58 protein-coding genes and 1 tRNA gene (1 of these 59 running past the window's edge) are annotated in these 56,038 nt (G+C 59.4%); 20 read left to right on the forward strand and 39 right to left on the reverse strand.

Going from position 1 to position 56,038, the window contains the following annotated elements; genetic code table 11:
• Positions 1-646 carry the 5' portion of a fructuronate reductase gene (locus KOL70_RS06590; RefSeq protein ID WP_215480402.1) on the reverse strand. It extends 836 nt beyond the left edge of the window, so only the first 646 of its 1,482 coding nucleotides appear in the window; it begins with the start codon at positions 644-646; its stop codon lies beyond the left edge, outside the window.
• A 64-nt stretch (positions 647-710) separates the two neighbouring features.
• Complete coding sequence (gene uxuA / locus KOL70_RS06595; protein ID WP_058757481.1) at positions 711-1,889, reverse strand: mannonate dehydratase; 1,179 nt, start codon at positions 1,887-1,889, stop codon at positions 711-713.
• Between the two features lie 364 nt (positions 1,890-2,253).
• Here uxuA and KOL70_RS06600 point away from each other — a divergent pair, with 364 nt between their 5' ends.
• The 3 genes from KOL70_RS06600 (at position 2,254) to KOL70_RS06610 (ending at position 6,627) form a co-directional block, all read left to right on the forward strand.
• Positions 2,254-3,555, forward strand: coding sequence for an MFS transporter (locus KOL70_RS06600; protein WP_021509925.1), 1,302 nt, complete (start codon positions 2,254-2,256; stop codon positions 3,553-3,555).
• 11 nt (positions 3,556-3,566) lie between these two features.
• The gene (locus KOL70_RS06605; protein WP_215480403.1) at positions 3,567-5,960 is read left to right on the forward strand and encodes a TIM-barrel domain-containing protein; all 2,394 of its coding nucleotides are present in this window, start codon (positions 3,567-3,569) and stop codon (positions 5,958-5,960) included.
• Positions 5,961-6,375: 415 nt separating this feature from the next.
• Positions 6,376-6,627 carry a hypothetical protein gene (locus KOL70_RS06610; protein ID WP_215480404.1) on the forward strand — a complete coding sequence of 84 codons (252 nt, stop codon included), beginning with the start codon at positions 6,376-6,378 and terminating at the stop codon, positions 6,625-6,627.
• A 209-nt stretch (positions 6,628-6,836) separates the two neighbouring features.
• Here KOL70_RS06610 and fliR read toward each other — a convergent pair whose 3' ends face one another.
• From fliR to fliF, 13 genes are all read right to left on the reverse strand, one after another.
• A complete protein-coding gene (fliR, locus tag KOL70_RS06615; RefSeq protein WP_215480405.1) occupies positions 6,837-7,613 on the reverse strand; it encodes a flagellar biosynthetic protein FliR in 777 nt (258 codons plus the stop codon).
• A gap of 2 nt (positions 7,614-7,615) precedes the next feature.
• Positions 7,616-7,885: a flagellar biosynthesis protein FliQ gene (fliQ, locus tag KOL70_RS06620; RefSeq protein ID WP_058757477.1), complete on the reverse strand. Its 270-nt coding sequence runs from the start codon at positions 7,883-7,885 to the stop codon at positions 7,616-7,618.
• Positions 7,886-7,892: 7 nt separating this feature from the next.
• The gene (gene fliP, locus KOL70_RS06625) at positions 7,893-8,585 is read right to left on the reverse strand and encodes a flagellar type III secretion system pore protein FliP (protein WP_254185854.1); all 693 of its coding nucleotides are present in this window, start codon (positions 8,583-8,585) and stop codon (positions 7,893-7,895) included.
• Positions 8,586-8,623: 38 nt separating this feature from the next.
• Positions 8,624-8,977, reverse strand: coding sequence for a flagellar biosynthetic protein FliO (gene fliO / locus KOL70_RS06630; RefSeq protein ID WP_104188934.1), 354 nt, complete (start codon positions 8,975-8,977; stop codon positions 8,624-8,626).
• The gene (fliN, locus tag KOL70_RS06635; protein ID WP_058757475.1) at positions 8,977-9,357 is read right to left on the reverse strand and encodes a flagellar motor switch protein FliN; all 381 of its coding nucleotides are present in this window, start codon (positions 9,355-9,357) and stop codon (positions 8,977-8,979) included. Before fliN ends, fliO begins: the two co-directional genes overlap by 1 nt.
• 7 nt (positions 9,358-9,364) lie before the next feature.
• Positions 9,365-10,357: a flagellar motor switch protein FliM gene (gene fliM, locus KOL70_RS06640; protein WP_215480407.1), complete on the reverse strand. Its 993-nt coding sequence runs from the start codon at positions 10,355-10,357 to the stop codon at positions 9,365-9,367.
• A 5-nt stretch (positions 10,358-10,362) separates the two neighbouring features.
• On the reverse strand, positions 10,363-10,863 hold the full coding sequence (locus KOL70_RS06645) for a flagellar basal body-associated FliL family protein (protein WP_088517788.1): 501 nt from the start codon (positions 10,861-10,863) through the stop codon (positions 10,363-10,365).
• A 132-nt stretch (positions 10,864-10,995) separates the two neighbouring features.
• Entirely contained in the window at positions 10,996-12,021 is a 1,026-nt protein-coding gene (locus KOL70_RS06650; RefSeq protein ID WP_215480408.1) for a flagellar hook-length control protein FliK, read from the reverse strand.
• On the reverse strand, positions 12,012-12,467 hold the full coding sequence (gene fliJ / locus KOL70_RS06655) for a flagellar export protein FliJ (protein ID WP_215480409.1): 456 nt from the start codon (positions 12,465-12,467) through the stop codon (positions 12,012-12,014). The genes KOL70_RS06650 and fliJ overlap by 10 nt, the downstream gene beginning before the upstream one ends.
• Positions 12,464-13,855: a flagellar protein export ATPase FliI gene (gene fliI / locus KOL70_RS06660; RefSeq protein WP_215480410.1), complete on the reverse strand. Its 1,392-nt coding sequence runs from the start codon at positions 13,853-13,855 to the stop codon at positions 12,464-12,466. The genes fliJ and fliI overlap by 4 nt, the downstream gene beginning before the upstream one ends.
• Complete coding sequence (locus tag KOL70_RS06665; protein ID WP_215480411.1) at positions 13,852-14,559, reverse strand: flagellar assembly protein FliH; 708 nt, start codon at positions 14,557-14,559, stop codon at positions 13,852-13,854. Before KOL70_RS06665 ends, fliI begins: the two co-directional genes overlap by 4 nt.
• Positions 14,546-15,532: a flagellar motor switch protein FliG gene (gene fliG, locus KOL70_RS06670; protein ID WP_058757469.1), complete on the reverse strand. Its 987-nt coding sequence runs from the start codon at positions 15,530-15,532 to the stop codon at positions 14,546-14,548. The genes KOL70_RS06665 and fliG overlap by 14 nt, the downstream gene beginning before the upstream one ends.
• Positions 15,529-17,208, reverse strand: coding sequence for a flagellar basal-body MS-ring/collar protein FliF (gene fliF / locus KOL70_RS06675; RefSeq protein ID WP_215480412.1), 1,680 nt, complete (start codon positions 17,206-17,208; stop codon positions 15,529-15,531). The genes fliG and fliF overlap by 4 nt, the downstream gene beginning before the upstream one ends.
• A 240-nt stretch (positions 17,209-17,448) precedes the next feature.
• Between fliF and fliE the strand changes: the two genes are divergently transcribed.
• The 8 genes from fliE (at position 17,449) to KOL70_RS06715 (ending at position 24,516) form a co-directional block, all read left to right on the forward strand.
• On the forward strand, positions 17,449-17,775 hold the full coding sequence (fliE, locus tag KOL70_RS06680; RefSeq protein WP_058757467.1) for a flagellar hook-basal body complex protein FliE: 327 nt from the start codon (positions 17,449-17,451) through the stop codon (positions 17,773-17,775).
• Positions 17,776-17,890: 115 nt separating this feature from the next.
• A complete protein-coding gene (locus tag KOL70_RS06685) occupies positions 17,891-18,751 on the forward strand; it encodes a CheR family methyltransferase (RefSeq protein ID WP_088517782.1) in 861 nt (286 codons plus the stop codon).
• Positions 18,748-19,794 carry a chemotaxis response regulator protein-glutamate methylesterase gene (locus tag KOL70_RS06690; protein WP_215480413.1) on the forward strand — a complete coding sequence of 349 codons (1,047 nt, stop codon included), beginning with the start codon at positions 18,748-18,750 and terminating at the stop codon, positions 19,792-19,794. The genes KOL70_RS06685 and KOL70_RS06690 overlap by 4 nt, the downstream gene beginning before the upstream one ends.
• Positions 19,795-19,823: 29 nt before the next feature.
• Complete coding sequence (gene cheY, locus KOL70_RS06695; protein ID WP_058757464.1) at positions 19,824-20,213, forward strand: chemotaxis response regulator CheY; 390 nt, start codon at positions 19,824-19,826, stop codon at positions 20,211-20,213.
• Between the two features lie 2 nt (positions 20,214-20,215).
• Positions 20,216-20,857 carry a protein phosphatase CheZ gene (cheZ, locus tag KOL70_RS06700; protein ID WP_215480414.1) on the forward strand — a complete coding sequence of 214 codons (642 nt, stop codon included), beginning with the start codon at positions 20,216-20,218 and terminating at the stop codon, positions 20,855-20,857.
• Positions 20,858-20,873: 16 nt separating this feature from the next.
• Positions 20,874-22,019, forward strand: coding sequence for a flagellar biosynthesis protein FlhB (gene flhB / locus KOL70_RS06705; protein ID WP_215480415.1), 1,146 nt, complete (start codon positions 20,874-20,876; stop codon positions 22,017-22,019).
• Positions 22,019-24,118 carry a flagellar biosynthesis protein FlhA gene (gene flhA, locus KOL70_RS06710; protein WP_215480416.1) on the forward strand — a complete coding sequence of 700 codons (2,100 nt, stop codon included), beginning with the start codon at positions 22,019-22,021 and terminating at the stop codon, positions 24,116-24,118. The genes flhB and flhA overlap by 1 nt, the downstream gene beginning before the upstream one ends.
• Entirely contained in the window at positions 24,115-24,516 is a 402-nt protein-coding gene (locus KOL70_RS06715; protein WP_233209846.1) for a flagellar protein FlhE, read from the forward strand. The genes flhA and KOL70_RS06715 overlap by 4 nt, the downstream gene beginning before the upstream one ends.
• Positions 24,517-24,569: 53 nt before the next feature.
• Here KOL70_RS06715 and KOL70_RS06720 read toward each other — a convergent pair whose 3' ends face one another.
• The 3 genes from KOL70_RS06720 to fliD are packed head-to-tail and all read right to left on the reverse strand — an operon-like array spanning position 24,570 to position 26,758.
• The gene (locus tag KOL70_RS06720) at positions 24,570-24,908 is read right to left on the reverse strand and encodes a flagellar protein FliT (RefSeq protein WP_215480417.1); all 339 of its coding nucleotides are present in this window, start codon (positions 24,906-24,908) and stop codon (positions 24,570-24,572) included.
• A complete protein-coding gene (gene fliS, locus KOL70_RS06725; RefSeq protein WP_058757458.1) occupies positions 24,901-25,308 on the reverse strand; it encodes a flagellar export chaperone FliS in 408 nt (135 codons plus the stop codon). Before fliS ends, KOL70_RS06720 begins: the two co-directional genes overlap by 8 nt.
• Positions 25,309-25,357: 49 nt before the next feature.
• Entirely contained in the window at positions 25,358-26,758 is a 1,401-nt protein-coding gene (gene fliD, locus KOL70_RS06730) for a flagellar filament capping protein FliD (protein ID WP_215480418.1), read from the reverse strand.
• A 345-nt stretch (positions 26,759-27,103) separates the two neighbouring features.
• Here fliD and KOL70_RS06735 point away from each other — a divergent pair, with 345 nt between their 5' ends.
• Positions 27,104-28,216 (forward strand): FliC/FljB family flagellin, encoded by a 1,113-nt coding sequence (locus KOL70_RS06735; protein ID WP_127834249.1) that lies wholly within the window; start codon positions 27,104-27,106, stop codon positions 28,214-28,216.
• Positions 28,217-28,804: 588 nt separating this feature from the next.
• Here KOL70_RS06735 and KOL70_RS06740 read toward each other — a convergent pair.
• From KOL70_RS06740 to flgB, 19 genes are all read right to left on the reverse strand, one after another.
• Positions 28,805-29,311, reverse strand: coding sequence for a chemotaxis protein CheW (locus KOL70_RS06740; RefSeq protein WP_058757455.1), 507 nt, complete (start codon positions 29,309-29,311; stop codon positions 28,805-28,807).
• Positions 29,312-29,343: 32 nt separating this feature from the next.
• Positions 29,344-31,290 (reverse strand): chemotaxis protein CheA, encoded by a 1,947-nt coding sequence (cheA, locus tag KOL70_RS06745; RefSeq protein ID WP_215480419.1) that lies wholly within the window; start codon positions 31,288-31,290, stop codon positions 29,344-29,346.
• Between the two features lie 14 nt (positions 31,291-31,304).
• Positions 31,305-32,222 (reverse strand): flagellar motor protein MotB, encoded by a 918-nt coding sequence (gene motB / locus KOL70_RS06750; protein ID WP_088517773.1) that lies wholly within the window; start codon positions 32,220-32,222, stop codon positions 31,305-31,307.
• A complete protein-coding gene (motA, locus tag KOL70_RS06755) occupies positions 32,219-33,106 on the reverse strand; it encodes a flagellar motor stator protein MotA (protein ID WP_088517772.1) in 888 nt (295 codons plus the stop codon). Before motA ends, motB begins: the two co-directional genes overlap by 4 nt.
• Before the next feature lie 36 nt (positions 33,107-33,142).
• Positions 33,143-33,718, reverse strand: coding sequence for a flagellar transcriptional regulator FlhC (gene flhC / locus KOL70_RS06760; RefSeq protein WP_058757451.1), 576 nt, complete (start codon positions 33,716-33,718; stop codon positions 33,143-33,145).
• 10 nt (positions 33,719-33,728) lie between these two features.
• Entirely contained in the window at positions 33,729-34,070 is a 342-nt protein-coding gene (gene flhD, locus KOL70_RS06765) for a flagellar transcriptional regulator FlhD (RefSeq protein WP_058757450.1), read from the reverse strand.
• 461 nt (positions 34,071-34,531) lie between these two features.
• On the reverse strand, positions 34,532-35,260 hold the full coding sequence (locus tag KOL70_RS06770) for an RNA polymerase sigma factor FliA (RefSeq protein WP_088517770.1): 729 nt from the start codon (positions 35,258-35,260) through the stop codon (positions 34,532-34,534).
• A gap of 135 nt (positions 35,261-35,395) precedes the next feature.
• Complete coding sequence (locus KOL70_RS06775; protein WP_215480420.1) at positions 35,396-37,018, reverse strand: methyl-accepting chemotaxis protein; 1,623 nt, start codon at positions 37,016-37,018, stop codon at positions 35,396-35,398.
• A 44-nt stretch (positions 37,019-37,062) separates the two neighbouring features.
• Positions 37,063-37,986 carry a flagellar hook-associated protein FlgL gene (gene flgL, locus KOL70_RS06780; RefSeq protein WP_215480421.1) on the reverse strand — a complete coding sequence of 308 codons (924 nt, stop codon included), beginning with the start codon at positions 37,984-37,986 and terminating at the stop codon, positions 37,063-37,065.
• A 26-nt stretch (positions 37,987-38,012) separates the two neighbouring features.
• Positions 38,013-39,653, reverse strand: coding sequence for a flagellar hook-associated protein FlgK (gene flgK, locus KOL70_RS06785; protein WP_215480422.1), 1,641 nt, complete (start codon positions 39,651-39,653; stop codon positions 38,013-38,015).
• A gap of 81 nt (positions 39,654-39,734) precedes the next feature.
• Positions 39,735-40,673 (reverse strand): flagellar assembly peptidoglycan hydrolase FlgJ, encoded by a 939-nt coding sequence (flgJ, locus tag KOL70_RS06790; RefSeq protein WP_215480423.1) that lies wholly within the window; start codon positions 40,671-40,673, stop codon positions 39,735-39,737.
• Complete coding sequence (locus KOL70_RS06795) at positions 40,673-41,773, reverse strand: flagellar basal body P-ring protein FlgI (protein WP_058757444.1); 1,101 nt, start codon at positions 41,771-41,773, stop codon at positions 40,673-40,675. The genes flgJ and KOL70_RS06795 overlap by 1 nt, the downstream gene beginning before the upstream one ends.
• A gap of 10 nt (positions 41,774-41,783) precedes the next feature.
• Positions 41,784-42,479 (reverse strand): flagellar basal body L-ring protein FlgH, encoded by a 696-nt coding sequence (locus KOL70_RS06800; protein WP_215480424.1) that lies wholly within the window; start codon positions 42,477-42,479, stop codon positions 41,784-41,786.
• 38 nt (positions 42,480-42,517) lie between these two features.
• Positions 42,518-43,300, reverse strand: a complete 783-nt coding sequence (gene flgG / locus KOL70_RS06805) for a flagellar basal-body rod protein FlgG (RefSeq protein WP_058757442.1) — start codon at positions 43,298-43,300, stop codon at positions 42,518-42,520.
• A 23-nt stretch (positions 43,301-43,323) separates the two neighbouring features.
• Positions 43,324-44,058, reverse strand: coding sequence for a flagellar basal body rod protein FlgF (locus tag KOL70_RS06810; protein WP_215480425.1), 735 nt, complete (start codon positions 44,056-44,058; stop codon positions 43,324-43,326).
• A gap of 8 nt (positions 44,059-44,066) precedes the next feature.
• Positions 44,067-45,269, reverse strand: a complete 1,203-nt coding sequence (gene flgE, locus KOL70_RS06815; protein WP_215480426.1) for a flagellar hook protein FlgE — start codon at positions 45,267-45,269, stop codon at positions 44,067-44,069.
• Positions 45,270-45,299: 30 nt separating this feature from the next.
• On the reverse strand, positions 45,300-45,965 hold the full coding sequence (locus tag KOL70_RS06820; RefSeq protein WP_215480427.1) for a flagellar hook assembly protein FlgD: 666 nt from the start codon (positions 45,963-45,965) through the stop codon (positions 45,300-45,302).
• 9 nt (positions 45,966-45,974) lie between these two features.
• Positions 45,975-46,379, reverse strand: a complete 405-nt coding sequence (flgC, locus tag KOL70_RS06825) for a flagellar basal body rod protein FlgC (protein ID WP_215480428.1) — start codon at positions 46,377-46,379, stop codon at positions 45,975-45,977.
• An 8-nt stretch (positions 46,380-46,387) separates the two neighbouring features.
• Positions 46,388-46,798 (reverse strand): flagellar basal body rod protein FlgB, encoded by a 411-nt coding sequence (flgB, locus tag KOL70_RS06830; RefSeq protein WP_088517762.1) that lies wholly within the window; start codon positions 46,796-46,798, stop codon positions 46,388-46,390.
• A 230-nt stretch (positions 46,799-47,028) separates the two neighbouring features.
• On the opposite strand from flgB, the gene flgA reads away from it, so the two are divergent.
• The 5 genes from flgA to gap all read left to right on the forward strand — a co-directional run bounded on the left by flgA (position 47,029) and on the right by gap (position 50,651).
• Positions 47,029-47,718 carry a flagellar basal body P-ring formation chaperone FlgA gene (flgA, locus tag KOL70_RS06835; protein WP_215480429.1) on the forward strand — a complete coding sequence of 230 codons (690 nt, stop codon included), beginning with the start codon at positions 47,029-47,031 and terminating at the stop codon, positions 47,716-47,718.
• Between the two features lie 66 nt (positions 47,719-47,784).
• The gene (gene flgM / locus KOL70_RS06840; RefSeq protein WP_058757435.1) at positions 47,785-48,072 is read left to right on the forward strand and encodes a flagellar biosynthesis anti-sigma factor FlgM; all 288 of its coding nucleotides are present in this window, start codon (positions 47,785-47,787) and stop codon (positions 48,070-48,072) included.
• A 5-nt stretch (positions 48,073-48,077) separates the two neighbouring features.
• Complete coding sequence (locus KOL70_RS06845) at positions 48,078-48,533, forward strand: flagella synthesis protein FlgN (RefSeq protein WP_215480430.1); 456 nt, start codon at positions 48,078-48,080, stop codon at positions 48,531-48,533.
• Positions 48,534-48,582: 49 nt separating this feature from the next.
• On the forward strand, positions 48,583-49,563 hold the full coding sequence (locus KOL70_RS06850; RefSeq protein WP_058757529.1) for a GlxA family transcriptional regulator: 981 nt from the start codon (positions 48,583-48,585) through the stop codon (positions 49,561-49,563).
• Between the two features lie 77 nt (positions 49,564-49,640).
• Positions 49,641-50,651, forward strand: coding sequence for a type I glyceraldehyde-3-phosphate dehydrogenase (gene gap, locus KOL70_RS06855; protein ID WP_058757433.1), 1,011 nt, complete (start codon positions 49,641-49,643; stop codon positions 50,649-50,651).
• A gap of 38 nt (positions 50,652-50,689) precedes the next feature.
• On the opposite strand, the gene KOL70_RS06860 is transcribed toward gap, so the two are convergent.
• Entirely contained in the window at positions 50,690-51,484 is a 795-nt protein-coding gene (locus tag KOL70_RS06860) for a helix-turn-helix transcriptional regulator (protein WP_058757432.1), read from the reverse strand.
• Positions 51,485-51,570: 86 nt separating this feature from the next.
• On the opposite strand from KOL70_RS06860, the gene KOL70_RS06865 reads away from it, so the two are divergent.
• Positions 51,571-52,746, forward strand: a complete 1,176-nt coding sequence (locus KOL70_RS06865) for a YbfB/YjiJ family MFS transporter (protein WP_215480431.1) — start codon at positions 51,571-51,573, stop codon at positions 52,744-52,746.
• Positions 52,747-52,751: 5 nt separating this feature from the next.
• On the opposite strand, the gene phoA is transcribed toward KOL70_RS06865, so the two are convergent.
• A complete protein-coding gene (gene phoA / locus KOL70_RS06870; protein WP_215480432.1) occupies positions 52,752-54,158 on the reverse strand; it encodes an alkaline phosphatase in 1,407 nt (468 codons plus the stop codon).
• A gap of 245 nt (positions 54,159-54,403) precedes the next feature.
• On the opposite strand from phoA, the gene KOL70_RS06875 reads away from it, so the two are divergent.
• Both KOL70_RS06875 and hxlB read left to right on the forward strand, forming a co-directional pair.
• Positions 54,404-54,491 (forward strand) — tRNA-Ser (locus KOL70_RS06875).
• A 916-nt stretch (positions 54,492-55,407) separates the two neighbouring features.
• The gene (gene hxlB / locus KOL70_RS06880) at positions 55,408-55,968 is read left to right on the forward strand and encodes a 6-phospho-3-hexuloisomerase (protein WP_215480433.1); all 561 of its coding nucleotides are present in this window, start codon (positions 55,408-55,410) and stop codon (positions 55,966-55,968) included.
• The last annotated feature ends 70 nt before the right edge of the window (positions 55,969-56,038 follow it).

Consider the following 56,038-nt stretch of genomic DNA (forward strand, 5'->3'; position numbering starts at 1 on the left):
CAATCCATGCCGCCAGCGCCGCATCCTGCCGTTGTGCCAGACCGATGACCGCAGCCCGCGCGACGTGGCCGTTATCACGCAGATTGTCGCATGACAGCACGGTAAAAGGCGCTAACCCGGCTTCACGCCGCAAGCGCAGCGCCTCAACGATAAAGCCAATGGCGGATTTCGGCTGCCGCGGATGGGCCAGATCGTGCACGATCAGCGGATGGGTGCTGTCCAGTTCGCCGGTTGCGCCATGAGTGCAATAGCCTTTTTCGGTTATCGTCAGCGAGACGATGGCGGTTTCCGCGCGGGCAAGCGCGTTAAGAATGCCGTCACAACCGTCCAGCGCCGGGTGCAGCGCTGAATGCACGGAACCAATGATTTTGACGTCATGACGCGTCGCACCTTGCTCGGTGACGCTGTAGAGCAAATTCTGCGCGCGCAATTGTTCCACCAGCTTTCTGCCGCTGGCCGACATCAGGTTGACCTCGCAAATGCCCCAGTCGCTGTCGCTTATCTCCAGCAGATGGTGCTGATAGAGCGCCTGGTGCGCGCGATGAAACGCGCCGCAGCCGATGTGCACGATGCGCGGCACCAGCCGCTGCTGCTGCCATGCGGGCCGCGCCACTTTAATGCTGGCGTCGGCAAGGTTGTGTTGCATGTGAACTCCTCAGTGTCCGGCGCGACTGCGCGTCCGCCGGGCAAGCGGTACAGGGCGACCAGCGTCAGAAAAAGGCGCGGTGTATCGCCAGCTCAACGCCACGAATTTCAGCCAGACCTTTCAGCCGGCCAATCGCGGAATAACCCGGGTTAGTTTTCTTATGCAGATCGTCCAGCATCTGATGCCCGTGGTCGGGCCGCATGGGGATCAGGTCTTCCTGCCCCGCATTACGACGGCGCTGCTCCTCTTCGGCAATCGCTTTGATCACCGCAAACATATCGACATCACCGCCAAGGTGCGCGGCTTCGTAGAAAGTTTTGGGGTTGGCTTCACGCCGGGTTGAGCGCAGATGGGCAAAATAGATGCGCGGCCCAAAACGTTTCACCATGCCGGCTAAATCATTTTCCGCCAGCACGCCGTAGGAGCCGGTACACATCGTGAAGCCGTTGGCCGGACTGTCGATGGTGTCGATCATCCACTGCAGATCGTCGGCATTGGAGACGATACGCGGCAGGCCGAGGATCGGGCGCGGCGGATCGTCCGGATGTACCGCCATGCGGATACCGACCTCTTCAGCGACCGGGATAATGCCGCGCAAGAACGTGGCAAAGTGCTCGCGCAGCCGGGCTTTGTCGATGCCGTCATAGCGCGCCAGCTGAGCACGGAACTGCGCCAGCGTGTAGCCCTCTTCCGCGCCAGGTAATCCGGCGATGATGTTACGCGTCAGCCGCAGCTTGTGCTCTTCGCTCATGCTGGCGAAGCGCGCAGCGGCCTCGGCTATCTCGTCAGCGCTGTAATCATTTTCTGCGCCCTGGCGCTGCAGGATATGCAGCTCAAATACCGCAAATTCAATCTGATCGAAGCGCAGCGCTTTCGCGCCATCCGGCAGCTCGAACGCCAGATCGGTGCGCGTCCAGTCCAGAATCGGCATGAAGTTGTAGCACACGGTGTGGATGCCGCACTGCGCCAGATTGCGCAGCGACTGCTGATAGTTGCTGATCCACTGCTGGCACTGCCCGCTGCCGGTTTTGATCTCCTCATGGATCGGCACACTCTCCACTACCGACCAGACCAGCCCGGCCGCCTCAATCATCGCTTTGCGCTGCAAAATCTCCTCCACCGGCCACACCTCGCCGTTAGGGATGTGATGCAGGGCAGTCACAATGCCGGTAGCGCCCGCCTGTCGGGCATCGGCGAGTGAAACGGGATCGTCAGGGCCATACCAGCGCCAGGTCTGCTTCATGTCGTTCTCTCCTGCGGGCCTGAGCATCATCCTCAAAGCCCTTCCATTTTGGTTGACCAATTTTACAAGCGAAGCGCTTTATGAGTCATAAAAAGTGCCTGCGCAGCGTCAAATTCGGCTTTTCACCGCCGGAAGTCAACCTGATAAATGATTTTGGTTAACCAGATCACAAATACCGCATCAGGCTGGCGACCACCTGGCCTAACTGTGGTTCACTCCCGGCGGATAGATAAAACAGGACGCATCACGCCACGCCCGGCAATCAAGGGCCAGGGGTTATGCGCTGGCCGGTATGGACTCCACCTCCGGCCAGGCAGTCACAGACGTTGCTCACACATGCTGTTAATAATGAATGGAGAATCCGATGAACCGCAGTTTGAATCCAGGGATTGCCGCAACCGGCACGAAACGCGTCATCCGTCATCTGCGCTGGTGGGTGCTGGTGCTGTTTCTGGCTGGCGTCACCGTCAACTACATTACCCGTAACTCGTTAGGCATTCTGGCCCCCGAGCTGAAAACCAGTCTCGGCATCACCACAGAACAATATTCATGGATAGTCGGCGCTTTTCAGCTGGCTTATACCTTCTTTCAACCGATCTGCGGCTGGCTGATTGACGTCATTGGCCTCAAACTCGGCTTCTTCATCTGCGCCACCATCTGGGCGCTGGCCTGTCTGTTCCATGCCGGCGCCGCCAGCTGGTTGCACCTGGCCATTTTGCGCTTTGTCATGGGCGGAGCTGAAGCGGCCGCCACGCCGGCTAACGCCAAAGTGATTGGTGAATGGTTCCCGAAAAAAGAGCGTCCGATCGCGGCCGGCTGGGCCGGCGTCGGCTTCTCGATTGGCGCCATGCTCGCACCTCCCATCATCTACTTTGCCCACGCCTCGTTCGGCTGGCAGGGCGCATTCCTGTTTACCGGCTGTCTGGCTCTGGGCTGGGTGGTGCTGTGGTGGCTGTTGTATCGCGATCCGGAACGTAACCCGAATCTCAGCAGCGATGAGCTGGCCTTTATTCGTCAGGATAATGAGCCACCGGCGGTCAAACTGCCCTTTTTCAAAGCCCTGAAAACCGTCTCCAGAAACAAGCGTTTTTACGGTATCGCCATTCCCGCTTTTATGGCTGAACCGGCATGGGGCGTGCTGAGCTTCTGGGTACCGCTCTATCTGGCAAAAGACCTGGGAATGGACCTGAAACAGATTGCCATGTTCGCCTGGCTGCCGTTCCTCGCGGCGGATCTCGGCAGTGCAGCCAGCGGCTACCTGACGCGCATCTATACCCGGCTGTTTGGCTTCAGGCAGGTAAATTCCGTTGTCGCCAGCTCGGTCACCGGCGCCTTTCTGATGCTGTCGCTGGCACTGGTGGCGATGACCAAAGACCCCTATGTCGCGATTGCCCTGATCTCAATTGGCGGTTTTGGTCATCAGATCATCTCCTGCATGTTAAGTGCGCTGGTGGTGGAAAAATTCGATAAGGGCCAGATGGCCACGGTGAATGGCATGCGCGGCTCATTTGCCTGGATCTCCAGCTTCCTGTTTTCGCTGGTGATTGGCGTGACGGCTGACAAAATCGGCTTTAACCCGCTGTTTGTCGCCATGGGCTTTTTTGACCTGATCGGTGCAGTCTTCCTGATTGCGTTTATTGCTGAGCGTCGTTCAGCGACCCAATGAAGTAGGTAACGATGAAAACCTTAAAAAACTGGTCTTTAGCCCATTCTGATCGTCACCATGTGGTGCTTAACGTCGATGGCAAACACCATCTGTGCCTGTACGTGCTGGAAAAAGGTCTGTTCCGCGTGGTGATCAAGCGCCACGGCAACTACAGTCTGGACCGCACCTGGAGCATTGCGCCGGAACAGGATGTTCCATGGGAAGGGCGTCCGCGCGACAGCCTGGCCGGGTTTAGCCTGCCCGGTTTTACGCTGGAGGAAGAAGCCAATTGTCTGACCATCAGTACCGACACGCTGCGCGTGATGGTGCGTCAGCCACTGGCGCTGGAGTGGCAGTACCGTGATGCCGCAGGCGACTGGCAACTGCTGACCGGCGATCGCCCCACCAGCGCCTATCAGATCAACGCACACGGCGACGGCGTGGCGCACTATCAGCGCCGCATGGCGGACGACCGCTACTACGGTCTGGGCGAAAAAACCGGCGATCTGCAACGCAACGGCAAACGCTTTGAGATGCGTAATCTGGATGCTATGGGTTACAACGCCTCCTCCACCGATCCGCTGTACAAACATGTGCCCTTCACCCTCACGCGGCGTAACGACGTCAGCTTTGGCCTGTTCTACGATAACCTCAGCACCAGCTGGTTCGATCTGGGTAACGAGCTGGATAACTATCACCAGCCGTATCGCCGCTGGCAGGCGGAGAGTGGCGATATCGATTACTACCTGTTTGTCGGTAAGCGGGTGCTGGATATCACCAAAACCTTCGTGCGCCTGACCGGCAAAACGCTGTTCGGCCCCAAATGGAGTCTGGGCTACAGCGGCTCGACCATGCACTACACCGATGCGCCGGACGCGCAAAACCAGCTGATGAACTTCATCCGCCTGTGTGAGGAGCACGCTATTCCGTGCGACTCCTTCCAGCTCTCTTCGGGTTATACCTCGATCAATAACAAGCGTTATGTGTTCAACTGGAACTACGACAAAGTGCCGCAGCCGGAAGCGATGAGCGAGGCATTTCACGATGCCGGGCTGCGCCTGGCGGCCAACATCAAACCCTGCCTGCTGCAGGATCACCCGCGCTATGAAGAAGTCGCGGCTCAGGGACTGTTTATCCGCGATTCGGAAGAAGATGTGCCAGAGCGCTCGGTGTTCTGGGATGATGAAGGATCGCACCTCGATTTCACCCATCCGCAAACGGTGGCCTGGTGGCAGGAGAACATCACCCGTCAGCTGCTGGAAAAAGGCATCGACGCCACCTGGAATGATAACAACGAGTATGAAGTCTGGGACGGCGAAGCGCGCTGCCACGGCTTCGGTACGCCGATTGCCATCAAGCATATTCGCCCGGTGATGCCGCTGCTGATGATGCGCGCCTCGATGGAGGCGCAACAGCGCTTTGCCCCCGAACAGCGACCGTTCCTGATTTCGCGCTCCGGCTGCGCCGGGATGCAGCGCTACGTGCAAACCTGGAGCGGCGATAACCGCACCAACTGGACCTCGCTCCGCTACAACATTCGCATGGGCCTCGGCATGAGCCTGTCCGGCTTGTATAACGTCGGTCACGACGTCGGCGGCTTCTCGGGCGATAAACCCGACGCGGAGCTGTTTGTGCGCTGGGTGCAGAATGGCGTCATGCATCCGCGCTTCACCATTCATTCGTGGAATGACGATCACACCGTGAATGAGCCGTGGATGTATCCTTCGGTCACGCCCGCGATTCGGGCGGCCATCGCGCTGCGCTATCGCCTGCTGCCGTATCTTTACACGCTGCTGTGGCAGGCGCATGCGGACGATGAACCGATGCTACGTCCGACGTTCCTCGATCATGAACATGATGCCCAGACCTTTGCTGAGTGTGATGAATTCCTGCTCGGCCGCGATCTGCTGGTCGCCAGCGTAGTGGAACCCGGCCAGCGTGAACGCCGCCTGTGGCTGCCCGACAACCAGACAGGCTGGTATGATTTCGCCACGCAGCAGTGGTATAGCGGGGGTCAGTGGATCACCTTACCTGCGCCCCTGGAAACGCAGCCGCTGCTGGTGCGCGCAGGTGCGGCACTGCCACTCAGCGAGCGAATTGCTCACGTCGAGGCCGCCGCAGACGATCGTCGCACGCTGCAGCTTTATCCATTGCAGGGCAAAGGCGTTAGCCACGGCGAACTGTTCGAAGATGATGGCGAATCCTGGGGCTATCAGCAGGGCAATGCGCTGTGGCTGCAGTGGGAAATGCGCTGCGAAGCCACAGCCATTCACCTTACGTTGCGGCGCAAGGGTGACTATCAGCCGGCATGGCAAACGTTGCAGATTGCCCTGCCCGCCGGTGAACAGCGTGCGCTGTTTATCGACGGTGTCGCCGCAGACGCTGCGTCAGCCGACGTGACGCTGGCGCAGATTTCCCGCAGCTGATAAACCACAAGAGCGCACCGATGTCGGGTGCGCCTGATTAACTTCAGCCCGTTCTTCTCTCCCTCAGCGGCTTACACCAACACGCTATCTGCCCGTTTTCTGTCCCGACGTTATCCCGATAATAAATCTATCCGGTTTAATACGCTTATTTCACCGCCCTGCTCACCCGATTAATCCTGGTTGCTTACTAATATAATAGCTGCGCTTAATGCAGGCATAAGCGTTTACTGCTGAGGCGATTGCGTAAAACATGACGACGCACTGGCTAAGCCATCGCAATAATATGCCTCAACACGGAAACGCCGCGGTTTAAGCAATATTCAACTGTGGCGCGCTATTAGTCATTAAGACGACATTAACCGGGTAATTCCCGACTTCTCAAAAGGCCTCTGTGATGAAAAGATTGCTGTTACCGATGATAGCTTTACTTGCCAGCCACGCCACCCTTGCCGCCGACGGTCAAATCACGTTCGTCGGCGCGATTGTTGAACCCTCCTGTGATTATGCCGTGACGCGCAGCGTCTCGCTGAACTGCACGCGCGAAGGGATTAAAAAGAGCGAAACCCTGCAGGTTAATCAGGCGACACAAAAACTGCCTTACGCATTAGGCACAGCGCAGATTACCCGCCAACGCGGCCTGAACTTCCTGGTGGTCGAATATAATTGATGCCGCTATGGCATATTAATTCTGTGCCTGATATCGCAACCCCGGTTATTTCACTCGCAACGGATTGCTTCACCCCATTGATTCATGTAAACGCTGAACAGCCTCTGTAATTAGCCCTGGATTGTCCCCCTGCCTATTAACGCACCGCCAGTACGCAGATTGCCATTGAGCAAGGCGAACGATTGCCCGATTAATTACGCCGAACAGACTCAGCGCAGTCCCTGCACCAGCAGCACCAGCCGGGCAAAGTTCTCGCCCATTAGCGCCTCAAACCACGGACCGATAGCGCCAGTGATCACCCACAGCGCCACCAGGCCGCTGGTCAGCGTGAGCGGAAAACCCACCACAAAGATTGACAGCTGTGGCGTAAAGCGGTTGAGCACGCCGAGCGTCAGGTTGATACACAGCAGCACCATCATCACCGGCAGGCACAGCATCAGCGCGGAGGCGAAGATGGCGGCGGCCGAGGTGCTGAGCCAGAGAAAGATCTGGCCGTTAAACAGGGCATCGCTGATCGGCAGGGCAACAAAGCTATCGGTCACGATACGCAGCATCCACAGGTGCCCGTTGAACGTCAGAAACAGCAGCGTCACCAGCACATTCAGCAACCGGGCGATAATCGGCATGCTGCCGCTGGAAGGATCGAAGAAGGTGGCAAACGACAGGCCCATCTGCAGGCCGATGACTTCACCGGCGATGCGCACCGCCACAAACATAAACTGAATGCTGAAGCCCATCGCGACCCCGATCACCAGCTGGCGCAGCGCCAGCCACAGGCCATTCAGCGAAAACAGCGGCACCGGCTGCGGCGGCAGCTCACCCGCCACCAGTAAGGTGACCAGCAGGGCCAGGCCGATTTTGGTTTTGCGATCGATGCCCTTTTCGCTGAATACCGGCGCGGCGTGAAACAGCGCCAGCAGGCGCACAAACGGCCAGAAATAAATATTGACCGCGTCCGTGAGGCTCTCCATCGGCAGCGTCAGCATGGTCATCCAATCAGATACGGCAGGCTGCCAAACAGGGTGCGGGTATAATCGAGAAACAGATTCAGCATCCACGGACCGAGCGCGATACCGGTGGCGACGATTGCGAGGATTTTCGGGATAAACGACAGCGTCATCTCGTTGATCTGCGTCGAGGCCTGAAAGATGCTCACCAGCAGACCAGTGAACAGCGCCACCAGCATCAGCGGCGCGGCGATCAGCAGCGCCACTTTGATCGCCTCATGGCCAAGACTCATAATACTTTCGGGCGTCATGCGTTCCTCAACTAAAAAAACTTTTCGCCAGCGAGCCCAGCAGCAGCGGCCAGCCATCCACCAGCACAAACAGCATCAGCTTAAACGGCAGCGAAATAGTGGCCGGGGGCACCATCATCATGCCCAGCGCCATCAGCACGCTGGCCACCACCAGGTCGATAATCAGAAACGGAATGAAGACCGTAAAGCCAATCTGAAAGGCGGTTTTCAGCTCGCTGGTGACAAATGCCGGCAGCAGCATACGCAGCGGCACATCTTCGCGGCTGGCAAAATGGCTTTGCTTCGTCATATTAGCGTAGAGCGCCAGATCCGACTGCCGCGTCTGCTGCAGCATAAATTCACGCAGCGGCTGTACGCCCTTTTGCAGCGCGGTTTCCATGCTGATTTGACTGGCGGAGAGCGGCTGCCAGGCTTCATCGTAGATACGATCGAACACCGGCGACATCACGTAAAAAGTGAGAAACAGCGCCAGCCCGAGCAGCACCTGATTGGGCGGCGCTGACTGGGTGCCCAGCGCATTGCGCAGCAGGCCGAGCACGATAATGATGCGGGTAAAACCGGTCATCAGCAGCAGCATCGCCGGCAGGAAGGTGATGCCGCTCAGCAGCACCAGCGTCTCCACCGGCAGCGACCAGCTCTGCTCGCCGGCGCGCGTCAGCACCAGATCGCCATTCGCCGCCAGCAGCGGGCGCGAGGCCAGGAGTAAACTTAACGCCAGCGCGCGCGTGCCCCAGCGTGTCACGCCTTGCGCCCTTTCAGCAGGTCACCGAGCGTGCTGCGAAAATCCGCCGCGGTGCGCGACGGCTGCACCTCTGCCTGTGGTTTGTCAAAGCTGGCGAGGCAGCTGATCTGACCGGCGCTGACGCCAATCAGCAGCTGACGGTCGTGCATCTCCACCACCAGCAGCCTTTCGCGCTGGCCGACAGTATGGCGTTCTGTAATCTGCAACGTGGCGCTGGCCTGCGGCAGACGGCGCAGCGCACCGCTGCGGCGCAAAATCCAGCCTGCGCCGATGATCAGCAGTACGATCAGCGCCAGCGTGCCGCCCACCTGCATAATTAAATTACCCGCCAGAGGTTCACTCGCGTTCATTAGCGGCTCAGCCTGTTCATGCGTTCGGATGGCGTAATGATCTCGGTGATGCGGATGCCGAAATTATCGGACACCACCACCACTTCGCCCTGTGCGATCAGATAGCCATTAATTAAAATATCCAGCGGTTCCCCCGCCAGCCCTTCCAGCGTCACCACCGAGCCCTGACTCAGGCGCAGCAGCTCTTTAATGGTCATTTTGGTGCGCCCCAGCTCCACGGTCATTTTGACCGGAATATCGTGGATCAGCTGGAGCTCATCGGAAACGGTCGCGCTGCTTTTGCCTGCCGGCGCGTCGGCCACCGCCTGCTCGTTCATCGCCGCCGCCCAGAGATCGTCGGCGGAGAGGTCAGCGCCAGGCACATTGAGGCTGTCATTCATGGGACGGTTATCCTTTCTTCAAAACGGTAAAACGCGAGTTCAGCATCTGTTCGATCTGCAGCGCATAGTGCTGTTCGATGCAGCCATAGCGGGCGCTGAACACCGGCACGTTATCTACGCTGGCCTCGACGCTGTTGCGGCGTTCAAACGGAATCACATCGCCCACCTGCATATTCATCACGGCCGACAGGCGGGTCGGAATCTCCGCCATGTTCACCACCAGTTCCAGCGCCGATTCCCGCACCTGCGAGGCCAGCAGCGTGCGCCACTGCGCATCTTCCATCACCGAGTTATCCAGCGGCGGATTGGTGAGCAATTCGCGCAGCGGCTCAATCATGCTGAACGGAATACAAATATCGAAGCTGCCGTGCAGTGAACCAATTTCCACGTGGAACGGTGTGGTCACCACAATATCGTTGGGTGAAGAGGTGATATTGGTGAACTTGACCTGCATTTCGGTGCGAATATATTCGGTTTTGATATTAAACAGCGTACTCCACGCACTCTCATAACCGCTCAGCGCCATATTCAGCAGGCGTGATATCACCCGCTGTTCGGTCGGGGTGAATTCCCGGCCGTCGGCTTTGGTGGGAAAACGCCCATCGCCGCCGAACAGATTATCCACCGCCATAAACACCAGACTGGGTGAAAAGACAAACAGCGCCGAGCCGCGCAGCGGATGCAAATGCACCAGATTAAGATTGGTCGGCACCGGCAGGTTACGCGCAAATTCCAGATAAGGCTGTAACGTAATCGCGCCGACGGTAATATCGAGGCTGCGCCGCAGCAGATTAAATAATCCGATGCGAAACTGGCGGGCAAAGCGCTCGTTAATCATCTCCAGCGACTGTAAACGTTCGCGGATTACCCGACGCTGTTTATTGGGATCGTACGGCTTAATGCCGTCGTCGCGGGTCTGGGCAGCGCGGTCATCGTCCTCACTGCCGCCGCCGTTGAGCAGACGGTCAATTTCAGCCTGAGAGAGCAAACTGTCAGACATGGACATTACCGGATAATAAATTCATTTAATAAAATATCGCTGACCTGTAGCTGCTGGCCGGATGTAATGGGCTGCGCCAGCGACTGCGCAATACTGTTTAACAGCGACTGTTTGCCTTCGGCGCTGACCAGCTGATCGGCACTGTGCTGGGTCAGCAATAAATTAATGCGGCTGCGAATCTCCGGCAGCACTTTTTCCGCCAGGCTTTTTGACTCTTTATTTTCCACCCGCATGGTCAGGCCAATATATATCACCCGATTATCGTTTGGCGTCACCGGTTTAAGGCTTACGGTAAAGGTTTTCAGCGGCACATACAGCGGTTCGGCGGGCGGAAGATTTTTTTCCGCCGGCGCGCGATTATTTTGTCCGGCCAGCGTGCCGCTGAGCTGTTTAAATTCCACCAGCAAGTAACCCGCCATGCCACAGGCAGCCAGCGCCGCAATCAGCGCAATAATCATGACGGGCGAGCTTTTACGGCCGGCTGCCGGCGTTTTAGGGTTAACCATGAATAAAAGTGCCTTTTGAAATAGCGGTCAGAATATGAATCAGTGCGACCGCTATTGTATTACAGCGACCGTCGCGGCTTATACCGGGATAAAATTTCATTCCTGAGCGCTATTCGCCGTTTGATAACGCCGCTAGACGAAGGTGCTGATTGCGCCTGTCGCGACGCGATTAACGTTCAGCGTTGCGGACGTTACTCCGGTGCTGTCCGCATCACCCTCGGGCAGGCGCGCGGCGTCTGGCGAAGCGGTGGTGTGCGGCTGTGACTGCTGCTCAAAGTTGCCGGTGCTGACGCTGCTCTCACCGAGCTGAATACCGCTCTCCGCCAGCGCATGGCGCAGCTGCGGCAACGTCGCCTCCAGCGCGGCGCGCACCTGCGGATGATCGCTCAGCACCAGCAGCTGTGCCTGATCCTGCTGCAATCGCAGCGACACCTGCACGGTGCCGAGGTCTTCCGGGTGCAGCTTCAGCTCGGCGCGGTGGACGCCCTGCTGCACCATCACCTTCAGCTGCTGGCCGATGGCCTGCTGCCAGGGTTCGCTGCCCGGCGCGGCCTGCAGCTGAGCACGCAGCACCGGTTCCGCCACAGGCGCACTGTCGCTGGTGGCGCGCGCCGCGCCGGGCAGCGCCGTCAGCGCAGGCGCGCTATCCGCGCTGGCCATGTCGCGCAACGGCACTGCGTCACGGATGTCAGTTACCGTCATCGGGTCAGGCGACCGCGGCGTCGTGAGCGGTGCTGGCGTATTGTCTGCTGCCAGCGGGTGTGCGGCTGCGCTGTCAGGATTCATATCCGGCGTCGCGCGCGTCGCCACCGGCAACCGCATGCTCTGTGGCGCGGGCACTGACGCTTCGGTGGTCGCTGGCGTCGGGTGTTCGGTGGCGGCTGAGGTCGCAGGCAGCTGCGCCACCAGCTGTTGCAGTATGCTGGCATCCAGCTGGGCTGGTACTGGCAGCGGTTCGTCTTCCGCTTCGGCACCCTCTTCCGCGATGCGCACAGGCGTTAACGACGACACGACCTCAGGCAGTGCCAGCGGCAACACCGTCGTCTCCGGGCTGCCCATCCGTTGCGTCAGGAGGGCGGAAAACGCCGCATCAGGCGCTTTGCCCGTGGTGCCGCGACCGGCCAGATTACCCGGCGTAAGCAGCGGCATCACAGGCATATTTCACCGCCTTTGCTGCCGGCGCGCTGGGCAAATTCATCCATCAGTTTCTGCTCCTGCCGCTGCAGCCGCTGCGCCTCACGTTGCGTTGCGCGCGCCTGCAGGGTTTCATAGGCGTTAAGACGCCGTTTTTCCTGACTCCACAGCACGCGGCTCTGACTTACCCGATGCTGGCAGTGGGTCACCTGCTGCACCTGCTGCCCCACCACCTGGTTGAGCGAATGGATAAACGACTGGTGATTGATAAGATCGGCGATACACATGCCGGCACCGGTAACCTGCTGTTGCAGCGCCTGCTGATATTCGCGTTCATAGTTTTCCAGCTGGGTGAGCTGCTGCGTCGCCTGCTGCCAGTGCTGCTGCGCTTCGCCCAGCGCCTGCACCCGCTGCTGCACTTTTTTCTCGGCCTGCTCACGCAGAAAATCCATCGGATTGAGCGTACTCATAGTGTTACCTCATCATGCACCGGAAGGTCCGGGAAAAGCTGGTCAAGCTGCGCGCGGGCGCTGGCCAGATCGCAGCGCTGATCGATACCCTGATGCAGCAGCGCTTCCATCTGCGGATAGAGCGCAATGGTCTGGTCGAGCAGCGCATCGCTGCCGCTGACGTAAGCGCCAACGCTCACCAGGTCGCGATTACGCTGCCAGCTGGACAGCATCTGCTTAAAGCGCCGCACCTGCTGAAAACGCTGCGGCGAAATCAGGTCGGTCATCGCGCGGCTGATTGACGCTTCAATATCAATCGCCGGATAGTGGCCGGCCTCCGCCAGCCGCCTTGATAGCACGATATGGCCATCGAGAATGGCGCGCGCCGAGTCGGCGATCGGGTCCTGCTGATCGTCGCCCTCGGTCAGCACGGTATAGAACGCGGTGATCGATCCTCCGCCTGCCAGACCGTTACCGGTGCGCTCCACCAGCGCCGGCAGGCGGGCAAACACCGACGGCGGATAGCCTTTGGTGGCCGGCGGTTCGCCGATGGCCAGCGCAATCTCGCGCTGCGCCATGGCATAGCGCGTCAGGGAATCCATGATCAGCAGCACGTTGAGGCCGCGATCGCGAAAATCTTCGGCGATGCGCGTGGCGTAGGTGGCACCCTGCATACGCAGAATCGGCGACACGTCGGCCGGCGCGGCGATCACCACCGCACGCTGACGACCGTCGGCACCGAGAATATTTTCGATGAAATCTTTGACTTCGCGCCCGCGCTCGCCGATCAGCCCGACCACGATCACATCGGCGGTGGTAAAACGCGCCATCATGCCGAGCAGCACGCTTTTCCCGACGCCGGAGCCGGCAAACAGCCCCATGCGCTGGCCGCGCCCGACGGTGAGCAGCGCGTTAATGGCGCAAACGCCGACGTCGAGCACGGTCTTAATCGGGTCGCGCAGCAGCGGATTGAACGGCGGCGTATAGAGTGCGCCGCGCGGCGCATCCCGTGGCGCAGGCAAGCCGTCAAGCGGCTGACCGCTGGCATCCAGCACCCGGCCCAGCAGCGCCGGGCCCAGCGGCAGCTGTTTGCCGTCAAACGCGCTGGTGCCGTTCTCCGCCGGCCACAGCGCGGCCCCCGGCACGATGCCGTCCACCTGCTCCAGCGGCATCAGGTAAAGCAGTTTTTCTTTAAAGCCCACCACCTCACAGGCGACGCTGTCGGTGCCGCTGGCGCTGCGGCGTTCAACCTGGCACACCGCGCCAATCGGCAGTTGCAGGCCGACCGCTTCCATCACCAGCCCGGTAGCACGCGTCAGCCGGCCGCACTGGCGCACCGGCGTAAGCTGCTGTAGTTGCGCCTCGCGCCGGTCCAGCACCTCCAGCCACTTGCTGATGTGCGCACTCATGGCACCAGATCCTCACGGCTTAACTGACACAGCGCCTGCCAGCGCCGCTCCAGCGTGGCATCCAGTTCGCCTTCAGCCCAGGTGAGGCGACAGCCCCCCGGCAACATGCTGTCGTCCGTGCGGATCTCCCAGCGCAGCGCCTGGCACGACGCGGCAAGGTACTCCTGTACCCACGGCAAATCCTGCGGATGGATCGTCAGCACGGCATCCTGCTGCAGCCAGCGATCCTCCTGTAAATAGCGGCGCAGCTGGTCGCTCAGCAGCGCCGGATTGGCCACCAGACTGTCGCCGACAATCTGGCGCGCCGCCGCCAGCGCGTGCTGCAGCAGGCGGGCCGGAATCAGTTTGTTGATCTGCTCCAGCGTGGCCTGAAAACTGGCCAGCAGCGCGCGGGCCTGCTCGCCCTGCGCCTGCAGATCCGCCTGCGCCTTTGCCAGCCCCTGCGCGTAACCGGCTTGCTGCCCTTCATGAAAGCCGGCCTCATAGCCCTGCGCGTGACCCTCTTCGCGCCCGCGCCGCTGACCGTCACTCAGGCCCTGCTGTTGGGCCTGCTGCCGCAGCTGGCGCAGTTCGGCCTCCAGATGTTCCGCAGCGGGCGCATCGGCGGGAGGCTGCAGCGGCGCGCTCACGCTCTTGGGCGTCAGATCCGCCAGCAGATTGTCCGGTTGCCAGCGCGTCCACGTCTCTCTATCAGACGTAGGCATCGTCGTTGCCTCCCAGCATGATTTCGCCTGACTCGGCGAGGCGGCGCACAATCAGCAGAATATTTTTCTGCTCGGCTTCCACTTTCGACATACGCACCGGCCCGCGTGATTTGAGGTCGTCGCGCATGATATCGGACTGACGTTTCGACATATTGCGGAAGAACTTCTCGCGCAGCGGCGCGTCGGCGCCTTTCAGCGCGACAATCAGCGATTCGTGATCCACTTCCTGCACGATGCGCTGGATGCTGCGGTCTTCCACGTCCACCAGATTTTCGAACAGGAACATTTCGTCGATGATTTTCTGTGCCAGCTCCTGGTCGAAGTCGCGCACCGCATCGATCGCCGCCTCTTCCTGCTGGGCTTTCATCAGGTTAAGAATCTCCGCCGCCGGGCGCACGCCGCCCAGCTTGCTGCGCTTCAGGCTCTGGCCGTGCAGCAGGTTGTTGAGCACTTCGGTCAGCTCCTGCAGCGCCGCCGGCTGCACGCCGCCAAAAGTGGCGATACGCAGCATGATGTCGTTGCGCGCGCGTTCATCGAACTTGCTCAGCACATCGGCCGCCTGGCTGCGGTTGAGGTGCACCAGAATGGTGGCGATGATTTGCGGATGTTCGTCGCGTATCAGCTCCCATACGCCCTGCGGCTCCATGATATTGAGGGTTTCGATGCCGTTACCGCTGTCGGACGAGTCGAGGATGTCATCCAGCAGGCTGGAGGCGCGTTCGACACCCAGCGCTTTGATCAGCACGTTGCGCAGATATTCGCTGGTGTTGAGGCTCAGCGCCGCGTATTCGCTCGACTCCTGGCTGAACTCGCGCAGCACCTGCGCGATCTGCTCATGGGTAAAACCGCCGAGATTGAGCATCGCGCTGCTGATCTGCTTCACCTCATGGGTATTGAGATATTTAAAGACGTTGGCCGCCAGTTCGTCACCGAGGGTGAGCATCACAATGGCGCTTTTTTCTGAGGCATTCATGACGGAGTGCGTTCCTTATTCATCCACTGGCGGATCACCAGCGCGATCACGCGCGGCTCCTGCTGCGCCAGATCGCGCAGCTGCTGAGCGGTAATTTCGGTCTCGACGCGCTGCGCGCTTTTCTGCTGTTCGTCGCGTTCAGCCCGCCGCTGCGCGGCATGCTCCTGCTCATGGCGCGCCTGCTGTTCCAGCGCCAGCCGCTGCTGCTGCACATCGTGATGACGCTGCAGCGCGGGCTGCACCGCTTTGCGCCACAGCAGCCATGCCACCAACGCCACCAGCAGATAACGTCCGGCGGAGATCAGCAGATTGATCAACGCCGGCTCCTGCCACAGCGGCACGCGCTGTGCGTCATCCTGCTCGCTGAACGGGGAGTTCACGATATTGACGCTGTCGCCGCGCGTTGCTGAGAAGCCCATCGCTTCTTTCACCAGCGCGGTAATCTGCGCCACCTGCGCGTCGCTCAGCGCCACGCTCTCTGCTTCGCCGTTTTTGGCCGGCAGAAAGTTCACCACTACCGCCGCCGACAGCCGCTCAATGCGCGCGGCGCTGCTGCGCGTATGGGTCAAAGTACGGTCGAGTTCAAAGTTGGTGGTATCGTCGTGGCGATTGTTGTACGGCTGCGCCGGCAGCACGGTGGCGGTGCTGCTGCTCTCTTTTTTGTCGCCGCTTTTACTCTCTTTTGCCGGTGGGTTGTTGATTGGCAGGCTGACCGGTGGCGACGGCTGGTTGCTTAATGCGCCGGGTACGCCGCCCACCGGCTGGCCATTGCCCTGCTCGGCGCGGCTGCTCTGACGGCTGCGGATCGCCATTTTTTCCGGTGCGCTGTTCGGCTGATACTGCTCGTTGGTCTGCTCCTGCGTGGTGAAATCCAGCTGGGCGGTCACCTGCGCGCGCACGTTGCTGCTGCCCACCAGCGGAGCCAGAATGGTCTGAATGCGCTGCTGATAGTCGGCTTCGATCGCCTGCGTGAACTGGCGCTGCGAGGTTTGCACCGCCTGGCTGCCGCTCTGCGTCAGCAGCTTGCCGCGCTGATCGACCACCGTCACCTGCTCAACATTGAGCGCCGGCACTGCACTGGCAATCAGATGAGTGATGGCGCTGACCTGGCTATCGTCCAGCGTGCGGCCATTGTTCAGATGCACCGTGACAGCGGCAGACGGCGGCGTTTGCTCATGCAGAAACAGCGACGGTTTCGGGATCGCCAGGTGCACGCGCGCGCTGCGCACCGGCCCCAGCGCTTCGATGGTGCGCGCCAGTTCGCCTTCCAGCGCGCGCTGGAAATTTACCTGCTCGCTGAACTGGCTGATGCCAAACTTCTCCTGATCCAGCAGCTCAAAGCCGACCGCGCCACCTTTGGGCAGGCCGAGCTGCGCCAGTTTGAGACGCACTTCATGCACCTGCGCTTCCGGCACCATGATCGCTCCGCCTTCACGGCTGAACTGGTAAGGCACGTTCATCTTGCTCAGTTCGCTGATAATCGCGCCGCCGTCCTCATCGCTGACCTGGCTGAACACTACGTGATACTGCGGGGCTTGTGCCCAGAAAAAGGTCGCCATGGTGAGCGTTATCGCCAGCGCCACGCTGAACGCCAGTACCAGTTTCGGGCTGGTACGCAGGCGGGCCAGCAGCGCGCTAATGGCAGGAGGTGTATGTGCTTTTATATTGGCATTCATGCCGAAACCCTGTGTAAAACAACGCAAACCATTGCGGTATTGCGTAACAGCACCACAATTCAGCGTAAGTCCGGTGAAGGGAAATAATCTGGTGCCTATTATGGTTTAAGCGCGTGTTTTTTTAAGCAGTAATAAGCTGAAACTTCTGTCGGCTTATCGCATTTTTCCCATTCGACAACGCGGTGTTAGGATTTTATCGTCAAATAAAAGGTTTATTTCCGGCATACAGGAATTAAAGGCATGTCCTTTTCAGCAATGCAATCGGTAGTCAGTCAAATTCAAAGCCAGGCAGCACAGCTGGCTGAACCGTCGCGTCGCGCGCCGGACGCGCCCGCCAGCGGTGTGCCGGCCTTTGGCGACGCGCTCGCCAGCAGCCTGCAGCAGCTTAATCATTTGCAGGCAGACGCAAAGCAGCAGAGTCAGCGCTTTATGCTGGGCGATGCCGGTGTGGAATTAAACGATGTGATGATCAGCGGGCAAAAAGCCGCGATGGCATTAACCTTTGGTATACAAATGCGCAATAAGATGGTCAGCGCTTACCAGGAAATCATGAATATGGCGGTGTAAGTCACCGTCATTATTTCGCCATTAATGTTACCCAAGCACGCTTATTCATTCTCCACTTTTAACGCAGCAGCTTATTAGCCGAGGCTGATATTCTCCGCCTGCGGATAGGTTTTTCATGACCGATATAAATACCCTGAAACTCAGTCCGGTTCAGCATCAGGTTAAGACCGCACTGACCGACCGGGAACTGTCTAAGATTAGCGCGCTGATTTACCAGCGCGCCGGCATTGTGCTGAGCCCGCAGAAGCGCGACATGGTATATAACCGGCTGTCGCGGCGACTGCGCGAGCTGCGTCTCGCCTCTTTCACCGCCTATACCGACCGGCTGGAAGCGGACAGCCACAGCGACGAGTGGCAGGTGTTTATTAACGCGCTGACCACCAACCTGACCTCCTTTTTCCGTGAAGCCTACCATTTTCCGCTGCTGGCCGAGCACGCCCGCCAGCGCGGCGGCAGTTACAACGTGTGGTGTACCGCGGCGTCCACCGGCGAAGAGCCCTGCTCCATCGCCATGACGCTGGACGCCGTGCTGGGCCGTCCGCTGGCCGGGCCGCGCGTGTGGGCCACCGATATCGACACCGAAGTCCTGCAGCGCGCCCAGGCGGGCATTTACCGTCTCGCCGATATCCACAGCCTGACCGCTGAGCAAAAAAAGCGTTATCTGCTGCGCGGTACCGGCATCAATGCGCAACAGGTGAAGATACGTCAGGAGCTGCTGAGCCAGATTCACTATCAGCCGCTTAATCTGCTGAGTGCGCAGTGGGAGATTCCCGGCCCGTTCGACGCCATCTTCTGCCGCAACGTGATGATCTATTTTGATCAGCCGACGCAGGAAACGCTGATGCGGCGCTTCGCCACCCTGCTGAAACCGGGTGGTTTGCTGTTTGCCGGCCACTCCGAACATTTTAACCAGCTCAACGGCCCGTTCCGCCTGCGCGGTCAGTCGGTGTATTGCCTCGCCGGAGCGCGCGGATGAACAAAATCAAAGTGCTGTGCGTGGATGACTCCACGCTGATTCGCAACCTGATGACGCGCATCGTCGACCAGCAGCCGGATATGGAGATGGTGGCCACCGCCGCCAATCCGCTGATCGCCCGCGAGCTAATCAAGCAATACAACCCGGATGTGCTGACGCTCGACGTTGAGATGCCGCACATGGACGGGCTGGAGTTTCTGCAGCGCCTGATGCGCCTGCGGCCCATGCCGGTGATCATGATCTCTTCGCTCACCACGCAGGGGTCAGAAACCACGCTGACGGCACTGGAGCTCGGTGCGGTCGATTTTATCGCCAAGCCGGAACTGCGCCAGCCGGGCAGCATGGCGCTGTACAGCGAGCTGGTGTGCGAGAAAATCCGCGCGGCCGCCCAGGTGCGGCTGCGCCGTCAGGAATCGCTGCCGCCCGCCGCGCCGGTGACCATGCCGTCACGCGCCGCGCGCGACACGCTGTTTGCCATTGGCTCCTCCACCGGCGGCACTGAAGCGCTGCGCCGCGTGCTGACCACCCTGCCCGCCGACGGCCCCGGCATCGTCATCGCCCAGCACATGCCGCCCGGTTTTACCCGCTCGTTTGCCCAGCGGCTCAACCTGCTATGCCACATCACGGTGAAAGAGGCCGAGGATGGCGAAACGGTGCGACCGGGCCATGCCTACATCGCACCGGGCGATTATCACCTGACGCTGGCGCGCAGCAGCGGCCACTATCAGCTTGCCCTGAATCAGCAGCCGGCGATCAACCGCCATCGCCCGTCGGTGGATGTGCTGTTTCACTCGGTAGCCAGCGTGGCTGGCAAACGCGCCGTCGGTGCCATTCTTACCGGCATGGGATCGGACGGCGCGCGCGGCCTGCTGGCGATGCGTCAGGCCGGCGCCTGGACGCTGGCACAGAGTGAAAAAACCTGCGTGGTGTTCGGCATGCCGCGCGAGGCAATTGCCCTTAATGCTGCCTGCGAAGTCGTTGACCTGCCGCAGATTGGACAACAGCTGCTTAACCGCGCCGGCGCTATGCCGCAGGCGCGATAACCCGTTAATTGATTAAGAGGAATGATTTCATGGCCAACCCCCACCTGCGTTTTTTAGTGGTAGATGATTTTGCCACCATGCGCCGCATTGTGCGCAACCTGCTGCAGGAGCTGGGCTACAGCAATATTGACGAGGCGGAAGATGGCCAGGATGCGCTGAACAAGCTGCGCGGCGGCAATATTGATTTCGTCATCACCGACTGGAACATGCCCAACCTCGACGGTCTGGAGCTGCTGACCGCTATCCGCAACGACGCCGCCATGCGCACCATGCCGGTGCTGATGGTGACCGCCGAAGCCAAGAAAGAGAACATCATCGCCGCCGCGCAGGCCGGTGCCAGCGGTTACGTGGTGAAACCGTTCACCGCCGCCACGCTCGAGGAAAAACTCGGCAAAATCTTCGAAAAACTTGGGTGGTAACGATGGAAGGGGCACAAAACAAAGAAGCCACCGATAACTTCAAAGAGATCTTTTCCCGTATCGGACAACTGACGCGCCAGCTGCGCGACAGCGTGGCCAACCTCGGTCTTGATCGCGCCATCATGGAGGTGGCCGAAGCGATTCCGGACACGCGCGAACGTCTCAACTATGTGGTGGGCAAAACCTCACAAGCGGCGGATCGCGCGCTGACCAGCGTCGAGATCGCCCGTCCGCTGCAGGTGGAGCTCGGCGAGCGTGCCAGCGCCCTGAGCGCGCGCTGGGATGCCTGGTTTGACGAGCCGCAGCCGCTGTCACAGGCGCGCGAACTGGTGATCGACACCCGCGCGTTTCTCGCCGCTACGCCGGAAATTACCCGGCAAACCAACGAGCAGCTGATGGCGATCATGATGGCGCAGGATTTCCAGGATCTCACCGGTCAGGTGATTCAGAACATGATGACGCTGATAGAGAGCGTCGAGAACGAACTGATTCAGGTGCTGATTGAGAACATGCCGGAGATTCTGCCAAGCGCCATGCTGCACAACACCAGCCTGAAGAATGGCCCGCAGATCGATCAGTCACGCGCCGGCGTCGTGGCGACCCACGAGCAGGTGGATGACCTGCTGGATTCCCTCGGGTTTTAAGCGTCCGGGTTGAAACATGGCAGACGAGAGCGACGTCGAAAAAACCGAAGACCCCACGCCCCAGCGGCTGGCAAAGGCACGGGAAGAAGGACAGATCCCGCGCTCGCGCGAGCTGACCTCGGTGCTGTTGCTGCTGGTGGGCTGGGGCTTGCTGCTATTGGGTGGCGAGCGGCTGGCGCATCAGCTGCTGGCGCTGTTACAGCAGGGTTTGCAGATTGAGCGCGCCAGTGCGTTCGACCCGCAGCAGATGCTGCTGCAGGCTGGTGCGCTACTCAAGCTGGCGCTGCTGGCCATGCTGCCGCTGGCGGCCGGTCTGTTGCTCACCGCCCTGTGCGCCCCGGCCCTGCTCGGCGGCGTAACGTTGAGCGCGAAAGCCATCAAGCTGGATGTCACCCGCCTGTCGCCGCTGAAAGGCCTGAAGCGCATGCTGTCGGCGCAAACACTGAGCGAACTGCTGAAAGGCGTGCTGAAAGTGACGCTGGCGGCGGTGGCCTGCGGCGTGTTTCTGCTGGCCAATAAAAACGCCTTTATCCATTTGCTGTGGCAGCCCCCCGGCAGCGGTGTGCACGACGGCCTGCGTCTGCTGTCGCGCTGCCTGTTGCTGGTGGTGCTGGCCGCGCTGCCGATGGTCGGTTACGACATTTTCTGGCAGCTGGTCAGCCACCTGAAAAAGCTGCGCATGAGCCGCCAGGAGATTCGCGACGAATTCAAACAGAGCGAAGGCGACCCGCACGTGAAAGGACGCATTCGCCAGATCCAGCGCAACGCCGCACGCAGCCGCATGATGGCCGATGTGCCGAAAGCGGACGTGATCGTCAACAACCCGACGCACTATTCGGTGGCCCTCGCCTACAGCGAAGACAAGATGGCCGCGCCGGTGGTGCTGGCAAAAGGCGCGGGCGAGATCGCGCTGCGCATCCGCGAAGCGGCCAGCGCACATGCCATCCCGATGCTGGAAGCGCCACCGCTGGCGCGGGCGCTCTATCGCCACTGCGAAATCGGTGAAGCCATCCCCGCCAGTCTGTATACCGCCGTGGCGGAAGTGCTGGCCTGGGTCTACAGCCTGCGCCGCTGGCGTAAAGGCTACGGCCTGGCGCCGCAAACCCCTGCTAATCTTCCGGTGCCCGCGGCGCTGGATTTTGCCCGTGAGAACCCTGAGTGATGTCCAGTTTAACCACCAAACTTCGCCTGCCCAATCTGCGCCAGACGCAGTGGCAGATCCTCGCCGGTCCGGTGCTGATCATGACCATCATGGCGATGATGATTCTGCCGTTGCCGCCGTTTGTGCTGGATCTGCTGTTTACCTTTAACATTGTGCTGTCGCTGATGATCCTGCTGGTGGCGATGTTCACCCAGAACACGCTGGATTTTTCCGCCTTCCCCACCGTGCTGCTGTTTTCCACGCTGCTGCGGCTGGCGCTGAATATCGCCTCGACGCGCGTGATTCTGATGAACGGCCATACCGGCGACAGCGCGGCCGGACAGGTGGTGGAAGCGTTCGGCCACTTTCTGGTGGGCGGCAATTTCGCCATCGGCATTATCGTGTTCGTTATTCTGATCATCATTAACTTTATGGTGATCACCAAAGGCGCCGGACGTATTGCCGAAGTCGGCGCGCGCTTTGTGCTGGACGGCATGCCCGGTAAGCAGATGGCGATTGATGCCGACCTGAACGCCGGCATTATCGGCGAAGAGGAGGCGCGCCGCCGTCGTAAGGACGTCACGCAGGAGTCGGATTTTTACGGTTCGATGGACGGTGCCAGCAAATTTGTGCGCGGCGACGCCATCGCCGGGCTGCTGATCATGGCCATCAATATTCTCGGCGGGCTGGTGATTGGCGTCGGCCAGCACGACATGAGCTTCGGCGATGCCGCCACGACTTATACCCTGCTGACCATCGGCGACGGCCTGGTGGCGCAGATCCCCGGGCTGATCATCTCTACCGCCGCCGGCGTGATTGTGACGCGCGTGGCCAGTGAGCAGGATGTCGGCGAACAGATGATCAGCCAGCTGTTCCGCAATCCGCGCGTAATGGTGCTGGCGGCCGGGGTAATTGGCCTGCTGGGAATGATCCCCGGCATGCCGAATCTGGTGTTTCTGCTGTTTACCGCCGCGCTGCTGGCGCTGGCGTGGTGGCTGCGTGGAAAAGAGGGCCAGCCGGATGCCGCCGCGCAGGATAAAGCGCAGCGCGCCGCCGAAGCGAAAAGCGCCGAGGCGGCGCAGGTGAGTGAAGCCTCGTGGTCGGATGTGGAGATCGAAGATACGCTGGCGCTGGAGGTCGGCTACCGGCTGATCCCGATGGTCGACAGTGACCAGCAGGGCCAGCTGCTGACGCGTATTCGCGGCATCCGCAAGAAGTTCGCCCAGGAACGCGGTTTTCTGCCGCCGTCGGTGCACGTGAAAGATAACCTCGATTTGCCGCCGACCCACTACCGCATTCTGCTCAAAGGCGTCGAGATTGGCCGCAGCGAAAGCTTCCCGGATCGCTGGATGGCGATCGATCCCGGCTGCGCCGAAGGTGACATCGCCGGGACGCCGTGCCAGGAGCCGGCGTTTGGTCTGCCGGCGGTATGGATTGATGAAGTGATGCGCGAGCAGGCGCAGACGCTTGGCTACACCGTGGTCGATCCCAGCTCGGTGATTGCCACTCACCTCAACCAGCTGATCGCCACCCACGTCGAGGAGCTGTTTGGCCGCCAGGAGGCGCAACAGCTGCTGGATCGCCTGAACAAAGAGATGCCAAAGCTGGTTGAGGATCTGATCCCCGGCGTGATCTCACTCACCACCTTCCATAAAGTGCTGCAGAATCTGCTGACCGAACAGCTGTCGATTCGCGACATGCGCACCATCATCGACACGCTGGCCGAATTTGCGCCGCAGCTGAGCGATGCCGACGACTTAACTGCCCAGGTGCGCGTGCGGCTCGGCCGCGCCATTACCCAGCAGTGGTTCCCGGGGAATGATGAACTGCAGGTGATTGGCCTGGATCTCAATCTTGAGCGCCTGCTGATTCAGGCTACGCAGAACGGCAGCCCGATTGAGCCCGGCATCACGGAAAAGCTGATCAAACACACGGAGAAAGCCATCCTGCAACAGGAAGCGATTGGGGCACCGCCGGTGCTGCTGGTGAATCAGCCGCTGCGCCTGATGCTATCGCGCTTTCTGCGTCGGGTATTCCCGCAGCTGGCAGTGCTGGCCAGCCAGGAGATCAGCAGTAATCGCAGCGTGCGCATGACCTATCTGATTGGCGGTCCGGAGTGAAAAAGCGCGCCCTGCTGCTGCTGATCAGCGCGCTGCCGTTTGGCGCGCAGGCCGCCGGATCGTGGCAGGCCACGCGGGCGGGTGGTCAGCTGCAGGTCGGCGGTCAGCTGCTGACCACGCCCGAACTGCGCGCACCGCGCGCGCTGCCGCCTGCGGCCAGCGTCACGCAGCTCAGCTGGCGGATTACGCTGCTGCGCGCGGCACCGCCGGGACTGGGTATTAAGCTGTGCAGCGTGGATCGCTGTCTCAGGCTGGAGGGATTACAGGGCACGCTGCGGCCCGGTGCGCACTTTGCGGCGGCCGGTCCGTTTCGCTTTGTTTATAGCGTGGCCACTAAGGGCGCGCTGTTACCGCAGGTGCAGATCGTCAGTAATCAGCTGACGGTAAATTATCGTTAAGGAGCAAGACGCTTTATCAGCCGCTTTAAACGGCAGATAAAACGCCCTGCGCGTTAGTGCATGCGTGTGGGCAACAGGCTGGCATACGCCTGGGTACACTGTTTGCCGCGTCCCAGCGCCACCATATCCTGCTTCAGCGTCGTCAGCCGCTGGCTCAGCGCCTGCATCATCTCGTTTTCATTATCCAGCAGCGTTTGCAGAATCTGCTTCAGCTCTTCACGCTCGCACGCTTCCAGCGCCGGCTGGTGCTGCATCAGCTGATTGAGCTGCACCACATAGTTTTCTGCCAGCCGGGAGAAGTCCTGCCAGCTGCCCTGACGCGCCATCTCCAGCAGCGACAGGTTCAGTAAAAAAATCTGTTCATATTCAGATGTCAGTCGGGAATTAGCCATGGCGGGTCGCTTTTACCTTGGGTTCAATCTCTTTCCAGGTGCGGGAAAGCGTGGCGATAACGTCAATCGCGGCGGGCAGTTCTGCCGCTGAATGGGTAAGATTGGCTTTCAGCAGGGTGCGCGAGACGTAGTCGTACAGACTCTCCAGCTGCTGAGCGATTTCGCCACCGACCTCATGATCCAGCGCCGGGCGCAGACCGTTATCGATGATATTGATGGCGCGCGACAGCATTTCGCCGCGCCGCGCCACGTTGCCTTTCTCAAAGTAGATACGCGCGCGCTGCATGGCGTTGAGCGCGCCATCCAGCAGCATGGTAATCAGCTGATGCGGTGACGCGCCCGCCAGCTGGGTTTCCAGATCCAGTCGCGCATAGCTGTGCCGTCCGGCCGGTGAATACATAATGACTCCGTTATCTGACCGACGGCGCTGTGCGCCGCCGCGGAAGCTATCACAGGGTGGCAATCACCGAGGAGAGCTGGTTACTCATGCTGTTCATCTGCGCCATGGTCTTTTCCAGCGCGATAAACTGCTGCCGATAGCGCTCGACGTTTTTGTCGATCAGCGCCTGGGTACGATCAATCTGCTCCTGCATGCGCTTGACCTGTTCATCCAGCCCATCAGTGGCCAGCTTGATCGCGCCTTTATCCTTTGAGGTGCCATCGCCGAGGTACTGATCGAAGATGGCGTTGAGCTGGCCGGCGATGCCGGTTTTTTCGCCCCGCCCCATGAACATTTCGCCGATCGCTTCGGGATGATCGGCCACTGCCGCATCGAGTTTTTTCTCGTCGAGGCGCATTTCGCCGCTGGCGGTGTCGATAGTGATGCCAATATCGGCCAGCGACGACACCTCTGCCGTGCCCTCACCCACCACGCCGTTAATCGAGGTGCGGATTTCACTCATCATGCCGCGCAGCATGATGTCGCCCATCAGCACGCCGTTGCTGCCGCCGCCGTCTTTTTTCGCGCCGTCCTGGTCAAACTTGCTGGCAGTGCCCACCAGTTTTTGCAGCGCGTTGTACTGCTCAACGAAGCTCTTCAGCGTGGTTTTGATGGCGCTGTTATCTTTAGTCAGAGTGAGCTGTTCGCCTTCCGTCTGATCTTTGGATTTGGCCTTGAGTTCCAGCGTCACGCCATCGATGATGTCGGAGATATTGTTGCTGGAGCGGGTGTATTTGATGCCGTCGACGCTCAGTTCGGCGTTTTTCGCCGCGACTTTCTCTTCGATGCTGCCGGTCTGGGTATTGAGCAGGCCATCCAGCTTATCGTCGCCGGTCACCGCAACTGACATCCTGCCGTCTTCTCCGGATTTCTTCGCGGTGAGCACCAGCTGGTAGCCATCATCGGTGCGCTGCACCGAGGCCGTGACGTCGCCATCGGCCTTGTTGATTTTTTTGGCGATCTGCTCCAGCGAGGTTTCATCTTTGCTCAGCTCGATCTCCAGCTTTTCACCGTCGCCGATGGTGATGGTCAGGGTGCGTGTTGCCTCATCGCCGCCCAGCAGCTGATCCTTTTTCTCCTGCCCCGCCGTCGCCAGTTTGTGCGCGGCGGCCAGCTCGTGGACCACCACTTTATGGGTGTTGGCGCTGGCACCTTTACCGAGGGTCACGGTGAAGGCGTCGTTTTTGCCCGGCGTCAACGTGCTGAAGCCGTTATCGGTCAATCCCTTTACGCTGTCTTTTAATTTATCCAGCGCGCTGCTGATTTGCCCCCACGCGGATATTTTGCCCTGATAATTGGTTTGCAGAGTGGCGTAAGGTTTTAATCGGGTCAGCTCTGCCTGCTGGATCTGTTCCAGCATTGCGCCGGTATCAATGCCGGAGCCGATACCGAGCGATGAGAAGCCTGCCATATGATTCTCCCTATAATCGAGGTGTGCAGCAATTCGCTGTGTCTATTAAGGACATCGGGGATTGCGCCAATAAGTTTAATTTTTTCCCTTTCGCCTGGACATAAAAATTCGCCGCCGCCGCAGAGTCGTGCGCTTATCCGGCTATTAATTTTTCACCACCAAAAACAAAGCGCTTAATTAGCGCCAGAAGTGCGCGTATTTCGCAGGTTTGATACAGCGTGCAATTTTTTGCTGAAAAAATATTTTAGGGAATTTATCCAGCACCGATGGAATAGATAAGCGTCAGCGCGACGCATTGTATTTTCTCAGCACGTTGTGGTTATTTTAATTCAATAAGGAAACATCATGGCCCAGGTCATTAATACCAACGCACTCAGCATGGTTGCTCAGAACAACCTGAACAAATCTCAGGGCTCTCTGGGCACCGCGATCCAGCGCCTCTCTTCCGGCCTGCGTATTAACAGCGCCAAAGACGATGCCGCCGGTCAGGCCATCAGCAACCGTTTCACCGCCAGCATCACCGGTCTGTCACAGGCATCACGTAACGCCAACGACGGTATCTCCATCGCGCAGACCACCGAAGGTGCGCTGAATGAGGTGAACGATAACCTGCAGAATATCCGCCGTCTGGCGCTGCAGGCGCAGAACGGCACCAACTCTGAGTCTGACCGTAAATCGATCCAGGAAGAGATCAGCTCGCGCCTGTCAGAAATCAACCGTATCTCTGAGCAGACCGAATTCAACGGCGTGAAAGTGCTGGGCGAAGATCAGTCTCTGAAGTTCCAGGTAGGCAAAAACGATGGCGAAACCATCGAGATCAACCTGAGCAAAATGAACACCGAAACCCTGGGCCTGGACAAGCTGGATATCTCGAATATTTCTAATTCGACCAAACTGGCGGCGGGTACCACGCTGAAAGTGGATAACGGTGGCACAGATATCGACATGAAGCTGACCAGTGACGACATGGCGGCGGCGAAAGAAGCGGCATTCGGCACTGATGGTACCGGTGACATTTACAAGTACCAGGACGATGCAGGTAAAGATGTCTTCGTTGCGATTGGCAAAGACAAAGATGGCAAGGACGTGGCAAAAACCGTTGACGTTACCTACGATGGCGCAACCAAAGCACTGAAATTTGCTGCGGGTACCGATGCGACTGAAGAGCAAATTGAGCTGGCTGCACCAAGCACGCTGAAAGATCTGGATGACGCGCTGGCTCAGGTTGATACCCTGCGCTCACACCTGGGTGCGACTCAGAACCGTTTTGCCTCGGTGATCACCAACCTCGACAGCACCGTGACCAACCTGGCAGAATCCCGTTCCCGTATTCTGGATGCGGACTTCGCTTCAGAAGTTTCCACCATGAACCGCGCCAACATCCTGCAGCAGGCAGGTACCTCAGTGCTGGCGCAGGCCAACCAGGTACCGCAGAACGTGCTGTCTCTGCTGCGTTAATTACTGATTTGCCTGACGGTGCGCATGAATGCGCACCCTACAAAAAACACGGCCAGCCGCCGTTGGGTCGCCATTCTGGTGATCACCAAAAACACGGCAATCCGCCGTTGGGTCGCCATTTATGGCGACCATCAATAAACACCGTAATCCCCTGTAGGGTCGCCATTTATGGCGACCGTCAATAAACAACGCAATCCCCTGTAGGGCCGCCATTTATGGCGACCGTCAAATACCCGTCTGACCGGCTTAAAAAATGCTGCCCGCGATAATCCGCCGGCAACATTATTTTATGCCGCAAACTGCACGGAATGATGGGGGAGCGACTACCCGTGCGGTTGCAAGGGCGCCGCAGCGCTGAGGTTTTTACGTCACGCCAGGAGATTCCCGCAGGACGCGGGAATCAGGCCGGGCCGGTCAGGATGACCGATACCGGCCGGTCCGTCCGGCGTGGCGGGAAAACCGCAGGTACCGCGCAGCGGCGCGAGGAGATGCCCGGCAAGCGTACGGGTAGCCGATCCCTTACCCGACAGACATAAAAAAAGCCGCACCGTGCTAACACGATGCGGCATCAGGGCCAGAACAAACAACTCAGGCCTGCGCGTTATCTGCCAGGCGCGCAATAATCTGCATCTCTTCGCTATTTAACAGCTTCTCGATATCCACCAGAATCAGCATCCGCTCATTGAGCAAACCGAGACCCAGCAAATATTTGGTCGACAGCGTGGCAGAGAAATCCGGTGCCGGACGAATCTGCTCATCATTTAACGCCAGCACGTCCGACACGCCATCAACCACAATGCCGACAATACGCTCGTGCAAATTCAGCACGATGATCACCGTATCCTGATTAATATCCGCCGCACCGAGCTGGAATTTCACCCGCAGATCGACAATCGGCACAATCACACCGCGCAGATTGGTCACGCCGGTAATAAACTCCGGCGCGTTAGGAATGCGCGTGACGCGATCGTAACCGCGAATCTCCTGCACCTTTAAAATTTCAATACCGTACTCTTCATTGCCGAGGGTAAAAATCAGATATTCGTGACCCATCTTATTATCGACCACCAGCTTATCTGTACCGACCAGATTCATTGCGTGCTCCCGCATTCATTTTTCATTCAGGCTTAACCGTGTTTGTGTTCGAGTTTCTGACTTTTTGCCAGCGTCGACAGACCCACGACATCAAGGATCAGCGCCACGCTGCCGTCGCCGAGAATAGTGGCGGCGGAAACACCCGGCACTTTGCGATAGTTCATTTCCAGGTTCTTCACCACCACCTGATGCTGGCCAATCAGCTGGTCCACCAGCAGCGCATAGCGGCAGCCGGCGCTCTGCACTATCACCGCAATCTTGTCGCGCGTCTGGCGCGGCGCACCGGGGATGGCAAACACCTGCTTCAGCTCAATCAGCGTCAGGTACTCACCGCGCACCTGCAGCAGCTGCTCATCGCCTGCCAGGCGGTTGAGCATGCTGTCAGACGGACGCAGCGACTCCATCACGCTGCTGAGCGGCAGCACATAGACTTCATCGCCCACCATCACCGACATACCGTCGAGGATCGCCAGCGTCAGCGGTAAAATAATGCGGATGGTGGTACCGCGATCGGCTTCGGAATGCACCTCGACGTGCCCGCCCATCGCCAGAATGTTACGGCGCACCACGTCCATGCCGACGCCGCGTCCGGAGACATCGGTCACCTGCTCGGCGGTCGAGAAGCCGGCGGCAAAAATCAGCATCCACACCTCTTCATCGCTGGCGTTATCACTGATGCTTAACCCCTGCTTATGGGCGCGCGCCAGGATCTTCTCGCGGTTCAGCCCGGCGCCGTCATCGGTCACCTCAATGACGATATTGCCGCCGTGATGCTCCGCCGACAGCGTCAGGTTGCCCTTCGCCGGTTTACCCTTCTGCACGCGCACCTCAACCGGCTCAATGCCGTGATCGAGGCTGTTGCGCACCAGATGCGTGAGCGGATCGACGATGCGTTCAATCAGGCTCTTATCCAGCTCGGCGGAACCGCCCTTCAGCGTCAGCTCGATCTCTTTCTGCAGCTTACCGCCGAGGTCGTGCACCAGACGCGGAAAACGGCTGAACACGTACTCCATCGGCATCATGCGCACCGACATCACCGACTCCTGCAGATCGCGCGCGTTGCGCTCCAGCTGGCCGATACTGCTGAGTAATGCATGATGATGCGCCGGATCGAGCACCCCGGACAGCTGCGACAGCATCGCCTGGGTAATGATCAGCTCGCCAACCTGATTGATGATTTGATCGACCTTCTCCACCGCCACGCGAATACTGCCCGATTCGGCCGCAGCGGCGCGCGGTGCGGCTGTTGCCTGGCGCGCGCTGACCGTCTCCGCCACCGCGCTGGCCGGCGCGCTCAGCAACGGGGCGGCCGGTTCCGCTTTGACGCTGACGCTGATTTGTCCGGCGTCCAGCACAAAGCACAGCACCGCGCTGATCTCCTCCGCCGACGCCGTGCTGCGCAATTCAACCTGCAACTGCGTGTCGCTACTCGCCTGTTGCACCACCGCACCGAGGTGCGCCAGCTCTTCCAGCAGCAGCGCCTGTTCGTTTTGCGCCACCTCGCGCAGCGTCACCACCAGCGTCTGCTCATCAGCGCCGGACGGAACCACAACCGCGACCGGCTGCGGCTCAACCACTTCGGCCGGCGGCTGTTTATCCGCCAGCGCAATCTGGCGCAGCGCTTCGCAGATGGCGTGAAAACTGGCCTGATCGGGCTGTTGCGAGGCTTTATACGCATCGAGCTGACTTTGCATAATGTCTTTGCTTTCCAGAAACAGATTGATGATGTTGCTGGTGAGCGACAGCTTGCCCTGCCGCGCATCATCCAGCAGGTTTTCCATGATGTGCGTGGTTTCCTGCAACACGGTAAAACCAAAGGTGCCGGCGCCGCCTTTGATGGAGTGCGCGGCACGGAAAATCGCGTTAAGCATCTCTTTGTCAGGCGCCGCCACGTCGAGCAACAGCAGATGTTGTTCCATATCTGCCAGCAGCTCGTCGGCTTCTTCAAAGAAGGTTTGGTAAAAATCACTGACGTCCATTCGGGGTAACCTGTTTACTGTTCAGAGGCGGGCATGGGTTGCGGTGAAATCGCGGGTGATAGCGTGCGCAGCGTGGCAGCGACCTGCGGATCAACTGCAGCCGCGCTGTCTTCGGCCACGATGGCGCGCGCTTTGAGCGCGCTGAGCACCAGCAGGCTGATGCGCCGGTTGGTCGGATCGTCCGGCGGCAGATCGCTCAGGCTCAGCATGCTGGCGCTGCCAATCACGCGTAAAAATTTCTGGCTGGCCAGGCCGGCGGCTACCATCACCCGGCGCGAGGCGTTGGCGCGATCGCTGGAGAGCTCCCAGTTGCTGTAACCGGCCTCGCCGCCGCTGTAGGGCAGTGAATCGGTATGACCGGTCACGCTAATCTGGTTGGGAATGGCATTCAGCACCGGCACAATCGCCTGCAGAATGCCGCGCATCCAGGGTTCAACCTGCGCCTGGCCAATGCGAAACATCGGCCGATCGCGGGTATCGACAATCTGAATCAGCAGGCCATCCGTCGTCAGCGAGAGACGTAAGTTGGAGGTATAGGGCGTCAGGCGCGGGTCCTGCTGCATCAGCGCCTGCAGCTGCTCAAGGCTGTGCTGCAGCGCCTGCTGTTGTTGCTGCTGATCAATCTGCTCCAGCTTATAACGCAGCGCCTCGCCCTCCTGCTTCATCGGATCCTCGCCGCCGCCGGGGATGGCACTGCTGCTCAGGCTGGCTTTGTCGCCGTGCGACAGCGCCACTTTCAGCGGCGTCTTGAAATAGTCGGCGATGCCCTGACGCTGCTCCGGCGTCGCGGTGGAGAGCAGCCACATCACCATAAAAAACGCCATCACCACCGTCATAAAGTCGGCGTAGGCGATTTTCCATGAGCCACCGTGATGGGCGTGTTTCTTCGGTTTGCGCTTGCGCACTACGATGATGGGAGGCGGGGAATTCATGATTTCTCTTCCGCACTGCCGCTATCACTAAACTTCACCTGCTGGACATGTTCTTCCAGCTCGACAAAATCCGGACGCTCGGTGGAGAACAGTGTCTTGCGGCCAAACTCGACGGCGATTTGCGGCGCGTAACCGTTCAGGCTGGAGAGCAGCATCACCTTGATACACTGCAGCATTTTGATGTGCTCGGCGCTCTTCTGCCGCAGCAGTGAAGCCAGCGGCAGGATAAAACCGTAGGCCAGCAGAATGCCGAGGAAGGTACCGACCATGGCGTGCGCAATCAGGATGCCCAGCTCAGCCGCCGGACGATCCGCCGCAGCCAGCGCGTTGACCACGCCCATCACCGCCGCCACGATGCCAAACGCCGGAAAGGCGTCGCCGATGCTGTTAAGGCTGTGCGCCGGCACTTCATGCTCGTGCTCCAGCGTTTCAATCTCGACGTCCATCAGCGCTTCGATCTCAAAGGCATTCATGTTGCCGCTCACCATCAGGCGCAGATAATCGACCAGAAAATTCAGCAGCGTTTTGTCGGCCAGCAGGCGCGGATAGGCGGAAAAGATCTGACTGTTGGCCGGATCTTCGATGTCTTTTTCCAGTGCCATTAATCCGCCGCGCCGGCTTTTGCTCAGCAGCAGGAACATCATCGCCATCAAATCCATGTAGATGGCTTTGTTATAGCGTGAGCCGCGCAGCAGCGAGGGCACGGCTTTAAGCACCGCTTTCAGCGCCTTGCCATTGTTGCCGACGATAAAGGCACCGACACCGGCGCCGCCGATAATTAACAGCTCGGTGGGCTGATACAGCGCGCCGAGCTGGCCACCGGTCAGGGCAAAGCCGCCAAACACCGTGAGCAGAACCACCAGATAACCGAGAAGAACTAACACGTGACTTCCTTCAAAGTAACTGCCGCGCCGCCGGGATTAGCCGGCGTGCCATTGCAGGGCGGCAAACGGCGCGCTGCACTGGTTGTGCACCACGTCAGGATATTTTTTTACCGCACGTGACGGCGGAGAACACAGGCTGCAAACAAAGGGATCGCGCGCGCTGTCTTTGGTCACCACAAAGCCGCCGCCGCAGCAGTCGCACTGCTTGTACTGGATAATGCCGCAGTCAATGAAACGCAGCAGCGTCCAGGCGCGGGTCAGCCCCAGCACCTGCTTTTCCCCGGGCGTGGCCGGACACTGTTCGAGATAAAGACGGTAGGCTTTTAACGTGGCCTCAATCGGCCGGAAATGTTCGGTTTTTTGCAGATAGAGGTAAATATTGTAAAACATCGACGAATGAATATTCTGTTCCCACGCCATAAACCAGTCTTCGGAGAAGGGCAGCATGCCTTTCGGCGGCGGCTCGCCGCGCAGTTCTTTATAGAGTTTTAGTAAACGGCGACGGCTCAGCTGGGTTTCACTCTCCAGCACCTGCATGCGTGCACCCAGTGAAATCAGCTCCATGGCAATATTCACTTCACGCACTTCATTAAGAATACTTTTCTCGTTCATGACGATTGCCTTATTGTGCCGCGGCACTGGTTTCACTCAGTGAGTTCAGTAAATTGGTCGACAGAATAATACCGGTGTGAATCTGCTGCAGCGCTTCAATACGCGAATCTTTGGTCAGGTTATCAATCACCACATCATCATCGACCCGCAGGCGGCAAATAAGCTGATTGGTAGAAGCCAGTTTAATCAGCTTGGGCAGCGGCAGATTTTTCAGCATATCGATGGTGGCGTCATTCAGGCCGAGGCGAAAACCTGCTGCGACTTTGTCCTGACGGATCAGTTGTTGTGCCAGTAATAAATAGGAAAGATTAATATCGTGGATGCTTTGAATATGTTCGTTATCGTGAGTCATGACGATTTCCTGACAGGCCAGGTTATTAATCCGGCGCTAAGGTCTTATTCCAGGCATTCAGATGCAGGGCGTCCTGAGCAGAATAGTGCTCACGGTGAAAACGTGCTCTGACATGTAAATGCGTTATGCCGATGATTCGAAGAAACGTTACAAACATCCCAATTTAATAACATTTCACGTTGCGCAAACCCCATCGTACCGTATTCGTACTGTGACAGCGGCTGAATGATGCAGTTATAAAATGAATCGGTTCAGCTAAATGTCTGAGCAAATGGTAGCGCATCGATTCTGTCAAAAACAAGAAATAAGACAAACCTTAAATACCGCTCTAACCTTATGATTACCAAGCTTAATGTAAGATTAATTTGTCAAAGATAGCATTATTAAAGCATTAATCCCGGCTGCAAAATGGCGCCCTAACTCTTTAGGATTAATCGGGGAAAAGGTCCTTTCTTACCCGATTACCGCGCCTCGCGGGCATCCAGTCTGGCGCGTAAACGCTTGATGGCCTGGCTGTGCAACTGGCTCACCCGCGTTTCAGTGAGATCCAGCAGCGATGCGACCTCACGCATATTCAGTTCCTGCTGATAATAGAGGCTCAGTAACAGCTGCTCGCGCTGCGGCAGGAATTTAATTTCCGCACTGATGCGCGCCGCCATATTCTGCTGCAGCAGGCCATGCAGTGGATTGAGCTGTTCGTGCTCGGCTTCCGGTTTTTCAAAGGCGTCGGCAAATTCCTCCTGCAGTTCGTCCAGCGAATAAATCTGGCTGAGATTGGTATCATGCAGCATGGCATGATATTCCTGCAGGCTGATACCCATTTCCCGCGCAATCTCTTTTTCTTCCGCCGCAGCCCCGGTTTGTTGTTCCAGTCGCTGAATGACCGCGGCCATTTCTCTGGCATGGGTGCGTACGCGGCGCGGCACCCAGTCACGCTCGCGTAATTCATCCATCAGCGCCCAGCGCACGCGCTGAATAATATAGGCGCTTATTGCCACGCCTTTTTTCGGATCGAAGCTGTCAATGGCGGATAAAAAACCCAGCGAGCCGGCCTGAATTAAATCGTCGAGTTCCACGCTGGCCGGCAGGCGCACCTGCAAACGCAGCGCTTCCTGACGCACTAAATGTCCGTAACGCTTCCACAGGTCATTTTTATTTTCAACGCCGCTGGAGGTGTAAATACCGTTCACAATGTCTGATTCTCCTGTAAACCGGAGAGCCATTATTGCGGAGAGGCGCAATATTACAAAGCGTGATAAGGCGTTATAATATTGCGCATTCCGCTGCTTTATCGGGGCGGGAATAACATAGTTAGCGGGAATAAATTAAAATGTTTCCCACTCGGCTTCCTGATGTTTTACCGGACGCAGCGCCGGCAGCGGTTTGCTGGCGCTAAACGCCGCTGGCTGATTATCCAGCGCAAACTGGCTGACAATATTCTCCAGCGTTTCCGACTGGCTCTCCAGATTGCTGGCCGCCGCCGCCGCCTCTTCCACCAGCGTGGCGTTCTGCTGCGTCACCAGATCCATCTCATTAACCGCCTGGGCGATCTGATTGATACCGGCGCTCTGCTCGTCTGACGCAAGGGTGATTTCACCCATGATATCGGTGACCTGGCTGACCGAGCTGACGATGTCGCGCATCACCGAGCTGGCGTTGCTGACCTGCAGCGTACCGGTCTCCATGATTGCCACGGTGTTGACGATCAGCTCATTGATCTCTTTCGCCGCGTCGGCACTGCGGCGCGCCAGGTTACGCACCTCTTCCGCCACCACCGCAAAGCCGCGTCCCTGCTCGCCGGCGCGCGCCGCTTCCACCGCTGCGTTAAGCGACAGGATATTGGTCTGGTTGGCGATGCTGTCAATCACGCCGTTGATGTCAGCGATCTGGCGCGAACTCTTGCTGATCTGCTGCATGATCTCTTCCAGTCGCGTCATTACTTCGCCGCCGCTGCGCGCGTTTTTGCTGGCGCTGTCGGCCAGCTGACGCGCGTTGTGCGCGTTATCAGCATTCTGGCGCACGGTGGTTTTGATCTCTTCCATGCTGGCGGCCGTCTGCTGCAGCGCTGAAGCCTGCTCTTCGGTGCGCGACGAGAGATTATTGTTGCCGTTGGCGATCTCCTGCGCATTGGCGTAAATGCGCCCTACCCCTTCACGGATACCGGAGACGGTACTGATTAATGACAGGCGCATCGCCTCCAGCTCTTTCAGCATCAGGCCCAGCTCGTTCTCATTGCCCGCCTCGATGCGCTGCGTCAGATCGCCCTGCGCAATGCGCTGGATGGAGACGGTGGTATCCGCCATGCGCGTCACCAGCACGCGCTTCACCCAGATGCGCGCCAGCAGCAGCAGCAGCGCCGAAATCAGCAGCATCACAATCGCCATGCCGACCATCTGACGATAATCGCTTTCCGCGCTGGCGATCAGCTGGTGGTTATAGCGGTCGTTGATTTCACTGTACTGCGCCAGCCGTTCGCGCATCAGATTACGGTTGTCGATTTCATGACGCAGCCCCTCAATCACGCTGAGCGGATTATCCAGCGAATTAAGGTTGTTCTGCGCAATCGCCATCACCAGATCAAACTGCTTATCCAGCGCATTGGCTGCAGCCTGCTCTTCGTCACTGTTAAACGGCGTGCCGATATAGGTATCCATGCCGCGACGCGCCAGTACCAGGCGTTCACGTACCTGCTCAACCGCCTGCTGGCTGACCGGCCGCTCAAGCGCCTTCTGCAACAGCATGCTGTGGATTTGCGCCAGCGAGCCGTTGATGTTGAACATCGCATCCTGCATCGCGTTATTGTTGACGGTCGAGACCTGCGCCTCTTCGAAGTTGGCTTTGTTGGAGACCGCTTTCAGCACGCTGAACGCCAGCGCCACTACCAGCATGGCAGTGAAAAAGGCGATGATACTGGTGATCGCGGTAGCGATTTTGAGATTCTTAAACATAGTGTCCTCTGACGCCGCTCCGGCGTCTGGTGAAAGATGAAGCCTTAGCGCGTCATGTTGAACAGCGACATTTTTTGCATGCTCTGAAACACCATCATCGAGGCGTTCAGCGAGAATTCAGACATTTTCGACTGGCCAATCAGACCGATCAGGGTGTCGTAATCCGAGCCCACGGTCTGCTCCAGCCGCGCGGTGAGATCCAGCTGCTGGGTGGCCGCCGACTGATCCAGCGCGTCCAGCTGCAGCAGTCGGGTACCGACTTCCGCCTGCAGCTTGCCAAGGTTATCGATACCTTTGCGCACCGAGCCGCTAACCTCCTCCAGCGTGCTGCGCAGCGCGCTGCGGTCCGCGTCATCGTTAACCGGCTGCTTCAGTGCTGCGATGGCTTTATCCAGCTGCTGCAACAGATCGTCGGCGCTGCCACTCATAAACAGCTCGCGCCCGGTATGGCCCAGCGCCATCTCCACGTTGTCCGCCACCTGGCCTGACAGCGCAGTGTCGCCGCCGCGATAGTTGCCGCTGTCGTCAAACGGTGCCTGACCGGTTTTGTAGCCGGCAAAGATCGGATTCCCCTGGCCGTCGCGCGCGTTGCCCAGATCGCGCAGGCTGTTGCGAATGCCTTCCAGTTCGGTGGCCAGCGCGGCGCGGTCGGCATCTGACACGCCATCGTTGCCCGCCTGCACCAGTTTTTCCGTCAGGTTTTTGGTCAGCACGTTGCCGATGGAACCCAGCGTGTGGTCCTCCAGCTCCAGCGCCGCGCGCGCCGACTGGCGGGCGCTGTCGAAACGGCCGATTTGCGCCAGCGCGTCCTGTAACAGCACCGCCTGCGCCGCCGCGGCCGGATCGTCCGACGGCGTCAGCACGCTTTTATTGCTGGCCAGCCGGTTGTAGATCTCGTTACCGGCGCTGACGCCGCGCGAAAAGCTGTTGAGATTGTTTTGATACTGGAAAAGTGTGCTCAGACGCATTTCCGCCTCCCTTAAATGATTGCGCTTCAGCGCAGGCTTAACAGCGCGTCAAACAATGTGTTCGCGGTTTGCAACACCTGACTGTTGGCCTGGTAGTACTGGGTGTACATCTGCAGGCTGATGTACTCTTCGTTGAGATCGACGCCGGCGATCGCCTGCTGCTCCATCGCCGCCGCTTCCAGCGCTTTGGCGCTCTGGGTGGCATCGCTTTCTGCCGCCGAGGCGGTGGCGCCGACGCGCCCGACGAGGCTGGAATAGGCTTCGCTCAGCGTTGCTTTGCCGACCAACGCTTCGGTCTGGATCGCCAGCATTTTTTTGAGGTTTTCATTGTTGGTTTTGTCGTCGGCATCGGCGGATCCCGAAGCGGCAATACCGTCACCGTTGCTCAGCGCCACCTGCAGGCGCGCCGCCACGTTATCCAGCGGATTGAGGCTAAAGCTGTCGCCCGGACTGGCCCCCGGCGTCACGCTAATGCTCAGGCCGTCAAACTGCAGCGCCCCGGTGTTGGCATCCACCGTGTGCGGCACCACGCGGCCATCGCGGCTTTTCACCTGCCAGTCACCGCTGTCGGTCATGCTCAGGGTGTAGCCGCCGGTTTGCACCTGGCTGATATCGCTGAAGCTGACGTCCAGCGTGGCGCTGCCGAGGTTGTTGCGGTTGGCCTGCGCCACCGGCTGCGGAATGTTGAAAATATCACCGCCCGGCTTGCCCGCCGCGTCGTAACCGTCACGGTTCACCGTGTTGAAACGCTGCGCCATCTGCAGCGCCAGCTGGTTCAGTTCATCACGCGCCTGCAGCAGATCGTTATTGCGGAAGGTAAACAGGCCGCCGAGTTTACCGTGCGACAACTTGCTCTCATCCAGCCGCTGCTCGTTACCGGCGGCGTCGCGGTACATCACCACGGTTTTCAGCGGATCTTCCGCCGACGGCGCGGTCGACAGCGTATAAGCGCTGTGGCCGTTGACCAGCGGGAAGCCGTTTTCCAGCGTGACGTCGACCCGCCCGGTGGCGCTGTTTTCACTGACGCGAATCCCCACCTGGCCGCTGAGTTTATTCAGCAGGCCGTCGCGCAGGTCGAGCAGGTCGGCCGGCAGATTGCCGGTCTGGCCGTGAATCTTGCCAATCTCTTCATTCAGGCTGGCCAGCTGACGCGTGACGTCGTTGATGTCGGTGACACTCTGTTCAATCTGGCTGTTACTGCTTTTCTGCAGGCCGTTCAGCGCCTGGCCCTGAGTGTTAAGCTGCGAGGTCAGCGCGGTGAATTGCAGATAAGCCGCCTGGCGCGCCGACGCGCTGGAGGCATCGCCATTCAGCGTCTCCAGCCCTTTAAACAGATTATTCAGGGAAACCGAGAAGTTAGCGCTGTCGTCACCGAACAGCTTGTCAATCTGGCTGAGCTGCGACAGCCGGCCATCATGCTGCATAAAGCTGCTGTTGGCGTCGCGCAGCTGCTGATTGGCAAAGCCGCTGTAGGCGCGTTCGATGCCGTTGATCTGCGTGCCGTAGCCAAAAAAACCGTTGGCGGTGGTGCGGCCACCGGCTTCGCCGAACTGCGCGCTCTGGCGGCTGTAGCCGGGGGTCATGGCATTGCTCAGGTTATTGCCGACAACGTGCAGTGCCGTCTGCGCGGCGCCCAGACCATTTCTGGCCAGATACATCAGATTCATGGTTTCCCCGTACAATCGGTCAAATTGAGACAAATCCCTACTCAACCCATCGGTGATTACAGAAATTTCTGAAATAAAAAATCAGAACAGCGTTGAGAGATCGGTTTGATAGGCGCTGACGCTGGCGCTCACCGTGCTTTTTACCCGCTGCATAATGCTGATCAGTTTGCTGGCGTAGTGCGGATCGGTGGCGTAGCCGCTGTGCTGCAACGCCTGCGCCGCCTGCTCGCCGCTGGCGGCGTCAGTGACCGCCCGGTAGCGCGGGTTGTCAGCGATGAAGCGCGCGTAATCACTCAGCGCCTCGCTGAAAGAGTCATAGACGCGGAATGCGGCGCGGGTTTTGGTCGCGACGCCATCGATAAACTCGGTGGTGGTGATGTCGGTGGTTTTGCCCTGCCAGTCGGGTGAGGCTTTGATGCCAAACAGGTTGTAGCTGCGCTCGCCGCTGGCGGTGCGGATTTCGCCCCGGCCCCAGCCGGACTCCAGTGCGGCCTGAGCAATAATCAGATGGTGATCGATGCCGGTGCGCTGTGCCACCGCCAGCGCCGGCTGCATCAGCTGACGGATAAAGTCGTGGCGATCGCCGCCCGGCGCGCTGTTGAGCGGTGCCACCAGCGCGGGCAGCAGGGTCACCGCCGGTTGCGCCGGCTGCGGCGCCAGGCTGTGACTCAGGCGCTGCATCACCTCTGGCACACGGGTGCCTGCGGTCTGGTTCACCGTCTGCGGTAGCTCGCCCATTTGCTTTAGCATCATCTGCGCCAGCCCCAGCTCGCCGCGTCCCGCCACCTGCAGCGCCAGCTGCTGATCGTACAGGGAGGTCATCATTTCGCCCGCCTGGCTCTGCAGCAAACCGCCGCCGAAGCAGGCCTGACGCATGCTTTTCAGCATCACCTGCACAAACAGACCTTCCATTTCACGCGCGGCGCTCTGCATCGCTCCGCGACCGTCGGCGCGCATCTGCCGCTTCAGCGCACTCAGCCCCTGCACGTCATACGCGGCGTAACCCTGTGGCGCGGTCATCAGTTGGTCTCCAGTCGGGCGCGCAGACAGCCGGCGTTTTTCATTGACTGCAGAATCGACATCAGGTCATTCGGCGTCGCGCCGAGACGGTTTAAGGCGCGCACCACGTTGTTCAAATCGGTGCTGGTATTAACCTGCTGCAGCGAACCGCCCTGCTCGCGCACTGAGATTTCGGTGTTATTGGTCACCACGGTTTCGCCGCCGGCGAAGGGCGTATCGGGCTGACTGACTTCGCGGTTATTGAACACTTCCACCGTGAGATCGCCCTGCGCCACCGCGCAGGCATCCAGCGTGACGTGCCGGTTCATCACTACCGTACCGGTGCGCGAATTGACGATGACTCTGGCATCCATCACCGCCACCCGCAGCGGCAGGTTCTGCACCTCGGCGAGGAAACGCACTTTGGCTGCCGGTGTGGCAGGCACATACAGCCGCACGCTGCGTGCGTCTTCGGCCTGTGCCGCGCCGCTAAAACGACGGTTAATGACGTCGCTGACCTGCTGCGCCACGCTGAAATCTTCCTCATGCAGCTGCAGGCGCAGCTCGCCCTGGCCGGCAAAATCCAGCGGCACTTCGCGTTCAACCGTCGCGCCGTTGTCAATACGCGCGCCGTTAAGCTGATTGACCTGTACCCGGTTACCGCCGCTCTGTGCGCCGGCACCGCTCACCAGCAGGTTGCCCTGCGCCAGCGCGTAAATCTGGTTGTCGGCGCCTTTCAGTGGCGTCATCAGCAGCGTGCCACCGCGCAGGCTTTTTGCATTGCCGAGCGATGAAACCACCACGTCGATCTTCTCACCGCTGCGCGCAAACGGCGGCAGCTCAGCGGTCACCATCACCGCCGCGATGTTTTTCAGCTGCATATTGACGCCGGGCGGCACGGTAATGCCGAGCTGCGACAGCATGTTATTCAGGCTCTGGCCGGTGAACGGTGCCTGCATGGTCTGGTCGCCGGTGCCATCCAGACCGACCACTAAGCCATAGCCCATCAGCGCATTGCTGCGCACGCCCTGAATGCTGGCGATATCACGAATGCGTTCGGCGTGAACTGTGGCGCTGCACAGCAGCATCAGCAGCAGACAGCGCATCAGAAAGGTGTTCATTGGTCGGTGCCTATAGCGGAGAGAGAGAAAGGAACAGCCGCTGCAACCAGCCCATCTGCTGCGCCTCATTGATGTAGCCGTTGCCGACGTACTCGATGCGCGCGTCCGCCACCTGAGTGGACGGCACGGTGTTGCCGCTGCTGATGGTGCGCGGATTCACCACGCCGGAGAAACGGATAAATTCAGTGCCCTGATTGATGGCAATCTGCTTTTCGCCCACCACGCGCAGGTTACCGTTGGCCAGCAGTTCGGTAACGGTGACGGTCAGCGTGCCGCTGAAGGTATTACGCGCCGCCGCGCCGCCTTTGCCGCTGAAATCATTTTTGCCGCTCATCTCCGCCCGGGCGCGATCGCCGCCCAGCAAACCGCTCAGGGCGTGCGGCACCGCATCAAATCCCAGCCCGGCGCTGCCGTTACGGTTGGCGCTGGCGGAAGAGCTTTTGCTGGCGCTGACGTTCTCCTGCAACAGGATGGTCAGCGTATCGCCGACGTTGCGCGGCCGGCGATCTTCAAACATCGGCTGATAGCCGTAATTCATCGCCTGGCCGGTCTGGAAAATAGCGCCGTTGGTGACACTGACCGGTGTGACCACCGGTGCCGCCGAGGTCGCGCCCTGCACCAGCGGCGCGTGCGGCATCACGCTGCAGCCGCTGAGTACCAGAGACAGCGCCAGCGCGACAGAAAAAGTTGTTGAGTACGGTTTCATAGCGGATCGTCAGGCGGCCGCGCGCTGCGGCCAGCACATTAAAGTTGCGTCAGGCGTTGCAGCATCTGGTCTGAAGTGGAGACCGCTTTGCTGTTGACCTCGTAGGCGCGCTGCGTCTGGATCATGTTCACCAGTTCTTCAGCGACGTTGACGTTCGATCCCTCGATATAGCCCTGTTTCAGCTTGCCCGCGCCGTTCAGGCCGGGCGTCGACTCATTCGGCGCACCGGAAGACTGGGTTTCGCGATACAGGTTTTCGCCGATGCTCTCCAGTCCGGCATCGTTGGTGAAGGTCACCAGCGAGATCTGCCCGACCACCACCGGTGCGGTCTGGCCCGGCACCGTGACGCTGACCATGCCGTCCACGCCAATGGTTAGCTTGTCCGCTTCGGCCGGCAGCGTAATGCCTGGCATCAGCGTGTAGCCGCTGGCGGTGACCATCTGACCATTCTGATCCTGCTGGAACGATCCATCGCGGGTGTAAGCCAGCGTGCCGTCCGGCATCTGCACCTGAAAAAAGCCCTGACCTTCAATCGCCACTTCGTGGGCGTTATTGGTCTGGCTCAGGTTGCCCTGACTGTGAATGCGCTGCGTCGCTACCGGACGCACGCCGGTGCCGAGCTGCAGGCCGGTCGGGATGGTGGTCTGCTCGGAAGACTGCGCGCCAGGCTGGCGCAGCGTCTGATAGTGCAGATCCTCAAACATCGCCCGCTGGCGCTTAAAGGCGGTGGTCGAGACGTTGGCCAGGTTATTGGAGATCACGTCCATGTTGGTTTGCTGGGCTTCGAGGCCGGTTTTCGCAATCCATAACGAGCGAATCATCAGTTGACTCCCGGAAGCGCGGTTTAGCCCGCGCTCAGTAATTGGTTAGCGGCGCGCGCGTTTTCATCCACGCTGCCGATCAGTTTCATGTTCATGTCGAAGCCGCGTGCGGTGGCGATCATCTCGACCATCGCCTGTGCCGGGCTGACGTTGCTGCTCTCCAGCGCGCCGCTGGTCAGCCGCAGCGCCGCATCAGCCGGCAGTTCGCCGGCATCCGCGAGAAACAGGCCGTCATCGCTGCGGCGCAGGCTGTTGATTGGCGCACTGACCAGTTTGAGCCGGCCTGCCTGCGTCAGCACATTGGCCTGATCGCCCGCGCCGCGGGCGGTGACGGTGCCATCAGCAGCGACGGTCAGCGTGGCCTGCGGCGGCACCGTTAGCGGTCCGCCGTCACCCAGCAGCGCCAGACCGGCAATGCGCAGCTGCCCTTCGCTGTCGACCTCAATGCTGCCGTTGCGGGTGTAGGCTTCGCTGCCGTCCGCACGCTGCACCGCCAGCCAGCCTTCGGCCGGCAGCACCACATCCAGCTCGCGGCCGGTTTGCTGCACCGGCCCCTGCTGGCTGGCATGCCACGGCGTGGTGGCGGTAGCCAGCGTGCGCGTCAGCACGCCGTGACCGGTGACCGGCACCGCGCGCGTGGCGCTGAGCTGGGCGCGGAAGCCCGGCGTGCTGCTGTTGGCCAGATTGCCGGCGGTAACCGACTGGCGATCCATGGCGGCACTGGCGGCCCCCATGGCGGTGTAAATCGCGCGATCCATAGCCGCCCTTACCGCAGCGTCGAGAGCGTCTGCAGCAGCTCAGACTGAGTTTTGATGGTTTGCGAGTTGGACTGGTAGTTACGCTGGTAGACGATCATGTTGACCATCTCTTTGCCCAAATCGACGTTAGACGCCTCCAGCACGCTGCCGTGCAGCTTGCCGAGGTTGCCGTTACCGGAGAGGCCGTTGGTGGCCTGGCCCGATTCCGGCGTTGCCGACCAGGTGTTATTGCCCTGCGACGCCAGTCCGCCCGGATTAGTGAAATTCGACAGCACCACCTGACCAATCAGTTGCTGCTGGCCGTTGCTGTAGGAGGCGATGATCTGGCCGTTATCGCCGACGGTGTAGCCATTCTGTTTGCCTGGTTCATAGCCGTCAGTTTTTGCCGGCTCCATCGCGGTGTCGCTGGCCTGCTGCGTCATGCCGCTCAGATCCAGTTTGAAGTTAAGCGGATCGCCGCCCTTAAAGGCCGCGCCGATGATGTCCACTTCCGCCGGCGTGGTGGTCAGCTCCCCTGCGCTGTTGAACTGCAGCGTAGTTTCCTGGAACTCGGGGTTGCCGGGCGCTGAGGTATCGCGGGTTTTCACTGTCCACTGGTTGTCGGCGGTTTTGATGTAATAAACATCCACGGTGTGCTTGTTGCCGAGGCTGTCATAGGCTTCCACCACGCTGGCGAAGTTGTAGGTGCTGGCATCGCTGGCATCGAAGTCAGCCAGCACTTTGTTGTCGTCGCTGGAGTTGAGGTTGCCCTGCAGGCTACCGCTGGTGGAGGCTTTAGCCGGCATCTGCGTATCCGGGATCTGGATCGGTCCGAGCGGCGAGCCCGGCTGAATGCTGGGTGGCGTGCCGGTGGCCTGATAGCCAGTCAGGTACAGGCCGTTGTTGGTGATAAAGCCGTCGGCGTCTTTGGTGAACTCACCGTTGCGGCTGTAGAAAATTTTGCCCGCGGCATCGGTCAGGCGAAAAAAGCCGTTGCCCTGAATGCCCATTGACAGATTGCTGTTGCCCTGGCTGAGAATGCCGTCGCCGAAGTTCTGGTTGACGCCCAGCACCTGCACGCCCATGCCGACCTGCGAACCGGCAAACACATCGCCGAAGGTGATTGAACCCGATTTAAAGCCGACGGTTTGTGAGTTGGCAATATTGTTGCCGACCACATCCAGCGCCTGCGAGGCGGCATTCAGACCGCTTAAACCCTGAGAAAAGCCCATAATGAATAACTCGTATAATCGCGAAAGAAATTAAAGAATTTGCACAATGTCGCCAATGCCTACCGCGCCATCTTTGCCCAGCTGAATTAATGCGCCGGTCGGGGTAAAAGAAACGCCCTCTACTTTGGCTTTTTTCAGCGACTGAATTTCCGGTGCGTCCCCTTCGGTGGTAGACGCGGAATAGGACACGCTATATTCGCCGTCAGCCGGCGGAGTCGCGGGCTGGAAGTTGGTTAAATCGTCCAGCGTATATTTATTGACGCCGGCTTTGACATTTTTCAGTTCGGCGGTGTAGGTATTGCCATTGGCATCCTGCAGATTCACTTTTACCGTTTCGGCATCGCTGCCCAGCGCAAAAGCAAAGTCATGATTTGCGTCATCGCCGAATCCGACGCGGGTGTCGCCTTCGATATAGACGTCGCGTCCGACCCACTCCGCCACATTTAACTGCTGCATGCTGCCCACTAACATGCCGACGCTCTCCAGCGTGCTGTTTAATTTCTCGACGCCGGCGGCGGTATTAAACTGCGCCAGTTGTGAAGTCAGCTGGTTATTATCCATCGGATTAGTGGGATCCTGGTTTTGCATTTGCGCCACCAGCAGCGTCATAAAGCTTTGCGTCAAATCATCCGCGCTGGTGCCGCCGCGCGTACCGTTGACATTGTTATTTCCGTTCATCACCGGATTGACGGCCATCTTCGTTCCTTACTGACCGATAGTCAGGGTTTTTAACAGCAGGGACTTTGCCGAATTCATCACTTCAACGTTGGCCTGATAACTGCGCGAGGCGGCAATACTGTTCACCATTTCATTGACCACGTTGACGTTTGGCATGTGCACGTAACCGGCGTCGTCGGCCAGCGGGTGGTCCGGCTCGTAGTGCAGCCGGTCCGGCGCGCTGTCTTCCAGCACCTCCGTCACCTCCACGCCGCCAGTCTGCTGGCCGGCCTGCGGTTTGACGCGAAACACCACGCTGCGCGCGCGGTAGGCTTCACCGTCGGGTCCGGCGATACTGTCGGCATTGGCGATATTACTGGCGCTAACGTTAATGCGTTTGCTTTGCGCCGACATGGCGGAACCGGTGATATCAAAAATAGAGAAAATTGACATGGAACAAATTATCCTTGCAGCACGCTCATCATTTTTTTAATTTCCCCGTTGAGAAAGGTCAGCGATGACTGATATTTCACATTGTTGTCGGCGAATTGCACGCGTTCACGATCCATGTCTACGGTATTACCGTCGGCACTGGGTTGATCCGGCACGCGATATAAGAGTCTGGCATCCGGCAGCACGCTGGTCTGCGCGGCAATATGTCCTTTAGCGGTGATCGCCAGCGTCAGGCTGCTGTTATTTACGCTATCCGCCTGTACGCGCGCCTTTAATTGTTGCGTAAAATCAATATCGCGCGCCTGATAGCCAGGCGTATCGGCATTGGCGATATTGCCCGCCAGGATTTGCTGCCGTTGATTGAGTAAACCCAGCGCCTGCTGTTGAAAATGCAGCGCATTACTTAGCTTATCCAGCATCGCTCACCTTTCCGCCGTTAAAAATTGACGCGTGCATTCTAGTGGCGCAGCTAACAATTTTTATACTGCGAAGAAATCGCACAAATATCCGCAATTAGCCGGATAAAATTTTTCGCTGCGCCCGCCCCGCGTGAAGCAGATAATCAACCGCAGAAGTGCGACCATATTCCGCCATTCATTAAGCGGCGGTTGCTTTATACTGGCGTCCTCTTTTTTCAGGTTATTTCGCGATGAATCCGTTTCCTTCACCACCTCTGGCGCTGACGGTGGCGCTGCTGTGCTGCGCCCCGCTGGTTTCAGCGCAAAGCACGCTGGAAAACCAGCTCAGCATCTGGGTGCAGCAGCATCAGCCGATCGCCGCAGACGTGGCGGTACACCAGCAGGTACGGCTGCTGTCGCGTGGTAAGGCGCTGGATACGCTGTGCGCCGCGCCGCAGTTCAGCGCAGCCGGCCAGCCGGCGCGGATGGTGGGTAACCGCACGCTGACCGCGCAGTGCGGCAGCCGGCGTTATTTTCTGCAGGTTGAGGTCAGCGCCACCGGCAGCTGGTATGTGGCGCAGCGCGCGCTGGCCCCGGGAGAAACGCTGAGCGCAGACGATCTGCGCCGCGTCTCTGGCGATCTCAACGCGCTGCCGCCCGGCGCACTGTTACAGCAGCAGGCGCTGGTCGGTCAGGTCACGCTGCGCGCGCTGGCTGCGGGACAGGTTCTGACCCAGGGCCAGCTGCGCCGCAGCTGGCGTATTCGTCAGGGAGAAGAGGTCGATATCGTGGCGCAGGGTCAGGGCTTTCGCCTGCGCAGCAAAGGCAAGGCGCTGAATAACGCGGCGGTCGGCCAGACGCTGGCGGTGAAAACCGCCGCCGGTCAGCGCGTGCAGGGCGTGGTGAGTGCGGACGGAAAAATTTTACTCAGCCTGCCGTAATAAATTTTAGATTTTTTCGTTTGCCCCGATAGAAACAGTAAAGCCGCGAAAAAACAGGACCTATCTATGAGCATTGACAGAACGCAAACCACGTCGCCGGTACAGAGCATCAGCACGCTGGCCGACCTGCGCACCGCACCGTCAGCGCGCGAGCGTGCCGAACCCCGCAGCGTACGCAGCAGTGACGATCACGTCAGCCTGAGCAGCTACGCCCGGCAGGCCACCGCAGACGACAGCCGCGATATCAACAGCGCCCGTCTGGATGCGCTGCGTGCCGCGCTGAATGACGGGAGCTATACCCTTGATACCGACCAGATCGCTGCCGCGCTGGTCGATGAAATGTTTAACGGATAAGTACGATGACGACCACCGGGGACACCCTGAGCAGCGTGCTGCAGCAGATGCAGACCGCACTGGCCGAACTGGCGCTGGTATTAAAAGAGGAAGTGGCGCAGCTCAACCGCAGCCAGATCAATCCGGTCTCGCTGCAATTACTCACCGACAGCAAAAGTCAGCTGCTGGCGACGCTACAGCACTATGACGACTGCCGCCGTGCCGGTGAACAGGCTGAGGGTGTCGCGGCGCCTTACGCAACCGACAGCGCGCTGGCGGCGCAGTGGCGCAAGGTGCTTGAGCAGGTGCACGCTAACAACCAGCATAACCAGCGCGTCCATCAGCTGCTGGAGATGCACCGCAGCAAAACGCAGCAGCTCAATCAGCTGTTGCAACAGGCCGGAGCCGATCAGCGCCTGTACGGTGCCGCCGGAAATGCCCCGTCTGATGGCCGCGGCCGGGTATTCAGCTCGCGCGCCTGATCGCCCATAGTACATTGACTTCTTTCGTGGCGCAGGTACATTTTACGCCATGAAAACCTTTCTGATTATTGTCCCGGACGGCGGCATGCTGTTCGAAGCGGCGGGTATCGCCGACATCCTGATGCACGCCAACCTGCACCTGCCGGTGGGCGTGGCTGGCGCACGCTATCGTATCAGCATTGCAACCACGCAGCCGCACCAGGTGATCCACGGCCAGTCCGGCCTCAATCTGCTCGCCGACCTCAAACTGGCTGAACTCGATCCGCGCGAACGCTGGGACACCATCATGATTACCGGCCGCGGTGATAACCCTGAAGAACGCAACATGGTGGTGGACTGGATTAAGCTGGCTGCCCCGCAGGCGCGCCGCGTGGTGTCAATATGCGGTGCGGCGATGCTGCTGGCGGAGGCGGGATTGCTGGATGGCCGGCGCGCCACCAGCCACTGGCGTCTGCTGGACACGCTGCAGGCCAGCTATCCGCGCGTGCAGGTTGAAGGCGGCCCGCTGTATATCCAGGACGGCCCTATCTGGACCTCTGGCGGCGTCAGCTCCGGCTTCGATCTGACGCTGGCGCTGGTAGAGGAAGATTTTGGTTTCAGCGTGGCGCGCGACATCGCGCAGGATATGGTGATGTATCTGCGTCGTCCCGGCGGCCAGATGCAGTTCAGCCGCTTTCACCTGCAGTCCGTCAGCGAGTCGGGGCCGATTGCTCAGCTGCAGAGCTGGATCGCCGCCCATCTGGCGGAAGACCTGTCGGTGGAGAAACTGGCGGCCCAGGTGGCGATGAGCCCGCGTAACTTTACCCGCGTGTTCAGCCGCGAAACCGGCGTTTCACCGGCGCGCTATGTGGCAGAAGCGCGGCTGGCGGCGGCGCGCGAGCGGCTGGAGCAGACGCGCGAGACGCTGGAACGCATCGCCACCGCCACCGGCTTTGGCAGCAGCATCAACCTGCGGCGCAGCTTCGAGCGCCAGCTGCATCTCACGCCCAACGAATATCGCCAGCGCTTTCACAGCCGCAAAATGGCGTAAAGTGATCCTTTTTTGTCGTTTACGCCAGTGCCCGCCAGGCCTACAGTGACTGCAGTAACTTCACTAAGGAGTCAGTCATGATCAAGGTAGGCATTAACGGTTTTGGCCGTATCGGACGTAACGTATTCCGCGCCGCGCTGGGCAGCAGCGACATCGATATTGTGGCGATTAACGATCTCACCGACAGCAAAACGCTGGCGCATCTGCTGAAGCACGACTCTCTGCTGGGTCGGCTGCCGGCAGAAGTCAGCGCTGGCGACGGCGAGCTGCGCATTGATGGCAAACCAGTGCGGGTGTTCAGCGAGCGCGATCCGGCCAATATTCGCTGGCGTGACGTGGGCGTGGATATTGTCATCGAAGCCACCGGCTTTTTTACCGAGCGTGACAAGGCCGCGGTGCATATCACGCACGGCGGCGCCAAACGCGTCATCATCTCTGCGCCGGGCAAAAATGATGATTTGACGATTGTGATGGGCGTCAACGACCAGCGCTACGATCCGCAGCAGCACTTTGTGGTGAGCAACGGCAGCTGTACCACTAACGGCCTGGCGCCCGCCGCGCAGGTGCTGCATCAGGCGTTTGGTATTGAGCACGGTCTGATGAACACTACCCATGCCTATACCAACAGTCAGGCGCTGCATGACCAGCCAGAGAAAGATCTGCGCGGCGCGCGTGCGGCGGCGCTGTCGATTGTGCCGTACTCCAGCGGCGCGGCTAAAGCGCTCGGCCGGGTGATTCCGGAACTGGAAGGCCGCTTAACCGGTTACTCGCTACGCGTGCCGGTGCCGGTGGTCTCGGTGGTGGATCTGACGGTGACGCTGAAACGCGACGTGACGGCCGAAGAGGTGAATGACGCCTTTAAAGCCGCTGCTGCTGCGGGTCCGCTACAGGGTATCCTCGGCTACAGCGATGAGCCGCTGGTCTCCAGCGATTATCAGGGCGATGCGCGTTCATCGATCATCGACGGCTTATCGACGCTGGTGATTGGTGGCAACCTGGTGAAGATCCTTGCCTGGTACGATAACGAATGGGGCTTCTCCAACCGTCTGGTTGACCTCGCGCGCCTGATGGCACAGCGCGGTCTGTAATCTCCCCGGCGGCGTGCGCCCGACCTACGCACGCCGCGCTAATGCGCCAGATAGAAGATCAGATGCATACCCGGTGCCTGCTCAATTTGCAGCGAGGTAAAGGTATATGTCTGCATCCTGCCCTCGACATCAATCAGGGTTTTATTGCCCGCGCCGATTTTCCCCACATCATGGTCATTCCACAGCGTGCGAAACCCGGCGCTGCGCGCCAGCAAATCCTCGATCACCACTTCGAATTCCTGCGCCTGATTGCTGGCGGCATAACCGGCGCGAAACGCCGACAGCGTATGGCGCGCCGCCTCTTCCCAGCCATGAATGCGCTGCTGGTAGGCTTCACTGATGAACATCAGCTTGAGCGAGTTGCGATCCGCCGGCGGCAGGGCCGCCCAGTCGACAATCAGCGACTGCGCCGCCGGATTCCAGTAGACAATATCCATGTTGGCGCGGCGCACAAACGCCGGATGCGGGTCCAGCGCATCCACCATCGCCCTCACCTCAGGCGGCAATTCATGGCTGAAGGGTTGCGAATGTGCGTTACCAAACACCAGCGCTTCAAGATACTCCTGCTCGGTGACCGAGAGCTGTAGCACTTTGCCGATGCGCTGTAGCGCGGCGGGCGAAATACTGATGTCGCGACCCTGCTCGAGCCAGGTGTACCAGCTGACGCTAACCGCCGCCAGCTGTGCCACTTCTTCGCGCCGCAGTCCGCTGACGCGCCGGTTTTGCCGGCTGAAGCCATAGATCTGCGGATCAATACGCGCGCGCTGGCGGGTAAGGAAGTTTTTCACATCTTCACCACGCGATTTTACGGCCTGGGTATGACCTGTAGTCATAGGATAAACCACCCCATTTTTCACTGACTGATTGACATTTACTATCACCGGACAGAGTAAGGTATCTCAGCGGAGTAAAGCAAAGTATGTCAGCAGATTCAGTTTCCGCCGGACGGCAAGCAGTCCGGCACACCCGGGTGAGCCTGATCACCATGCTCACCGGCATGGTGACCCTGATTGTGGTAATGGGTATCGGCCGCTTTTCACTCACGCCGCAGATCCCGCTGATGATCGCCAACGGTCACCTGACGCTCTCCAGCGCTGGCGTGCTGGCGGCGATGAATTACATCGGCTACCTGCTGGGCGCACTGCACGTAAGCCGGATCACCGCCCATCACGCGCGCTACCTGAAGGCCGGTTTGCTGGCCACCGCGCTGGTGACTCTGCTCTCCGGCTTTAGTCATGCCTGGGTGCTGCAGTGCCTGTTCCGTATGGTGGCGGGTATCGGTGGTGCCTGGGCCCTGATTATCGTCACCTCCTGGACGCAGATGGTGCTGGCACAGCAGCAGGCCCCGCGCATGTCCGCCGCGGTATTTGCCGGCCCGGGAGCCGGCATCACCCTGAGCGGCGTGCTGGCGTGGCTTATCACCCGGTTAGACCTGAATGACGATCGTGCCTGGCAACTCTACGGCGTGGTAGCGCTGGCTGGCGTGCTGCTGCTGTGGCGCGCGCTGCCCGCGTCGCTCCCCGCCCGGCAGCGGGAAAGTGCGTCGGCGGCTCTAGGTCGCGCGGTAAAACAGCTATGGCTGGCCTATACGCTGGCCGGTTTCGGCTACATTTTGCCCGCGACGTTTCTGTCACAAATGGCGCACAGCCTGTTTGCTCAGGGTCAGCTGGCAGCGCTTTTCTGGCCGCTGTTTGGACTTTGCGCAGTGGCTGGCGTGGTGCTGATTATGCTGTTTTCAGCGCGCCTGAATACGCGCCTCAGCCTGGCGTGGGTTATGGTCCTGCAGGGGTTGGGCGTGGCCAGTGGCGTGCTTATCCCGGGCGTGAGCGGGCTGCTGATCTCGACGGTGATGGTCGGGCTGGGGTTTCTTTCGATTATGCAGCTGTCGATGCAACTGGCGCGCGCCGTCTCCAATATCAGCGTGGCAAAAACCGTGGCGATATTGACGTCAGGCTATGCCACTGGTCAGCTAATCGGGCCGCTGATCTCCGCTGCCAGCGTGCAGATTTTTGCTTCCCTGCACCCCGCGCTGCTGCTGGCCGCTGGCGGACTGGTGCTGGGCGGGCTGCTGGTGCTGCGCATCCGCCCGCACTGACGCGCTTACTTCAGTGCCATCGCCTGCTTCAGCGTGAAGAACAGGTCGGTCTGATCGGTCAGGCCGACCACATTCGCCGCCTGCGGACCGTAGGCCGCGATGCGCAGCTGGGTGCCGGTGTGCTCCTGGGAATCCTCTTCCGAGTTACCGTAGCTGATGGTCATCACCGCGCCATCTTTGGTGTTGAGCGCCTGAGTCAGACCCGGCGCTTTAGTGCCGTTTTCGACGATCTGGCTGCTGTGCGCGTGATCGGCGGTTACCACCACCAGCGTATCGCCGTGCTCGCGCGCATACGCCAGCGCCACCTGCACCGCCTCATCTAAATCGACGGTTTCACCAATCTGACCGCAGGGGTTAGCAGCGTGATCCTGCTTATCAATCGACGCGCCCTCCACCTGCAGGAAGAAGCCATGACTGTTGTGGCTGAGCAGGTCGATGGCTTTTTGTGTCATCTGCGCCAGGGTTGGCATTGATGCCGGACGATCTTTGTTGACCTCACAGGTCACCACCGGTTTATCCAGGTTACCGTGATAGCTGGCTTTCGGCCCCTGCCAGCGCACCGGCATGTTGCCCTCCGAGAACAGCCCCAGCAATGGCGTCTGTTGATTCGCCTGCTGTACCGCATTCAGCGCGGCGAGATTATCGACCAGCTGGAACCCCCGTACTTCGGCCTGCTCGCGCAGGGTTTTACCCTGGTAGTCGCCCGCCTTAGCTCGCTCAGCGAAGGATTTGGCGCCGCCGCCCAGCGTGACGTCGGGACGGGTTTGCAGCAGCTGCTCGCTGATCGATCCTTTCCCGCCCTGCTCCAGGGCGTTGCCCGGACACAGCTCGCTGGTTTTTTCCGGGCCGTAGCATTTGCGCGAGGTGACGTGCGCCATCAGCGCGGCCGGCGTGGCATCCTGCAGTTCTGCGGTGGAGACGTTGCCGGTGGCTTTGCCTGCTGCTTTCGCCAGCTCAAGCAGCGTGACCTGATCTGTGCCGTTGACATCGACACCAATCGCGCCGTTATAGGTTTTCGTGCCGGTGGCCCAGGCGGTGGCCGACGCGGCAGAATCCGTTACGTAGTTTGGCTTATGCGTTTTCTTGTCCAGCGAGTAATGGGTGTACTGGCCTGTGAGCGGCAGCGCATCAATACCGGGAAAGAAACCGCCGGCCCCCATTGCCTGATTGCGTGCCGCGGTGATTTCGGAATCGCCCATGCCATCGCCAATCAGCAGGATGACATTTTTCGCCGTGCTATTGCTCAATGAGGCTTTCAGCGCCTCGGTCTGGTCGCCGCTCAGGCGACGCGCGCCGCCGTGCTGGGTGATATCGCCGGTGGCGGCGCGTTGATAGCTGGCGCTCTCTGCCAGCGCGGACGTGGTGGTGAGTGAAGCCAGCAGAGAGAGCGTGAAAAGAGGTAAGCGTTTCATTTATCAGCATCCTTATCCGTAGATATAACCAAATGTTTCCGCCGACAAGTCTGCGACAGTGCGGTGACACTTTTGTGTCAGTTAAGGAATATTTTGATGACAAAGCCGGCAAAGTGGAGAGGCTTAAGGCAATCTGCGCAGAGGTTAAGCGAATAGAAAAAAAGGAGAAAATAGCCCTTGACCCTTATCGCTGAACTCCCTATAGTAGCGCCCCGTTGACCCAGTGCGGTCAGCAAACAAAATGTGGTGAGGTGTCCGAGTGGCTGAAGGAGCACGCCTGGAAAGTGTGTATACGGCAACGTATCGGGGGTTCGAATCCCCCCCTCACCGCCATCATTTATATAAAAGTGCCCAGTTAACAGCTGGGCATTTTTATTTGTATATTCTCCCGACCTGGGGGGGATGAGAATCCCCGATGGGGGGTTCGACAACTGGCGCATGCCAGTTGGACAGCGGAGTCTGCGACGCTGCCCGCAGGGTGAGCGAAGTGACAAAACGGCAGGATAGCCGTTTTGCATGGCTGCAAGCCACCCGGAGGGCGAGGCACAGGAATGTGCCGAGTGACATCAATCCCCCCCTCACCGCCATCATTTATATAAAAGTGCCCAGTTAATAGCTGGGCATTTTTATTTGTATATTCTCCAGGCGTGGGGGGATGAGAATCCCCGATTGGGGGTTCGACAACTGGCGCATGTCAGTTGGACAGCGGAGCCTGCGACGCTGCCCGCAGGGTGAGCGAAGCTCATCAATCCCCTCTACCATTTGTAACAAGACTTCAGGCGGACAAAACCGCTTGTGAATTGATTACAGAAACACAGACTTACAAAATCAGCAAAAAAATGCACGTGAAATGCACGTGCACTTTGATGCCATGAAAGCCTCTGACTATCGACAGAAGCTTTTTCACTTTTATTCTCCTTGCAGTACCGACCCCGCGATCTGGCGACTGCTCTACCCCATTTGATGCCACAATCCATCACAAATCTGCCCACCAACTCTGCACACTCACAGCTTTTGTGCCACAGGACGCATAATCGAAAGATCCCCTTTCGCTGCAATATCGCGTGGGCAGCGGACCGTGTACTCTTACCGGAAATTCTGCAGGGTATCCTTTTCATCCACTGATGATGTCTTTGAATTAAGAGGGAATGCGCGATGACCAGACTGAAAAAGCACCGGCCCTGTTCCGGCCACTCTTTTCGCTGTTTAATGAGACGGACGAACCATTACCTGACGGGAGAGCGTTAACATGGCCGTACAGTCAAACGTATCCCATATTCTTACCGAACTCGCCCACAACGCCCGGCAGATAGACGAGAGCCAGGCGCAGGCATTGATCGCACAGATTCGCAGCGCCAAACACATTTTCCTGCAGGGCGCCGGGCGCAGCGGCATTGCTATCCGCGCGTTCGCTAACCGTCTGGTGCATTTGGGTTTCTCTGTCAGCATGGTGGGTGAAATCTCGTCACCCCACTCCAGACCTGGCGATTTATTGATTATTGGTTCTGGCAGTGGCGAAACCGCGAGCCTGAAAGCGCTGGCGCTGAACGCCGTTGAGCGCGGTGTCGATGTGGCGCTGATTACCCTGAAAGCAGATTCGGGCATCGGCAGACTGGCCAAATGCGTGTTGGTGTTACCCGGCAACGTTAAAACCGATAACGCACGCAGCGCCGGACGATTCTCGCAGCCAATGGGCTCGGCCTTTGAGCAACTCTGCTTCATTACCTGTGACGCCATGGTGCTTGAAATCATGCATCAGTGCGGTGAAACCAGCGAGAGCATGTTCAGCCGCCATGCGGACTTCGAATAACAGCATAACGCTTTTCCCGAACGTCGCTGATTTATACGCGGCAAATCTGGCACCAAAACCCTGTGTGCTG

The sequence above is a fragment of the Pantoea sp. B270 genome, assembly GCF_018726825.1.
Lineage (GTDB): Bacteria > Pseudomonadota > Gammaproteobacteria > Enterobacterales > Enterobacteriaceae > Pantoea > Pantoea dispersa.

Coding starts and splice junctions, on each gene's coding strand:
- cheY (WP_058757464.1), top strand. CDS start 19,824: ATGGCCAACCCCCACCTGCGTTTTTTAGTGGTAGATGATTTTGCCACC.
- KOL70_RS06665 (WP_215480411.1), bottom strand. CDS start 14,559: ATGCCTACGTCTGATAGAGAGACGTGGACGCGCTGGCAACCGGACAAT.
- KOL70_RS06795 (WP_058757444.1), bottom strand. CDS start 41,773: ATGAACACCTTTCTGATGCGCTGTCTGCTGCTGATGCTGCTGTGCAGC.
- KOL70_RS06820 (WP_215480427.1), bottom strand. CDS start 45,965: ATGGCCGTCAATCCGGTGATGAACGGAAATAACAATGTCAACGGTACG.
- flgC (WP_215480428.1), bottom strand. CDS start 46,379: ATGTCAATTTTCTCTATTTTTGATATCACCGGTTCCGCCATGTCGGCG.
- gap (WP_058757433.1), top strand. CDS start 49,641: ATGATCAAGGTAGGCATTAACGGTTTTGGCCGTATCGGACGTAACGTA.
- KOL70_RS06645 (WP_088517788.1), bottom strand. CDS start 10,863: ATGGTTAACCCTAAAACGCCGGCAGCCGGCCGTAAAAGCTCGCCCGTC.
- KOL70_RS06735 (WP_127834249.1), top strand. CDS start 27,104: ATGGCCCAGGTCATTAATACCAACGCACTCAGCATGGTTGCTCAGAAC.
- KOL70_RS06685 (WP_088517782.1), top strand. CDS start 17,891: ATGACCGATATAAATACCCTGAAACTCAGTCCGGTTCAGCATCAGGTT.
- flgB (WP_088517762.1), bottom strand. CDS start 46,798: ATGCTGGATAAGCTAAGTAATGCGCTGCATTTTCAACAGCAGGCGCTG.
- cheZ (WP_215480414.1), top strand. CDS start 20,216: ATGGAAGGGGCACAAAACAAAGAAGCCACCGATAACTTCAAAGAGATC.
- KOL70_RS06850 (WP_058757529.1), top strand. CDS start 48,583: ATGAAAACCTTTCTGATTATTGTCCCGGACGGCGGCATGCTGTTCGAA.
- flgM (WP_058757435.1), top strand. CDS start 47,785: ATGAGCATTGACAGAACGCAAACCACGTCGCCGGTACAGAGCATCAGC.
- fliJ (WP_215480409.1), bottom strand. CDS start 12,467: ATGAGTACGCTCAATCCGATGGATTTTCTGCGTGAGCAGGCCGAGAAA.
- KOL70_RS06605 (WP_215480403.1), top strand. CDS start 3,567: ATGAAAACCTTAAAAAACTGGTCTTTAGCCCATTCTGATCGTCACCAT.
- fliN (WP_058757475.1), bottom strand. CDS start 9,357: ATGAATGACAGCCTCAATGTGCCTGGCGCTGACCTCTCCGCCGACGAT.
- hxlB (WP_215480433.1), top strand. CDS start 55,408: ATGGCCGTACAGTCAAACGTATCCCATATTCTTACCGAACTCGCCCAC.
- flgA (WP_215480429.1), top strand. CDS start 47,029: ATGAATCCGTTTCCTTCACCACCTCTGGCGCTGACGGTGGCGCTGCTG.
- KOL70_RS06845 (WP_215480430.1), top strand. CDS start 48,078: ATGACGACCACCGGGGACACCCTGAGCAGCGTGCTGCAGCAGATGCAG.
- flgJ (WP_215480423.1), bottom strand. CDS start 40,673: ATGACCGCGCCACAGGGTTACGCCGCGTATGACGTGCAGGGGCTGAGT.
- flhB (WP_215480415.1), top strand. CDS start 20,874: ATGGCAGACGAGAGCGACGTCGAAAAAACCGAAGACCCCACGCCCCAG.
- fliM (WP_215480407.1), bottom strand. CDS start 10,357: ATGTCTGACAGTTTGCTCTCTCAGGCTGAAATTGACCGTCTGCTCAAC.
- KOL70_RS06690 (WP_215480413.1), top strand. CDS start 18,748: ATGAACAAAATCAAAGTGCTGTGCGTGGATGACTCCACGCTGATTCGC.
- flgG (WP_058757442.1), bottom strand. CDS start 43,300: ATGATTCGCTCGTTATGGATTGCGAAAACCGGCCTCGAAGCCCAGCAA.
- fliG (WP_058757469.1), bottom strand. CDS start 15,532: ATGAATGCCTCAGAAAAAAGCGCCATTGTGATGCTCACCCTCGGTGAC.
- KOL70_RS06720 (WP_215480417.1), bottom strand. CDS start 24,908: ATGGCTAATTCCCGACTGACATCTGAATATGAACAGATTTTTTTACTG.
- cheA (WP_215480419.1), bottom strand. CDS start 31,290: ATGGACGTCAGTGATTTTTACCAAACCTTCTTTGAAGAAGCCGACGAG.
- KOL70_RS06610 (WP_215480404.1), top strand. CDS start 6,376: ATGATAGCTTTACTTGCCAGCCACGCCACCCTTGCCGCCGACGGTCAA.
- fliF (WP_215480412.1), bottom strand. CDS start 17,208: ATGAATGCCAATATAAAAGCACATACACCTCCTGCCATTAGCGCGCTG.
- fliI (WP_215480410.1), bottom strand. CDS start 13,855: ATGAGTGCGCACATCAGCAAGTGGCTGGAGGTGCTGGACCGGCGCGAG.
- KOL70_RS06800 (WP_215480424.1), bottom strand. CDS start 42,479: ATGAAACCGTACTCAACAACTTTTTCTGTCGCGCTGGCGCTGTCTCTG.
- KOL70_RS06650 (WP_215480408.1), bottom strand. CDS start 12,021: ATGCCTGTGATGCCGCTGCTTACGCCGGGTAATCTGGCCGGTCGCGGC.
- motB (WP_088517773.1), bottom strand. CDS start 32,222: ATGAATTCCCCGCCTCCCATCATCGTAGTGCGCAAGCGCAAACCGAAG.
- flhD (WP_058757450.1), bottom strand. CDS start 34,070: ATGACTCACGATAACGAACATATTCAAAGCATCCACGATATTAATCTT.
- fliR (WP_215480405.1), bottom strand. CDS start 7,613: ATGCTGACGCTGCCGATGGAGAGCCTCACGGACGCGGTCAATATTTAT.
- uxuA (WP_058757481.1), bottom strand. CDS start 1,889: ATGAAGCAGACCTGGCGCTGGTATGGCCCTGACGATCCCGTTTCACTC.
- flgK (WP_215480422.1), bottom strand. CDS start 39,653: ATGAATCTGATGTATCTGGCCAGAAATGGTCTGGGCGCCGCGCAGACG.
- KOL70_RS06810 (WP_215480425.1), bottom strand. CDS start 44,058: ATGGATCGCGCGATTTACACCGCCATGGGGGCCGCCAGTGCCGCCATG.
- KOL70_RS06740 (WP_058757455.1), bottom strand. CDS start 29,311: ATGAATCTGGTCGGTACAGATAAGCTGGTGGTCGATAATAAGATGGGT.
- KOL70_RS06860 (WP_058757432.1), bottom strand. CDS start 51,484: ATGACTACAGGTCATACCCAGGCCGTAAAATCGCGTGGTGAAGATGTG.
- fliD (WP_215480418.1), bottom strand. CDS start 26,758: ATGGCAGGCTTCTCATCGCTCGGTATCGGCTCCGGCATTGATACCGGC.
- phoA (WP_215480432.1), bottom strand. CDS start 54,158: ATGAAACGCTTACCTCTTTTCACGCTCTCTCTGCTGGCTTCACTCACC.
- KOL70_RS06600 (WP_021509925.1), top strand. CDS start 2,254: ATGAACCGCAGTTTGAATCCAGGGATTGCCGCAACCGGCACGAAACGC.
- fliS (WP_058757458.1), bottom strand. CDS start 25,308: ATGTATTCACCGGCCGGACGGCACAGCTATGCGCGACTGGATCTGGAA.
- fliE (WP_058757467.1), top strand. CDS start 17,449: ATGTCCTTTTCAGCAATGCAATCGGTAGTCAGTCAAATTCAAAGCCAG.
- KOL70_RS06775 (WP_215480420.1), bottom strand. CDS start 37,018: ATGTTTAAGAATCTCAAAATCGCTACCGCGATCACCAGTATCATCGCC.
- fliQ (WP_058757477.1), bottom strand. CDS start 7,885: ATGACGCCCGAAAGTATTATGAGTCTTGGCCATGAGGCGATCAAAGTG.
- flgL (WP_215480421.1), bottom strand. CDS start 37,986: ATGCGTCTGAGCACACTTTTCCAGTATCAAAACAATCTCAACAGCTTT.
- flhC (WP_058757451.1), bottom strand. CDS start 33,718: ATGAACGAGAAAAGTATTCTTAATGAAGTGCGTGAAGTGAATATTGCC.
- KOL70_RS06865 (WP_215480431.1), top strand. CDS start 51,571: ATGTCAGCAGATTCAGTTTCCGCCGGACGGCAAGCAGTCCGGCACACC.
- flhA (WP_215480416.1), top strand. CDS start 22,019: ATGTCCAGTTTAACCACCAAACTTCGCCTGCCCAATCTGCGCCAGACG.
- fliO (WP_104188934.1), bottom strand. CDS start 8,977: ATGAACGCGAGTGAACCTCTGGCGGGTAATTTAATTATGCAGGTGGGC.
- flgE (WP_215480426.1), bottom strand. CDS start 45,269: ATGGGCTTTTCTCAGGGTTTAAGCGGTCTGAATGCCGCCTCGCAGGCG.